Origin of the sequence: Pseudoalteromonas sp. SG41-2 (assembly GCF_014164535.1) — a bacterium.
In the GTDB taxonomy this organism is placed as follows: domain Bacteria; phylum Pseudomonadota; class Gammaproteobacteria; order Enterobacterales; family Alteromonadaceae; genus Pseudoalteromonas; species Pseudoalteromonas rhizosphaerae.
Window position 1 is genome coordinate 1 of record NZ_JACJFK010000026.1, and the last position, 54,350, is coordinate 54,350.

Genomic DNA, 54,350 nt, shown 5'->3' on the forward strand with positions numbered 1-54,350 from the left:
TCTGAATTTATTTAATATCTTTCGATATTGAATTGACTGTGCCGAAGCAACTTATAAATAAGTTACTTCTGTTGGTCACTCAGCTTCTCTTTCGAGAAATCACATTGAGACTCTAAATTTTTTGCCTTGCTTAGCGAACTAAGCTCGGCTGTTAGAACTCAATCTGTACGAGTGCCCACACAGATGATTGCTTTATATTGTTAAAGAACGTTGCGGTTAAAGTTAAACTTTATCTCGCTAGGGCTGCGCATATTACGCTTTCCTATTTTTTTGTCAACACTTAATTTTTAGTTTCTTTTAAAAGATTTCAAAGCTAAGTTTTACTCGACTTACTTACCGTTTGTTCAGCGCTTTTCATTGCTGCCTGCCGGGTCAGTGGATGCGCATTATAGGGATATTCTTGAGGCCGTCAACGCTTTATTTCAGTTTTATTAAATTAATTAACTATTTGCTCAAAAGGCATACAAACAAGGCGTTGCAGCGTTATTTTCGCTTAAATTTTCAGCTATGAGAGCAACCAAGCTGCGCATACAGACCTGATCCATCTCATAGCTAAATAGCAATTATTAAACTGTTGCACTGTTATCTTTTTTAATTGGATTAAATGCGGCTATCGGATTGATTAATTTTCCTTCAAATTTAAGATTTTTTGCCGGATCTGCCAAATCTATCATTTGCTGATTATTACTTAACTGTAATCGGTTTAAACACGACAAGGTAAAATCAGCACTAAATAGATCATACTTGATAAACTTATCTTTTAGTTCTGGGTGTGATTGTTGATAGCTAATTACACACTCTGCAACTTGTTGCCAAAAGTCTCGTTCTGAATAGTCGTTTTGCTGATCAAGGATATCAGCCACGAACCTAAAGAAACAATCAAACACATCTGTAAAAATTGACAACACTTTTAATTCATCGGGCACATCCACAGTTAAGCGTTGAATATTATCCGCCAGTACTAAATCTTTATTAAGAATAGCTATCTCCTCGGCAATATCTTTCATTATTGCTTTGGCTGGAATGTTGTTCTCAAGTAACAGGATCAAGTTTTCACCATGAGGCATAAAGACTAAGTCATGGGAGTAGAAACAATGAAGGAGTGGATCTAAGTATGCTTTTAGATATTTAGCAATCCATATATGAGTACCTATCTTGGCTGATTTTATCAAAGCAGGTAATAACGCTTGTCCTTGATTATCTATATGCAGCAGCGACGCCATGGTCATTAAGCGCTGATTACTCTTTATCTTTGGCATTGGGCTTTCACGCCAAAGTGCAGAAAGCATTTTTCGATATGGACTGTATTGATCGGTTGCGGCTTCTAGAGCGTGATTATAATAACCAATTGCTGCAACCTCACGCAGAATTGTAAAACCGGATCCAGCTAAGTACGGATCCTGTGATACTACTTGTGCTACCCAATCGTTAATTGCGGGAGTTGCACTCATATAATAAGGCGATAAACCACGCATGAATCCCATATTCAAAATTGACAGTGCGGTCTTTACATAGCGTTTATGCGGATGTGTTTTATTGAAAAAAGTACGAATAGACTGCTGCGGCTGATATTCATCTTCACTGTATCCTAAGCAAACCAAATGCTGATCAGCAATATCGTTAGAGAATAACGACGCGAGTTTATTAAACCACTGCCAAGGATGAACGGGGAAAAAAAAGTAATCGTCACTATTTACTCCACGCGCTAATAGCTTTTGCTTAAATGACTCTATGGTGTGCGTCGATAGCTCTTGCGTTATGAGTGTTTGATAATCTAAATCATCGGTGGTCGAAAACACCACTCTATCTTTATGCGCACCTAGCCAAACCAACTGTAAGTGCGCGCCAGTCTCTGGTGCGTATTGGCGATAATCATTGGTATCAAACCCTATTCGACCATTGTTTGCTATAAAGCAAGGATGACCTTCCGTCATCGCACTCTCTACCTGTTGAAAATCCGCAGTGGTGAGTTGCTCGGCAGTCAATGCTGGCAGCTGATGCTTATAAGCACTGCCATATAAAGTACTGGCTATTTCTTCTAAATAAGTAGGCAGCATAGCTTGGCTGATACCTAAACTATGTTGTAACTCACAAATAAAGGCGATTGAATCGAGCTCGGCTACTTGGTTATCTATTTGTTTTTCAATTGAGTCTGCTGCTATATGCCAGTGATTCAAATACCCCAGCTTGGCTTTAAAGCGATAAACAATGCTTTCTTTGTCTGTACTGAGCTCAAAATATTGCCAATCTGCATCTTCATTGGTCAATTGCGGTTTTATCAGCCGCTCATGAGCAAACTCACTCAAAGCTTTGCGAACATGTAACCTATTTACATGCCGCCATAGCTGTGGCGTTAAATGACTGACGGCTTGCTCTGGGCTCAGGGGAATGTGCTTCATAGTATTATCCTTATTTAATGCGTGATAAAAGTTATCACGCGTGCAAAATGCGAGATGTGCGGTTTTATGAGTTAACCTAACCGCAGATTGATAACGAAAGCCGGCTTTAGTATTCAAACAATGAATTTTGTTATTGCGAATATCGGGTTCAACAATAACGCGCTGATTTTTGTCATTAGCAAAAATGAAATTCATCACCAGTTGAAACACCGACCAAGTAAAGCCATGCACCTTGTTATTGCTTTGGGCAATCAGAATGTGCATGCCAATATCACCTGCTTTGACGGGGTAATGATTACCTATTTCATCTAATAGAGGGTCATATAACTCAACTAAAAAACACGCGCTATTGTTTGCGTAGCCGATATAAATATCACTATGTGCTAACAGGCTTAGATATTCTTGCTGTAACTGCTCAATGGTAAATTCCTGCATGCCCCAAAACTGCGCATGAGGCTGAGTAACCCACTGGTGAATTAACGCGAGATCTTGTGCAAGGCTAAATGGCCTTAAGCTAAGCTCTGCGATATTAGTAAACTGCTGACAAAAAACAGCTGCTGTAATGGACATTATTGAGCCCTCGTGGTCGATGCCAGATTGGCGCAAGGAGTATGGCGTCGACTTTGCTTGCTCAGTAGCCATAAACAACAAGCAGATATAGCGAGCCCACCAGCGGCGACCCAAAAAGGTATTACTAAACCAGAGCTTTTAACCAGCAAACCCGCGCAGTAAGAAGCTAAAAGTACACCTAAGCTTTGGCAAAAACTGACTTTACTAAAATCTTCAGCGTACTTGTCTGGCGTACTCACTTGGTAAAGCAGCAGATCAAGACGCACAATAATAATGAATAGCGATAGACCGAACAGGCAGCGTCCTGCGATCACTACTAAGTAAAGAGGGCTGGCTTGTAATGCAACGCCTGTAATGATCAACATAAAGACAACTAATAAGTTGATGGGGTTGCGATTTGTGTGCTGCCGCCAATGATTAAAGCACAGCGCAAGCAATGCCATAAAAGCAGGGATAGAAAACACAACACTCGCTAGGACGATACTGGAGGTGTCGCTAATACTTTGCCAATATGCCGCAAAAAAAGGCCGGATCAAAAAAGCACTAAAGTAAAAGCACAACATAACAATGCCAAGTTGATATACAGGCCAACGACTTGATGAAGTGATTGATGTTTTTGCTACTGGAGGCGACTGATTTTTACTAGGCGCTAATCTTATGAGATAGGCGCACACAAAAACCTGAGTAAAATCGCTTAGAGCCATTATTAAAAATGCGGCTTTGCCAGGAAGAGCCGATAACACAAAGCCACCAGCAAGTGCGCCAAGTATGGCGCCAAAGTGCACCACAACACTAAGCATTGCAATCGTCGCAACGTGATTTTTTTTCGCTTCCAAGCTCATTAAGTATGGATAAACCAGTAAATAGCTGGCTTTAAAAGCAAACATAGCCATGGAGGAAAACCAAAACCAATTTAAGTCGCTAGCAAAAAAGCTACTGACACTAAATACACCCGCAGCAATTTGGCTATAAACCAATAAAGGTAGCACATTAATGTATTTACTAATGAAGGCCCAAATAGGAAAACATACCATGACAACAAAGCAGCTGGCAGCAATGTAAGTGCCAACATAGGCAGGGTCACTTATATTAAATACCGCACTAAAGAAAGTAGGATAAAACGGCAATAACATTGAATCACTGAGCACTGCAAATACCGTTACCGCGATCAACAAAACTTTAAACTGCTTACTCATGCGCGAAACTGCTCTACTTCGTCGCTTAACTCATAATTGGGCGCAGCAAACTCCTGAAAAGCTATTTTACGTTCTATTGGATAATATTCATGTCCGGTGATCGCACGAATAATACAAGAGTTGCGATAACATGCCATGCCTAAATCAGGAGTCACAAAACCATGGGTGTGTTGCTCTGTATTTTGTACAAAAATACGTTGATGCTGCTTGTCTATTGAGTAATTACGAGCAACTTGATAAAGCCCCGCGTCGTCACTATCAATGCAATGACTGATCCCAGCTAAAAAGCTCGGTTGGTAAGACTGATAACCCGTTGCAAAAATAACGCTTTGGGTGTTTAGTGAATAACCTTGCTGCTGTTCAGTTTGCTCTAAGCTAAGTTCAAAACCCTGCTGGTGGCTCAGGTAGGTCATATCAATCAATGCCGAGTTTGTGTGCAAGCTTACTGGCAATTTAGCTGTTAGCCGTTTGCTATAAAGCAAATCAAAAATATTGTTGATCAATTCGCTATTAATACCTTTATAGAGATTATGCTGACGACGATTTAACTGCTGGCGTTTTTGTTCTGGTAATTGATAAAAATAATCAACGTATTCTGGTGAGGTCATTTCTAACGTTAATTTAGTGTATTCGAGCGGATAAAACCGTGAAGAACGAGTAAGCCAATTTAGTTGATAATCATGCTGATCAATCTCTTGTAATAAATCATAAAAAATCTCAGCGGCACTTTGCCCGCTACCAATAATGCTGATCGACTGTTTTTGCTGTAATTGACTTTTATTGGCTAAGTAGTTGCTAGAATGAATAACCCCCTCTTGCAACTTAAATGCTTGAGCACATTGAGGATGACGTGGCACCGGCCCGGTGCCTAACACTAAATGTTTAGCTAGATACACTTGTTCTGCTGTTTGTACTATATAAATATCTTCGTCTTGGCTGTACTCAACATGCTGAACCTCAGAATTAAAACGTATATTAGGCAGCTGCTTTGTTGCCCACTGGCAATACTGATTATATTCTTGGCGAAGTAAGAAAAAGTTTTCTCTAATATAAAAAGAATACAGTCGACCTTGCTGCTTTATATAGTTTAAAAAGCTATAAGGGCTAGTAGGGTCAGCAAGCGTTACCAAGTCAGACATAAAGGGGGTTTGTAAACTTACCTCAGGAAGCATCATGCCTGGATGCCAATTAAACTCAGCTTTTTTATCTAAAAAGAGGCTGCTGACTCCTTCAAGTGGCGCAGTTAAACATGCCAGACTTAAATTAAATGGCCCTAAACCAATACCAATAACATCATAAATGGACTTATCCATAGCTAACTTCCTCCAGTGCAAGACTTAAAGGAGCATGTTCGTTCGCTAAATCACTTGCTAAGTATTGATAACCATATTGCTTTATAAGCCTTACAACTTGCTGGATATCATTGATAGTGGTGGCACAGTTCAGTAAGGTGAACTTTAAATATTGTTTATCTGCTACCTTAGTTGCCGCGATCAACGCCTCACCTTGGCGAGATAACTGTTTACGAATATATTTATTTACGGCGTCCAATTCACTATCTGTAGCACCGCTATCGCCAACAAAACGAAATACCAGTGTACTTAACTGCGGCTGATGAATAATTTCAATATCTGCTTCAGAGGCTAATAACAAATAACCTTGTCGTGCTAAATGCATCACTTGTTCAAATGCTACACCTAAGTTTTGAGCTCCTACCGTACGCAGTGAAAACCACAACTTTAACGCATCAAAACGTCGTGTGGTTTGAATGCTCTTATTGCATAGATCTGGCGTTCCCGCTTGTTGCTGACTTAATGGGTTTAAATATTCGGCATGATAAGTAACAACTGATAGATGTTGCTTATCTTTTACAAAAAAAGCACTGCAGCTAACAGGCTGAAAAAATGACTTATGGTAATCAATAGTGACCGAATCTGCGCATTCAATACCCGCTAACTTGTGTTTATTATTGGGCGTGATTAATAAGCCCCCGCCATAAGCAGCATCAACATGAAGCCACGCACCACAGCGCTTAGCTATTTCAGCTATCTGCGTTAATGGATCGATACTACCAAAATCAGTTGTTCCAGCTGTTGCAACGATGGCCATAACGATATCGCCTTGTTGCTGACAGTGTTCGATCGCCTGATTTAAAGCGGTCATATCCATTCTAAAATATTCATCACACGGAACGCTTACAACAGCATCGTAACCAAGTCCTAAAATTGCGGCGGCTTTTTGAATACTAAAATGGCTAACTTTTGAGGTGAAAATTTTTAGTCGCCTAAAGTCGTGTGGTAAACCTTGCTGTTTATTAGTATGCCCTGCATATAACTGGCACTGAAAATCACGAGCTAACAACATCGCCATCAAATTAGATTGCGTACCACCACTGGTAAATACGCCATCAGCCTGCTCACCAAGCGCCAGTTTTGAGAGTGTCCAATCTACGATACTTTGTTCAATAAAAGTGGCACCACCACTTTGATCCCAGGTCTCTACAGCAGTATTAATCGAAGTAGCGAGCAATTCAGCAAGGATACTTTGATAAACAATCGGACAATTTAAATGCGCGAGATAGCGTGGATTATTAAAATAAACAGCATCTTTAAGATAAAGCTGAGCAACTTCTTCTAGTGCGTCCGGTATATCAAACAGCGGTTGATTAAGGTCAATACCAATAAATTTTTTAGCTAGCTCCTGCGGTAATATACCGCTAAATGGTTTTTGTTGTGTTGCGATTGTTTGCTCCAACAATTGCATAACCTGCTCAAGACCTATTTTAAAATTATCTATATTTTCCTTATTAAACATTGAATTAAGCATTGAACTTGCTTCATTAGTTGAAGCTTGCTGCTGTGAATCCGCCAGTAACACATTTAACTGAACCATGAGCACGATCACCTTTAATTGAAAACAATTGATAAATCTAAATGAGAATGTATACTAATCGCGTTTCCAATAAAGTGTCAATGGTTTAATTCTAGTAAAATTTAAGGAGTGATTGTGTTAAAAAAATCAATGTTTGGACTATCTGCAATATCATTATGTTTAATGAGTAACTATGGGTTTGCTGCAGAAAAGCCAGCCGCAGACGACATAGAAAGTATTGAAGTATATGGAAAAAGTTATCGTTCAACAGGGACCAAATCGAGTTTGACACCGATTGAATCGCCTATGAGTTTTGAGGTTTACGACAATAAATTACTAGAGTTACGCCAAGTAGATACCGTTAATGAAGCATTGCGCTATGTTTCTGGGATCACACCTGAAAATCGCAGTACAGTAACGATTTTTGACCAATATACGATTCGTGGTTTTGAAAGTTACCGTAATTTTTACGATGGTTTACCGCTGCAATACAACCTAGCTTATAACTTAGCTCCACAAGTAGATGCGTATGCAACACAAAGTGTCGAAATTTTAAAAGGCCCAGCATCGGTTTTATACGGATCGGCACCTCCAGGTGGCATGGTTAACCAAACAGCAAAAACGCCACAAGCATCCTCTGAGCACAATATTAGAGCCCGAATTGGTAGCAATAGCTTGGCTGAATTAGCTTTAGATAGCACAGGCGCTATTACCGACGGCGTTAATTATCGCTTTATTGCACTTGCCCGTAGCCGCGACGGCCAACAGCAAACAACCGAAGAAGAAAGAATCACCATTGCGCCCTCAGTAACTTTTGAGATAAGTGAGCAAACAAGCTTAAACCTTAACTTATATTATCAAGACGATCCTAAAATGGTGCCATCAACGCCATTACCCGCGAAAGGCACACTTTACGAAGCCAGTTACGGTAAGTTAGATGCTGATGCGTATGCTGGCGATGAAAACTGGGCTGAGTTTGCTCGTGAAGTCACTATGATCGGGTATAAATTAAATCATGAATTTTCAGATTCAATTTCGTTTTTACAAAACTTTCGTTATACCAATGCCGATGCCACGCAACAAAATAGCTATGACTTCGGCTTAGCGGATGCAGATAAAATTTTAACTCGTACTGCCTATAAAACCATTGAAGACGCTGAAGGCTTCGTGATTGATAACCAACTCGCTGTGCAATTTGGTTTAGCGAATACTAATCATCAGCTATTATTTGGCTTTGAATATCAAACCCTTGATTCTACATTTGACTATGCCGACACTTTTGGTGCAAATACGCCAACACTTGATTTATCAAATCCAGATCACAGCCAGTTTAATGCAGCTACTACAGCCGCTTTAGATAGCTATCGTCAATTTAGCCGTTTAGAGCAATCTCAACGCGGTTTTTATCTTCAAGATGAGATAAAGCTCGATGCGCTGACAGTGATTGCTGGCCTTCGTTATGATAATTACTACAGTGTTACAGATGATACGAAAAGCGGTATATCTAGTAGTCAAGAAATCGATCAAAGCGATACCACTTTTCGTATTGCAGCAATTTATACCTTTGATAATAACATTGCTCCTTATGCCAGTTACTCAGAATCATTCGAGCCCACTTCGGGGGTAGATACCTTAACTGGCAAAGCATTTAAACCAACGACCGCAGAGCAAATTGAAGTCGGGATGAAATATCACAACAATGATGCAACAACTAAAGTAACCGCGGCCTTTTTTGATTTGCGCAAACAAGATGTGGTGGTTAACACTCCAGACTTTATGAAATACACACAAAATGGTGAAGTACAATCGAAGGGTTTTGAGATCAGTGTTTATCAGCAACTCACTGACACTCTTGATGTTACTGTAAATCTAACAGATATGGATGTTGAGGTAATAGATAATCCACAAAACCCGGCATTGGAAGGTAAAACACCAATTTGGGTAGCAGAGCAACAAGCCTCAATGTGGTTAAATTACTTCTTTAACGATGCACTGGAATTTAATGGCGGTGTACGTTATGTCGGTGAAAGTCAGTTAGATGCCTTAAATTCCGATACAGTACCGGGTTATACCTTGCTTGATGCTGCCGCTAGCTATCGTTTTAACGACAGCTATAAAATCGGTTTAGCCGTGAGTAACTTAACAGACAAACGTTATGTGGGTGCTTGTTTTGATATAAATGGCTGTTGGATGGGCGCTGAGCGCAGTGTTGAGCTTAGTTTAAACGCCTCATTTTAAGTATTTAAACTCGTTATGAACGCTGAACAACTCGCCCTTAGTAAGCTGTTAAAGCTTGCTAAGGGCTACCACAGTGCTTTAAAAGTACCAGAACAATCAACAGATTGGCTCGATATACAATCGAGTTCATTGCTGGTTGCAAGGTTACACCAGTATTGGCAGCAGCAATACCCCGCTGCTGGGCGCAGTTATTGGGCAATCAAAAGCTGGGGAATGCTGTATTGGCAACCTGTCTATTTAGCGCTTATCAGCGTTCATGAACTTAATATGAGCTTTTCTTTGCAAAACTTTAAGCAACACTATCAGCAAGGTGTTATTGCAGGGCTGCAACTATCCACTATAAAAGCGCAGTACCATCAAAACCAGCAACAGGCAGTAACGGATATGGCTGCCCATTTGAAACGCTATGTTGTTAAGTTACTCACAGATTTAAACCTCGTTGCAAGGCTTAATGAGCGTTTGGCGATGCCCTTATTAGCTGACACGCTATTAGCAATACTACTACTTCATGCAAAGCGAAAGCCGCAGTTTAATATTCAAGTAATGGCAGCGCACTGGTTGCATGCTCTCGATATCTCAGAGGCGGGGGAGTTTATTATGCTTACAGCTTGCTCAGACTCATTAGCATTAACGCGAAAAACATGTTGTTTGCATTACCAAATAGGTAATGTTGCAAAGTGCGCTAATTGCCCAAAACAACCTCAGCAAATTAAAGTTCAACGGATGCAACAGGAGTTAATAGCAGTATGTTACAGCTAAATAAAAAGCAAAAAGCGAGTATAAACTCGCTTTTCTAGCTAAGGTAAACACTACTGCGCTTACTTTTTAACTGGGCGTTTCCAACCGGTTAAGTTGCGCTGTTTTGAACGTGCGATTGCTAGCTGTTCATCTTCAACGGTGCTAGTGATCACAGAACCTGCACCAACAGTTGCTGTTGCGCCAATGTTTACCGGTGCAACAAGCGATGAGTTAGAGCCAATAAAGGCATTATCACCAATAATGGTTTTGGCTTTATTTACGCCATCGTAGTTACAGGTAATAGTACCGGCACCAATATTTACTTTTTCGCCAATTTCAGCATCGCCTAAGTAAGAAAGATGATTTGCTTTAGAGCCTTTGCCTAAACGGGTTTTTTTCATCTCAACAAAGTTACCAATATGCGAGTCTTCTTCCATAATCGCACCTGGGCGCAGACGTGCATAAGGCCCCAAAGTACACTTGTCGGCTACGCTTGCATCATCAATTAAGGTATTAGCTTTAATAATTACGTTATCGCCAATCGTACAATTTTTAAGTACGCAGTTAGGGCCAATTTCAACGTTATTACCAAGAGTAACTTTACCTTCAAAAATAACGTTTACGTCAATTAATACATCTTCACCAGTTGTCACTTCGCCGCGTACATCAATGCGAGCAGGGTCGGCAAGCGTTGCACCATTAAGCATTAACTGTTCGGCTTGCCACGACTGATATGCGCGTTCAAGGCCTGCAAGTTGTACGCGGTTATTTGCACCTTCAACTTCCATTGGATGATCTGGTTGTGCTGAGCTTATCTCTACACCTTCACTGTGCGCCATTGCGACTATATCTGTGAGGTAGTATTCACCTTGCGCGTTTTCGTTAGATAAGTTGCCTAACCAGCTTTTCAGCAGTTTACCGTTTACAGCCATAATGCCAGTGTTTACTTCGTTAATAAGTAATTGCTCTGCGCTTGCATCTTTTTGCTCAACAATACCCACGAGCTTGCCATCAACACGTAACATACGGCCATAACCATTAGGGTTAGCTAAATTAACAGTAAGCACGGCTAAGCCGTTTTTAGGTGTGGCAGCGAGTAAACGCTCAAGGGTTGATTGCTTTGTCAGTGGTACGTCACCGTATAAAACCAATACAGTGTCTTCATCATTAATATGTGGGTTTGCTTGTGCCACTGCATGGCCAGTACCAAGCTGCTCAGCTTGAAGTACCCAGTTTACATCGTTGTCAGCAAGTTGTTGTTGTAATAATTCGCCGCCATGACCAAAAACTAAGTTAGTAGATGTCGCACCGAGTGCTTTAGCATTATCGATAACGTGTTGCACCATAGGTTTACCGGCAACTTTATGCAGCACCTTAGGTAGAGCAGAGCGCATACGAGTACCTTTACCCGCAGCAAGAATTACAGTAGTAAGTGACATTAAAACAATTTCCTTCTTTCTTTGTTTTATTGAAATAAATAAGCGCGTGTAAATTCAAAAAGATTACGTAAGTCACATCATGTGCACTTACTCAATGGCAATCTAGCAGTAGCCACTGAATCTAAGCTGAAATCACAACTTGCTTTGTATTAGTTATATTGTAACGGGGATCGATGAAGGATATAAGTAAAAATAATGATAAAGAGCTGTAAAAGTAGAGTTTAGAAAAATGATAGCGTTCTAATAAAATAACAATGCAGTATATTTCAAGCACAAAAAAGCCCACATAAAGTGGGCTTTTTGAAAACCAGATAGGCTTACTTTTTACGTAATTGCTGAATAACGCGTAGCTGTGCAATTGCTTCTGCAAGTTGTACTGCTGCTTGTTGATAATCTAATTCAGCGGCTGAAGAATTCGCCATTTGCGCTTCAGCTTCACGTTTAGCTGCTTCTGTTGCTTGTTCGTCAAGGTCTTCACCACGAACCGCTACATCAGCCAAAATAGTCACTATGTTCGGTTGCACTTCTAGAGTACCACCAGCAACATACATTACTTCTTCGTGACCAAATTGCTTTACTAAACGTACCATACCAGGTTTAAGGGCAGTCAATAGTGGCGCATGTCCTGGGTTTACACCTAGTTCACCTTCACTACCGCTTACTTGAATCGATTCAACCAGACCAGAGAATAACTTCCGCTCTGCGCTTACTACGTCAAGATGTACAGTCATAGCTGCCATACTACCCTCCTAATTACATGTTTTTGGCTTTTTCTTGAGCTTCTTCGATAGAGCCAACCATGTAGAACGCTTGCTCTGGCATATCATCAAATTCACCGTTTAAGATGCCTTTGAAGCCAGCAATTGTGTCTTTAAGTGACACGTATTTACCCGGTGATCCTGTGAAAACCTCTGCCACGAAGAATGGCTGAGATAGGAAACGTTGGATTTTACGTGCACGAGATACAAGTTGCTTATCTTCGTCAGAAAGCTCGTCCATACCTAGGATTGCAATGATGTCTTTAAGTTCTTTATAACGCTGAAGAACTGTCTGAACGCCACGTGCTGTATCGTAGTGCTCTTGACCAATTACTAATGGATCAAGTTGACGTGAAGATGAATCAAGTGGGTCTACCGCTGGGTAGATACCAAGTGACGCGATATCACGCGAAAGTACTACTGTTGCATCTAAGTGAGCAAACGTTGTTGCTGGAGATGGATCCGTTAAATCATCCGCAGGTACGTATACCGCTTGGATTGAAGTGATTGAACCCGTCTTAGTAGATGCGATACGCTCTTGCAGTACACCCATTTCTTCAGCAAGTGTAGGCTGGTAACCTACCGCTGATGGCATACGACCAAGAAGTGCAGATACTTCAGTACCAGCAAGTGTGTAACGGTAGATGTTATCTACGAAGAAAAGTACGTCACGACCTTCGTCACGGAACTTTTCAGCCATAGTAAGACCTGTTAACGCTACGCGTAAACGGTTACCTGGAGGCTCATTCATCTGACCGTATACAAGCGATACTTTATCAAGTACGTTTGAATCGTTCATTTCATGGTAGAAATCGTTACCCTCACGAGTACGCTCACCAACACCGGCGAATACTGAGTAGCCGCTGTGCTCGATTGCGATGTTACGAATAAGTTCCATCATGTTTACGGTTTTACCAACACCGGCACCACCGAATAAACCAACTTTACCACCTTTAGCGAATGGACATACAAGGTCGATTACCTTGATACCAGTTTCTAAAAGTTCTACTGAACTTGATTGCTCTTCGTATGAAGGCGCTGCACGGTGAATAGACATACGGTCTTCTTCGCCGATTGGACCAGCTTCATCGATTGGCTCACCAAGTACGTTCATGATACGACCAAGCGTTGCTTTACCAACTGGAACTTGAATCGCTTCACCTGTGTTTGATACTAATGCACCACGGCGTAAACCGTCAGTAGTACCTAGTGCGATAGTACGTACCACACCGCCACCTAGCTGTTGTTGAACTTCTAGAGTCAAACCAGCTAAATCGCCATCTGTTATTTTTAACGCGTCATATACGGCTGGCACGCTGTCTTGTGAAAATTCAATATCCACAACGGCGCCGATAATTTGGACGACCTTACCTAAACTCATGTCTATTCCTCTCGTTAATCTTTGCCCGAAGCATTAAACTGCTGCTGAACCAGAACAAATCTCACTAATTTCTTGTGTGATTGCCGCTTGGCGAGCCTTGTTATAAACAAGCTGTAACTCATCCATAAGGTCGCCTGCGTTATCAGTTGCAGCTTTCATTGCAACCATACGGGCGGCCTGTTCAGAGGCAGCATTTTCAACTACACCTTGGTATACTTGAGATTCCACAAAACGAACCATTAATGTATCCAAAATTGCTTTTGGATCTGGTTCGTAAATGTAATCCCAACGGTGTGCAAGTTCTTTGCTTTCGTCTTTTGGCAAAGGCAACAACTGATCGATTGTTGGCTCTTGCTTCATGGTATTTACAAACTTGTTGTAAACCACATACAAGCGGTCTAATTTGCCTTCATTGAATGCTTCTAGCATTACTTTTACCGGACCAATTACGTCGGTAATAGAAGGCGCATCGCCTAACCCTGATTTTTTGGCAAGTACTGTTCCACCAAAACGGTTAAAGAAAGTGCCGGCTTTTGAGCCCATAACTGCGAAATCTGCAGAAACACCTTTTTCTTTCCACGCTTTGATATCTAAAGATACTTTCTTAAACTCATTAGAGTTTAAGCCACCACATAAACCACGGTCGGTAGAAATGACGATATAACCAACGCGCTTGACCTCACGCTCTTCCATATATGGATGGCGATATTCAAGGTTAGCATTAGCAACATGACCGATCACTTTGCGTAAATTTTCAGCGTACGGACGGCTTGAAGCCACTCGTTCCTGTGCCTTTTTCATTTTAGACGCAGCAACCATTTCCATAGCGCTAGTGATCTTTTGAGTATTTTTAATACTACCGATCTTGCTTTTAATCTCTTTTCCGCTGGCCATGACTCTTTCTCCGAATCAAGGTGTGCTTTAGCGAACTAAAGCGCACCATTTATAACTAAATTACCAAGTTTGCGTAGATTTAAACTTCTCTAGAAGTTCTTTAAGCTGCGCTTCGATCTCGGCATTGTAGTTACCAGTTTCATTGATTTGAGCCATAAGCTCTGCGTATGTGCTGTTTGCATAAGAAAGTAACCCAGCTTCGAAATCCATGATTTTAACGATTTCGATATCTTGAAGGTAACCTTTCTCTGCTGCAAATAACGACAAAGACATTTCAGCAACAGACATTGGCGCGTACTGTTTCTGCTTCATTAGCTCTGTTACACGCTCACCATGCTCAAGTTGAGCACGAGTTGCATCATCAAGGTCAGACGCGAACTGCGAGAACGCAGCTAATTCACGATACTGAGCTAGGGCTAGACGAATACCGCCACCTAGTTTCTTAACGATTTTAGTTTGTGCAGCACCACCAACACGCGATACCGAGATACCAGCATTTACTGCCGGACGGATACCTGAGTTGAATAAGTCAGTTTCTAAGAAGATCTGACCATCGGTGATAGAGATAACGTTAGTCGGTACGAACGCAGAAACGTCGCCGCCTTGAGTTTCAATGATTGGCAATGCCGTCAATGAACCTGTTTTACCTTTCACTTCACCATTGGTGAACTTTTCAACGTACTCAGCGTTTACACGCGATGCACGCTCAAGAAGACGAGAGTGAAGATAGAATACGTCACCTGGGTATGCTTCACGACCTGGTGGACGCTTAAGTAGCAATGAGATTTGACGGTAAGCAACTGCTTGCTTAGATAAATCATCATATACGATTAATGCGTTTTCACCACGGTCACGGAAGTATTCACCCATAGTACAGCCCGCGAACGGTGCTAAGTACTGAAGTGCCGCAGACTCAGAAGCAGATGCAACAACTACGATAGTATTTGCTAATGCACCGTGCTCTTCTAATTTACGTACTACGTTAGCAATAGTAGATGCTTTTTGACCAATCGCTACGTACACACACTTAACGCCTGTGTCTTTTTGATTGATGATTGCATCGATTGCTAGTGCAGTTTTACCTGTTTGGCGGTCACCGATCACAAGTTCACGTTGACCACGACCCACTGGGATCATCGCATCGATAGATTTATAACCAGTTTGTACTGGCTCATCTACTGATTTACGTTCGATTACACCCGGTGCAATTTTTTCTACAGGTTCAAAACCGTCGTTATCTAAAGCGCCTTTACCGTCGATAGGTGCACCTAGTGTGTTTACAACACGACCAAGTAAACCAGCACCAACAGGAACTTCTAAGATACGACCAGTTGTGTATACTTTTACGCCTTCTGTAAGGTCAGCGTATGGACCCATTACTACTGCACCAATTGAGTCACGCTCAAGGTTTAGTGCGATAGCATAACGGTTGCCTGGAAGCTCAATCATTTCACCTTGCATACAGTCAGCAAGACCGTGAATGCGAATGATACCGTCAGTAACAGATACAATTGTACCTTCGTTACGAGCTTCACTTACAACTTCGAACTTCTCAATACGTTGTTTGATCAGATCAGAAATTTCAGTGGAATTAAGTTGCATGCTCTTCTTCCCAATTACGATTGTAGTGTAGTGGCTAAACGGTTTAATTTACCGCGAACAGTGCCGTCGATTACTGTGTCTCCAGCCTTAATCATAAGGCCACCAACAAGTGATTCGTCAACACTACAATTCAGCTTAACTTTGCGTGCGAAACGTTTTTCAAGTGCCGCTACCAGTGTTTCTTGCTGCGTTGCAGCAAGGGTTGTTGCAGAGGTGATGTCAACATCAATCTCTTTATCGTAATCTGCTTTAAAAGCAGAGAACAATTGTGCAACAGCTGGTAGGGCGGTCAAACGTCCATTTTCAGCCATCACCTTTACAAGGTTTTGACCGTATTCGTTGAGTTGCTCTGCACAAACAGAAATAACAATTTCTGATTGCTTATCAGCAGAGGCGCTTCCAGTTAGGAATTGAGCGACTTGTTCATTTTTCGCCACTTCTGAAGCAAAAAACAACATATCATTCCAACTCTCAACTACGCCTTTTTCAACGGCAAATTCAAAGGCCGCTTTAGCGTATGGGCGAGCGATTGTAGTCAATTCAGACATGCTCAGACCCTCCTATTAAAGCTCAGCTACAAGTTTTTCAACAATGTCGCTGTGCGCGGCTTCATTGATTTCGCGCTCTAGAATCTTCTGTGCGCCGATAACCGCTAAAGTAGCAACTTGCTTACGCAGTTCTTCTTTAACACGGTTACGCTCGGCTTCAATTTCAGAATGACCTTGAGCAATGATGTTTTCGCGCTCGTCGTGACCACGAGATGTCTCTTCGTCTACGATTTGCGTTGCACGCTTCTTAGCTTGCTCGATGATTTCAGCAGCTTGTGATTTAGCTTCTTTAAGTTCTGCAGTTGCTTTTTTACGAGCAAGTTCAAGATCTTTTTCAGCTTTATCAGAGGCCGCTAAACCATCTTCAATTTTTTTCTGGCGAGCTTCAATAGCACCGTTAAGTGGTGGCCACACAAACTTCATGCAGAACCAAACAAAAACGATAAATGCTATTAATTCGCCGAGTAGAGTAAGGTTTAAACTCACAACCACTCCTCCTTAGTCAATAGTTGATCGCGGATAAAGTATTTTTTCAATATTAAAGTGCGAACAACATGTATAGACCAATACCTACACCGATCATCGCGATAGCATCGATAAGACCCGCTACGATGAACATTTTAACTTGTAGTTGTGGTGCAAGCTCAGGTTGACGAGCAGCAGACTCAAGGAATTTACCACCTAAGTTACCAAAACCGATAGCAGTACCTAAAGCACCAAAACCGATAAGTAACGCTACAGCGATATATTTAAGACCTAGTACGATTTCCATTGTTTTCTCCGATTAATTTTCAAAGTTTAAAGTTTAAGTAAAAAAATCTTTATTGAACTGACGTCTGATTAATGATCAGTTGACGCCATGCTCAGGTATACAATTGTTAGCATCATGAAAATGAATGCTTGCAATACGATTACGAGAATGTGGAACACAGCCCATACGAAATGCAGTGGTAATTGGAATAAGCCAATCGCTGCAATCAGAATGAAGATCAATTCACCTGCGTATAAGTTACCAAATAAACGTAGTGCCAATGAGATTGGCTTAGCAAACAAGGTTACTAGCTCTAGTAACAAGTTTACTGGAATAAATAGTGCTTGAACCACTGGGTTCTTAACGTTAAACGGTTGTAATGTAAGTTCTTTAACAAAACCCATAACGCCTTTAACGCGAATCGAATAAAAGATGATAAGTGCGAATACACCTAAACCCATTGCTAACGTTAAGTTAAGATCTGTTGTAGGTACCACTTTCATATAAGTATGCGATTGACCGCTTGAAATAACATCCCAAGACTCACCACTAATCAATGCCGCAGCAGTTGGTAGGAAGTCAACAGGTATTAAATCCATTAAGTTCATCAAGAATACCCAGACAAAAATTGTCAGAGCAAGAGGGGCAATTAGTTTACTTTTACCGTGAAAGGTATCTTTCACGTTAGAGTCAACGAATTCTACGACCATCTCGATAAAGCACTGAAATTTACCAGGAACACCAAGCGTTGCTTTATTCGCAGCGCGCTTGAAGATCCATAGAAAGATCAATCCTAAACCGATAGACCATGCGAGGGTATCGACATTAAGTACCATCCACCAATTGTTAGGGTCGTCGGATAGACGCACCTGACCGTTGGTTAGGTGGTGCTTGATGTAACCCGTTAGAGTTAGCTCTTCACCTGCAGCCATGTTATATCCCAAAAGTTAATGATTAAAAAAAACTGGCGCGAACAATCCAACGAACATCACTAATATAAAACTACAAAAAAATGGCAAAAAGATTACCGGATACAGTTTAAATATCAGCGCAAACAAAAAGATTGTTAGCAAAAATTTTAATCCGTTGCCGCGTTTAAACGAGGCAAACACTTGTTTTGCTTTACTAGCACCCATATAACGGAATGCATAGATAACAAATACAAAATTAGGGAGCACCGCTACAGTGCCTCCAGCGATAGCTGAAAGGCCGGCATCTACTCCCCAACCAACAAAAATGATTACAGCAGCAACTAATGCTACAACACCCTGAAGACATATTAATTTTAATGCGGCAAGCCGATATGGCCTCGCTAACTTATTTGTCACGTTTAGTTAACCTTAGTGGCAATCTAATTGTCAGGGCATGAAAACTGGCGAAATTATACTGATTCCTACCAGTTTTGCAACTTGAGTCGGTGTATTGTGGTGCAAATTTGCGACGAATGTCTCTTTTTGGACATGATATTTATTAATGCTCGGAATTCTCTGCATTTATACGGCTTAAAATTCCATCTAACTCTTCTAAGTTAGTATACGAAATAACTAAGTTTCCTTTGCCTTTTTTGTTGTAGTTAATTTCAACTTTTGCACCCAAGTTTTCGGCTAATTGTTGTTCTAACTGCTTGACATCTGGATCTTTTTCGAAAGTTTCTTTTTTAGGGGCAGGTTCAATAATTGAACGAACTAATTTTTCTGTTTCGCGTACAGTTAAAGCCTTTGCTACAGCCAGTCGAGCAGCATCAGATTGTGCTTCACCTTCAAGGGCTAATAAACAACGCGCATGACCCATTTCAATATCGCCATGTTCCAACAATATTTTAACATCATCATTAAGGTTATTTAGTCGTAATAAATTAGTTACCGTCGTGCGTGATTTGCCTACGGCATCTGCCACTTGTTGGTGAGTTAATTCAAACTCAGTTAACAATCGGTGCAATGCAACCGCTTCTTCCATGGCATTTAGATCTTCGCGTTGAATATTTTCAATCAATGCGATGGCCACCGCAGCTTCATCAGGCACATCTTTAATGATACATGGTACTACGTCTAGCTTAGCTATTTGTGCAGCACGCCAGCGACGTTCACCAGCAATAATCTCATAACTGTTTTCTGCTACTGGACGAACTACAATTGGCTGAATAATCCCTTGCGATCGAATTGAGCTTGCTAGCTCTTCAAGCGCTTCTTCGGACATGTCTTTACGTGGCTGATATTTACCTGAGTGTAAAAACTCAATCGGTAGCTTTTGCAATTCACTACTGGTTGACTGAATAATTACATCCTGCTCACTCACGTTGGGTTGTTCAGTGCGGGCACTCGGTGCTGGTTTTGACGAGCTTAATAAAGCATCGAGTCCTCGGCCTAAACCGCGTTTTTTAGCAGACATGTTCTTTTTACCTCAAGTTAGGCGACGATTGGGGATATTTTTTCTTTTCTGCGTAACATTTCACCGGCAAGTGCTAAATACGCTTTAGCGCCACTTGATGCCCGGTCATAATACATTGCGGGTGCACCAAAACTCGGCGCTTCAGCTAAACGTACATTACGTGGGATCACGGTGCGGTATACTTTATCGCCAAAATGTTGTTTAAGCTGCTCAGATACATCATTGGCCAAACGATTACGCGGATCGTACATAGTACGTAAAATCCCTTCAATCTGTAGTTTTGGATTAACTAACTTGGCTAATTGCGTAATTGTGTCCATTAATGCGGTTAAACCTTCAAGCGCATAATATTCACATTGCATAGGCACTAAAATTGAATCCGCGGCCGCCATTGCATTCACCGTAAGCATGTTCAGTGATGGTGGGCAGTCGATAAAAATAAATTCATATTGATCAGATATTTTTTCAAGCGCATTGCGTAGTCGTACTTCTCGAGCATAAAGCTCCATCAGTTTAACTTCGGCGGCGGTAACATCACCATTGGCAGCAATTAAATGATATTCACCAGAGGTTTCTTTAGTAACAACTTCTTCAATTGGTTTATCTTCGATTAATAAATCATAAATTGTTGCCACATCGCCGTATTTGTCTACGCCGCTACCCATGGTTGCATTGCCTTGCGGATCGAGATCAATAAGCAACACTTTACGTTTAGTTGCAGCCATTGATGCCGCGAGATTAACTGCTGTGGTGGTTTTACCCACACCACCTTTTTGGTTTGCTATTGCGATGACTTTTGCCACAGTATCTCTGATCCCTAGTCTTTAGAAAGAATAATTAAATGTCTTTGCGCATCTAATTTTGGTACTTCCAAGGTGATTTTTTGCTCGAACTTAACACCTGCTGGTAAAGATTCTAGCTCTTCACTTGGAAATACGCCTTTTAAGGCAATAAACTTACCTGAATGATCAATCAAGTGCGAACACCAGTCAACCATATCTTGTAAAGATGCAAAAGCACGACTCAATACACCATCTAATTTAACACTTGGTTGATAATCTTCAACTCTAGACTGCACTGGGGTTACATTTTTCAGACCTAGCTCATGTTTTACCTGCATTAAAAAACGCACGCGTTTACCTAAACTATCTAATAAAATAAATTGTGTCTCAGGTAATGCAATAGCTAATACGATACCCGGAAGACCAGGACCCGTACCAACATCAATATAATGATGACCGGGTAGGTGAGGTGCAACAACTAAGCTATCCATAATATGCTTAATCATCATATCCTCAGGTAAACGCACTGAGGTTAAATTATAAGCTTTGTTCCATTTGTTGAGTAACTCAACATATTGAACCAATTGTTGCTGCTGTTTTTCAGTTAGCGCAATATCAGTTTGCGCTAACAAAGTAGTTAATTGTTGCTGTAACACAGTATTCCTTAATGACTACGCAATTTTACGTAGTAAGCCTTGCTTCTTCAGATAAACTAATAATAGCGAAATAGCAGCAGGCGTGATACCTGAAATACGTGATGCTTGACCGATTGTATCAGGACGCGCCTCAGTTAATTTAGCAACCACTTCATTTGATAGACCCGATACGATCGAGTAATCATAATCTTTAGGCAAAATAGTTAACTCATGACGAAGTTGCTTATTGATCTCTTCTTGCTGACGAGCAATATAACCTGCGTACTTAGTGTGGATCTCAACTTGCTCTAACGCTGTTGCATGATCAAACTCAGATCCTAACCCTTCGATCGCCATTAGATCGTTATAACGGATCTCAGGGCGACGTAATAATTCTTCTAAACTTGCTTCTCGGGTTAATGGTGTTTTAAGTAAGCCATTAACTTGATCAATTACAGCGTGATCTTTATGGATCCAAGTTTCTTTGATCCGTTGAGATTCTTTTGCAATGATATCCATTTTTTCATTAAATGCTTGCCAGCGTTCATCGTTAACTAAACCAAGTTCACGACCTTTTGCTGTTAAACGAATATCAGCGTTGTCTTCACGTAGTAACAAACGGTATTCAGCACGACTAGTAAACATACGGTACGGTTCTTTGGTACCTAGTGTAGTTAAATCGTCGATTAATACACCGACATAAGCTTCATCACGGCGCGGTGTCCAAGGCTCTTTACCTTGTACTTGCAATGCTGCATTCATACCGGCAATTAAGCCTTGTGCACCGGCTTCTTCATAGCCTGTAGTGCCATTGATCTGTCCAGCAAAGAACAAACCATCAATAAATTTGGTCTCTAATGATTTCTTTAAATCGCGTGGATCAAAAAAGTCGTACTCGATAGCATAGCCTGGACGGCAAATATGTGCATTTTCAAAGCCAGTGATTGATTGCACAATCTCTAATTGCACATCAAATGGCAAACTAGTTGAAATACCATTTGGATAAAGCTCATAAGATGTTAGGCCTTCAGGCTCAACAAAAATTTGATGTTTGTCTTTATCTGCAAAACGAACAATTTTATCTTCAATAGAAGGACAGTAACGTGGACCAATCCCTTCAATAACACCTGAGTACATAGGTGAACGATGTAAATTATTGCGGATCACATCATGAGTTTTTTCATTGGTGTATGTGATGAAGCAAGAAATTTGTTGTGGATGATCTAATTGCTTACCCATAAATGAAAACACCGGTGTTATAGCATCACCAGGTTGTTGTTCCATTTTACTAAAATCAACTGTACGGGCATCAATACGTGGTGGCGTTCCAGTTTTTAAGCGATCAACACGAAATGGTAATTCACGTAAACGATTTGCTAATGCAATTGAAGGTGGATCACCAGCGCGACCACCTTTGAAGTTTTCTAAGCCTATGTGAATTTGGCCACCAAGGAAAGTGCCTACGGTTAATACTACTGAAGGTGCGCTAAAACGCAGTCCCATTTGAGTAACAACACCTGTTACTTTATTATTTTCAACAATCAGATCATCACATGATTGCTGAAAGATCTTCAGGTTATCTTGGTGTTGTAAAATATCTTGAATAGCAGCTTTATATAAAGCGCGATCTGCTTGTGCACGAGTAGCTCTTACTGCAGGTCCCTTTGAAGAATTTAAAGTACGGAATTGGATACCGCCTTTATCAATTGCTTGGGCCATTGCACCACCTAGTGCATCAATTTCTTTAACCAAATGACCTTTGCCAATACCACCAATTGCTGGATTACATGACATCTGACCAAGGGTATCCATATTATGAGTCAGCAGTAGGGTATTCATACCCATACGTGCAGCAGCTAACGCAGCTTCTGTACCTGCATGTCCACCACCAACAACAATAACATCAAAATTTTCGTGAAAAATCATTTCGGGATCCTACTTAATCAACCAGCAAACTTTCAAGGGGGAGCGTATTCTACCTATAAATTTACAGAAGATAAATGATTAAACTGTGGCCAAGATCTAAGTAAATGATCTCTAATAATATAAAGGATCTTTTAAAGAGATCTTTTATTACTGTTACTACTACTGAGCATGATTTCTGTTGATAAGGTTTAGTTTACTTATTAAAACATAAAGTTAGATCGGATCTAAAGGTGTTAATATGATCGGATCTAACTGATTATAAGCTCTGATCAAAAAGGCTCTTTATGCACAAGGGGTATTGGATCAGATCTTATCCAATGGATAACATAGTCTTAAAACGCAGTTAGATCATAGCTTATCCACAATCTGATCTAAATACTCAGTAAATTGTGGGTAACTTTAAATTTGGATCTAAACTGTGATCTTAATTAAATACGGTTTATTTGCTCGATCCAGCTTGGTAACCAAGCTAATGCGGTGTCTTCTGGTAGTTCTTCATCAAGAATATTCAACTCTAAGCGCTCTGCTATACAGTGCGCGCCTTTACTTACTAAAAGTTGTTCTAGATTACGGCCTGCGAGGTTATAGGTATCATAACTGGTGTCACCTAAACCAATAACACTAAACTTTAATCCTTTTAAATCATTAACTTGATTAATATCTTCAACAAAGGATAAAAGGTTCTCAGGATAATCACCAGCACCATAAGTAGAAGTACACAATAACCAGATAGTATTTTCTTGGTTTATCTGTGAAAAGTTAGGTTGATCATGAACTTCTGTAGTGATCCCTTGAGTAACTAACTGCTCTGCTAGTTGCTCACCTACATACTCAGCAGATCCCATTTGGCTGCCTATAATGATATTAACGGAGTTCATAATTCTATTTGATCACACAACGGCTTACTTATAGGCTTATGATAACTGAGTTTACTCAGCAGTAAAGCCTTGAATGGAAGTTTGTATAAGTATTTAAGGTACAATTTTTGATGTTTTTTATTTTAAATTCGTAATCATTTGATATGTATAAATAAAATAAATTATTCCAATATGTAATCTTCTGATCAAGCTGTTGATAAAAAGTGGGAAAGCTGGGTAGTAAAAACATAAGATCTTATTTTTATTTTACTAAGCTATTGATTTTATGTTTTATGAGTGGTGAATTTTCGTTTCATTAAGAGTTTTAAAACGAGTGATCAGAATGTGGATAGATCGCCTGTTGATAACGATCGTTTTGGCTATAAATTAATTTATGAAATGCCAAAAAATATTTCAAGTAGGGTGCTAAATAAGTAATTAATGGCAATTAAAGTTGATTTAGTGGGTTTATTGCTCGATTTATACTGTTTGAGCTAATAAATTGAGTACTTTTTATATGCCTCTAAGTTAAAAATGATCAAAAAAGCCCAAATTGTGGATAACAATTTGAGCTTGTGCTGATCAATTTCTAAATTAGTTGCTATTTTTATCACTAATTATGATTTTAATTTTGTATAAATAGCTTTTAAAACTCCGATTAGAATAAATGATCGCTACTTTTTGTGCTATTTAAAGTACTGCTAGCGGTAAAAATATAGGCTTTTGTGGCATCAAATAGTGCATTGCCAAGCGTATATCTTTGTACGCCATGTGCAAATAATGAGCTGCTATTACTACTATTATCGCAAAGAAAATCACTTTTTAATGGCTGTGCCATCACGTTAAGTGGCACCTTAAGTGTCGTTGTTATTTGCTTTATTGCTGTTAAATCGGATAATCCAGGGATAAAAATACCATCAACGCCAGCGTCTTGATAAGCCAAAGATCGAGTTATTACATGTTCAAGAGAAGCCATATTTTGGCTGTAGCAATCAGTTCTAGCATTGATAAATAGCTGTGAAAAACCATACTTTTTAAGAGTGTTTTTAATCGCTTTAAGGATCTCTACTTGGTGTTCTAGGGAGCGTAACTGAGCTGTTTTTTTATCTGAATCCTCAATATTAATACCGACAGCACCTAATTTGGCTACGGCCAAAACATGCTGACAAATAGTGTTTACGTCATTACTGTAACCTGATTCAATATCCACGGAAACAGCAATATTAACAGCATCGATTATTGGTTTTAGCTGACTTATAAACTCCTCAAATGAGCATTGTTCGCCATCTTCTTGACCTCTAGATTGGGCCATCCCCCAACTTGTTGTGGCGATAGCAGCAAAACCAGCATCAGCTAATATACGAGCGCTTAATGGATCCCACGCATTTGGTAATAAAAATAATTGGTCTTGTTTATGTAATTGATGAAAGGTTTGGTATTTATTCATAATGATCTCAAAAGTGAATTTCATTATGACTATAAAAAGATTACGGTGACTACGCTGGCCAAGTTCGGCACTGAACGTAAATTTTAAGCTCGTTGTAAAAACCTAAAAGGCAGTGATAGCGACGGATAATTTAGAGCGGTTGGTTAAATAACGACTTGTATTTTTTATTGAATACAGCTAATACCAATCGTGTAAAGTTACTGACCATTTATAGCGACAGATAAATACAGTGATAACAAGGCGTAAATTTTGACATGTAGTTGTTCTAATTGAAAAAATTATAACGCAGTTAGCGCTTTATGTAGCTCGCTAGAATGGTTAAATATTTAAGTCGATTGGTATAATAATATACTGGTTTTTGAAGGGGATTAAGAGTGCTTATATAAGCACCCTTAGTTTTTAATTATTTACCGATACAAAATGAGCTGAAAATTTTGCCAAGTAGATCGTCAGAGGTAAATTCACCGGTGATCTCGTTTAAGTAGTTTTGTGTTAAACGTAGTTCTTCAGCTAGGATCTCACCGGCAATATGCATCTCTAATTGGTCTTTGCCAGTTTGTAAATGATGAGCTGCGCTATCGAGTGCATCCAAGTGACGACGACGGGCCATAAAGCCGCCTTCGGTAGCTCCCTGAAAACCTATACATGCCTTTAAGTGAGTACGAACTAACTCTATACCATCAGCATTTTTAGCACTTAAGCTGATCACTGGATATTGCTGGTTTTCGCTCATACCGACTTCGTCACCCGATAAATCGGCTTTATTTCGGATCACGGTTACGCCCATACCGGCAGGTAGTTTGGCCATAAACTCTGGCCAAATAGCATGTGGGTCAGTGTCTTTGGTATCAGTGCCATCAAGCATAAACAACACGCGGTCGGCTTGTTTTATTTCATCCCATGCGCGTTCAATGCCTATTTGCTCAACGCGGTCTGGGCTTTCGCGCAGGCCTGCAGTATCTATAATATGTAGCGGCATGCCATCAATGTGAATGTGTTCTCGTAGTACGTCACGGGTGGTGCCGGCAATTTCAGTAACAATAGCGGCTTCACGCCCTGCAAGTGCATTTAGTAAACTAGATTTGCCTGCGTTAGGGCGCCCAGCAATCACCACGCGCATACCTTCACGCATAATGCTGCCTTGTTTTGCTTGATTGGTCACATTGCTTAGCTGGGTGATAATGGCATTTAGATCACCAGAGACTTTACCGTCAGATAAAAAGTCTATTTCCTCATCGGGAAAATCAATGGCCGCTTCAACGTACATACGCAAGTGAATGACTTTTTCAACTAAGGTATCAATGTGCTTAGAGAACTCGCCCTGGAGTGATTGTAAGGCGCTTTTGGCTGCTTGTTCTGAAGTGGCATTAATTAAGTCAGCAATTGCTTCTGCTTGGGTTAAGTCCATTTTGTCGTTCATAAAGGCGCGCTCAGAAAACTCGCCTGGCTTTGCTAATCGTACACCTTCAATTTGGCTAATTTCTTTAAGTAGCATATCCAGTACTACAGGACCGCCATGGCCTTGTAGTTCAAGTACATCTTCGCCAGTGAAAGAGTTTGGCCCGGCAAAATAAATAGCAATACCTTGATCAAGTTGCTCGCCAGCAAGACTGTTAAATGGCACGTAATCGGCGTAACGCACCTTAGGGCAACGACCAATAATCTGTTCGGCGACGGTTTTTACTAAACTGCCAGAAACGCGAATAATACCAACGCCACCACGACCAGGTGCGGTTGCTTGTGCTGCAATTGTGTCTTGATTGATCATGCTAATAGTTTGCCAACTTAAAGAGTAATGGTATGGGCGTATTGTAACCTATGCAGTTATGACTGGCGAATAGCGGGCAATAAAAAAGGCGACCAATGGTCGCCTTAATTTAAGTAACTGAGCAAATTAGCCCCTGACTTTTATTCCTTGCTTTTCCATACCGCGATAGATGATCAGCATCTGTGCGATAGAGATAAGGTTTGATACTAACCAGTAAAGTACTAGACCAGATGGGAACCAAAGGAAGAACACTGAGAAGATAACCGGCATAAAGGTCATCATCTTTTGTTGCATCGGATCAGTTACCGTCATTGGTTGTAGCTTCTGAGTAATAAACATACTGGCACCAAATAAGATTGGTAGTACGTAGTATGGGTCTTTCGCAGATAAGTCAGTTAACCAAAAAATAAACTCAGCATGACGCAGTTCTGTTGATTCTAAGAATACATAAAATAGCGCTAAGAAAATTGGCATTTGCAGCAAAATAGGGAAACAGCCACCCATAGGGTTTACTTTCTCTTTGCGGTACATTTCCATGGTTGCTTGGCCGAATTTTTGACGGTCATCACCAAACTTTTCTTTTAATGCAGCCATTTTAGGCTGTAGGGCACGCATCTTAGCCATTGACGTATATTGCGCTTTGGTAAGTGGGTACATTGCTGATTTAACAATCACAGTAATGGCGATAATTGCCACACCCCAGTTACCTAGTATGCTATGTAGCCATTTTAATAGTATAAATAACGGCTGTGAGATAAACCATAACCAACCGTAATCGACAGTTAAATCTAAGTTCGGATGAATAGCTTCAAGTATATCCGACTCTTTCGGGCCCATATAGTAAGTTGCACCAAGAGTTGCTTGTTGGTTTGCTTGTACATTTATCGGCTCACCTTTAGCACCAATAATTGCTGCGTTGCCTTTAGCAATTAAGCTGTAAAGGGTATTTTGCTGTTCTTGCGAAGGAACCCACGCACTTACAAAGTAGTGCTGAATAAAAGCAATATAACCACCTTGGGTATTTATGCTAAGGTTTTTGTCGGCCATATCAGAAAAGCTATATTTCTCGTACTTTTCCTCAGCTGAACCATAGGCAGCACCTAAGTAGTTTTGGTCAACTAAGCTGCCTTTATCTTGTACTGTGCGTTTTACTTGTGTATACAGCTGTACTTGAATTGGCTCTGCGGTGGTGTTATTTACTGAGTATTCTAAAGCAACATCGTATTGACCTTTTTTGAATACATACGTTTTAGTAAAACTAACACCTTTGCTATCAGTAAATGTAAGTGGTACGCGAAGTTCGTCACCTGTTAAAGCAAATGTTTTTTGCTCCGTGTGATAAACCGGGCGACCTTCTGCAGATGCATCTGGGCCATTTAAGCCTATTAAACCACTCTGAGAGAAGTATTGTTTACCATCAAACTCACCAAGTAACATATAAGGCGTTTCGCTACCTTTTGTTTCTTCGTATTGCAGTAAGTCAGCTTCAACAATATCACCACCACGGGTGTCAATTTTAACTTTGAATACGTCAGTCGTAATTTCAATAACTGAACGTTTCGCGGTTGTTGCTGCAGTAGGTAATTCACCATCGGTTGATGATGGAACATAATCATCAGAGTCAGGGGAATTAGTTTGTAGTGTTTGTGTGTTGGCACTAGGATCGACTTTTGGTGCGTTGTAGTCTTTATTCCACTCTTGGAACAATAAAAACGATACAAGCATCAGGCCGATGAATAAAAACGTGCGTTGCGATTCCATAACAGCTCTTATTTCTCGTGTTGGTGGTTAATATGGGTTAATTTTTCAGGTACGGGATCATCCCCACCTGAATGTAAAGGATGACATTTTAATATGCGTTTAACCGCTAACCAACTCCCTTTTACAGATCCATGCAAATTAATTGCTTGAATAGCATAACTAGAGCAGGTTGGATTAAAGCGACAATGCGGACCTAACAGCGGACTAATCCACTTTTGATAACCACGAATTAATAACACTAAACAGCGCTTAGGAAAAGCAACAAGTGGTTTTAGTAACCTCATGATGTTCAAGCCTCTGCGTAATATTTAGTGAATGGATACCATGAATTTAAACGCCCAAAATGGAATTTTAAATGCATGATTAAAAGGTGAGCTAAAGATACCTTAATTAACCATGTAATTCTATTGCTATTGGCTCTGTTTATTGGATTTAGCCGATTTGTTGGGGCGTTTTTTAAACGGCGGTGGTTTTGGTGCACCAGGTTTACAGCGTTCGTTAATCTTGCGCCATAATTTAGTGAGTTGTTTAGTTAGCTCTTCATTTGACTGTTCATCAATACCACTTTTAACCATCAGCACAATATCGACATTATCAATAGTGTGTTGGTTTAAACGAAAACTTTCGCGAGCAAGACGTTTAATACGGTTTCGTTGGCAAGCTTTTTTAACCCGTTTTTTAGCGACAGTGAGTCCTAAGCGAGGTTTTGCTTGGTCATTGGGTTTTGCTAATAAGGTAAAGAAAGGAGTTGCGGCCCGAGCGGGTTCATTAAAGATGCGAGAGTAATGCGAGGGAGTTAACAGACGTAACTCCCTGCCAAAGTTAAAGTCTTCCACTTATATATTAAGCAGAAAGAACTTTGCGGCCTTTAGCGCGGCGACGAGCTAATACTTTACGGCCATTTACAGTTGCCATGCGAGCACGGAAACCGTGTGCACGTTTGCGTTTTAAAACGCTAGGTTGAAAAGTTCTTTTCATAACAATTCCATCCGATCGGTTAAAGGTTAAAACATCCTATGCAGGTCGCGATCCTGGCACAGGTGCCATTGCGAGCGCGAGATATTATCGATGAAGTGCCTTAAAGTCAACCATAATCGCATTTATAATAGAGGGGTGATAATAGATCTGTTGGCAGGATCTGCTAGGATCCTTATATTAAAGAAGTTTTCCACAGGCTCTGTATAAAAAGTGCATAAAAGCTTGGGGTAAGTAAAATAGATCACATAATTTGATCGCGATCCAAGCCCTTTTTTGCTATGATCATACTTTGAAGTTAAAAATAATTGCTATTAAAAATCAACGTCTTGCTTGTTTTTTTTAGCCAGATCATATTTTTCAAAAAAATCAATCTTGTACTTGTGGATAAAGTGCATTCATAATACTCGGTCTTGGGTTAATAAATTGCCTAAATAATAGTAATAAATGTATGATTTCCGGCCACTAAAGATGACCGGGAATAAATACTAAGTCTTTGGGAGTTTAACTGTGTATCTGTCGGTTTGGCAAAGTTGTTTATATGTATTGCAAGATGAACTGCCTTCGCAGCAGTTCAGTATGTGGGTAAGACCACTACAAGCAGAAAGTACCGAAGATACCCTGACGATTTATGCACCTAATCGCTTTGTGCTTGATTGGGTAAGAGAAAAGTACTTAAACCGAATTAATGAATTACTTGTTGAGATTTGTAAGGATGAAGCGCCAGAGTTACGCTTTGATGTAGGTAGTAAGCCAATCCACAATGCGCAAGTGATCGCGCCTGCAACAACTGGCTCTGCGACCCCGATGAATCAGCCGGCGGCAAAGCAGCAACCAAAAGCAGCTAAAGCTGTGGTTGAGCCTGCTCCTAAGTCTGGTTACAAATCAAACATTAAAGAAAACTACACCTTTGATAGTTTTGTTGAAGGTAAATCTAACCAGTTAGCAAAAGCTGCTGCGACGCAAGTTGCGGATAATCCTGGTGCAGCCTTTAACCCGGTATTTATATATGGTGGAACGGGTTTAGGTAAAACGCATTTATTACATGCGGTTGGCAATGGTATTATGGCAAATAAGCCAGATGCAAAAATTGTTTATATGCACTCCGAACGCTTTGTGCAAGATATGGTTAAAGCCCTGCAAAATAATGCTATTGAAGAATTTAAGCGTTATTACCGCAGTGTTGATGCTTTAATGATCGATGATATTCAGTTTTTTGCTAACAAAGAACGCTCTCAAGAAGAATTCTTTCATACTTTCAATGCATTACTTGAAGGTAACCAACAAATTATTTTAACCTCAGATCGTTATCCAAAAGAGATTGAAGGGGTTGAAGATCGCCTTAAATCACGTTTTGGTTGGGGTTTAACCATCGCGATTGAGCCGCCAGAGCTTGAAACGCGAGTGGCTATTTTGATGAAAAAAGCCCAGCAGAGTAAAATAAATTTACCTCACGAAGTGGCCTTTTTTATCGCTAAAAAATTACGTTCAAATGTGCGTGAGTTAGAGGGCGCGCTTAATCGTGTGATTGCTAATGCAAACTTTACTGGTCGACCAATTTCGATCGACTTTGTAAAAGAAGCATTACGTGACTTGCTCGCTTTGCAGGACAAACTGGTCACGATAGACAATATTCAACGTACGGTTGCTGAATATTATCGTATTCGCGTCTCAGACCTGCTATCTAAGCGCCGCAGCCGCTCTATCGCAAGACCTCGTCAAGTTGCTATGGCATTGTCTAAAGAACTTACCAATCACAGCTTACCTGAGATTGGTGATGCCTTTGGTGGCCGCGACCACACTACAGTATTGCATGCGTGCAGAAAGATTAAATCACTACGTGATGAAAGCCACGAAGTGAAAGAAGATTATCAAAACCTAATAAGAACATTGTCATCTTAGGGCTGACTTTATTATGCAAATAACTATATCAAGAGAACAATTTTTAAAACCTTTGGTGCAAGTATCTGGCGCAATTGAGCGCAAGCATACCTTGCCTATCTTATCTAACGTTTTGTTAGAGGTTGAAAATGGCGAACTTTCAATGACAGGCACAGACCTTGAAATTGAACTTGTCGCAAAGGTTTTTGTTGGCGATGATACCGCTGATGCAAAATTGACTTTGCCAGCTAAAAAATTACTCGATATTTGTAAAAGTCTGCCAGACGGTTCAGATTTAACGTTGAGCAGTCAAGATCACCAACTATTACTGACCAGTGGAAAAAGCCGCTTTTCATTAACTACACTCGCTGCGGAAGACTTTCCTAATCTTGAGCAGTGGGATGGTGAAGTTGAATTTCAACTAACGCGCTTAGAACTGCGAAAGTTACTTGAAAGCACCCACTTTTCGATGGCCAATCAAGACGTACGCTATTACTTAAATGGTATGTCGTTTGAAGTAGATAATACTGATATAAAAACAGTGGCTACTGATGGTCACCGTTTAGCAATTGCGCAAAAACAATTAACGCAATCGTTAAACACTCAACGTCAGCTAATAATTCCGCGTAAAGGCGTACAAGAAATTATGCGTCTAATGGTTGCTGATGATGAGTTGGTGACAATTCAATTTGGTGCAAACCATATTCGTATTTTAGATACAGAGTTTACTTTTACGAGTAAATTAGTTGATGGGCGTTTTCCTGATTACCGCCGAGTATTGCCACGTGGTGGTGATAAAGTTATTACCGCAAATCGTGAATGGTTACGCAGTGCGTTTCAACGGGTATCTATTTTATCGAACGAGAAGTTTAGAGGTGTACGGTTAAACTTATCGAACGGACTATTAAAAATTACCGCCAACAACCCAGAGCAAGAGCAAGCTGAGGAAGTGGTTGAAGTAAGCTATCAAGGTGATGACTTAGAAATTGGCTTTAACGTATCGTATGTTTTAGATGTATTAAATACATTAAAAACAGAAGACGTTTTATTTACGCTTGCTGATTCAAATAGTAGTGCATTGATAGAAGGTGCTGGCGATGAAGAAGCCATGTACGTTGTTATGCCAATGCGCTTATAAGGCACTATGAGTTTAAGTCATTTGAGCCTCAATAATTTTCGGAATATTGAGGCGCTCACTGTAGAGCCAGTGAATGGTATTAACATAATTTATGGTGAAAATGGCAGTGGCAAAACCAGCCTTCTTGAGGCTATTTATTACCTTTCTCATGGCAAGTCTTTCCGCACCCCAAAACACAAAAGTATCATTACGCACCATAAAGAAAAATTCACCATTCATGGTCGTAAATCACTTTATAACTTATCAATTCCAATCGGTATTAGTAAGACTTTAAGTGGTGAGACAGAATTAAAAATACAGGGTAAGTCTAGTCGTCGAGTGTCTGAACTTGCCCAATTAATGCCAGTACAAGTGATCACCCCAGAAAGCTATTCGTTGTTTTTTGGAGGTCCAAAAGAGCGCCGAAAATTTTTAGATTTAGGATTGTTCCACGTGGAACAAGACTTTTTTTATTTGTGGCAATCTTTCAATAAAGTATTAAAGCAACGTAATGCATTATTGAAAAGTAAGCCTAAGAATTATTTTGATCAAATCAAGTTTTGGGATAAAGAATTTGTTAGACTGGCAGACCAAATAAATAATTTACGAATTGCGTATATAAGTAGGTTTAAGCAGCAATTTTTTGATAAAATGTGTGCAGAATTAACGCTTATACGCGATTTAGAAATAAGTTTTTATGCTGGTTGGAAAGAAAATGAATCTCTAGCCGACGCTCTCGAACAAAGCTTTGAGCGTGATAGTCGCCAAGGTTTTACAAATAAAGGGCCGCATAAAGCTGATTTCAGTTTTAGTGTCGCTGGCAATAGTGTGGAAAACACCTTTTCACGCGGTCAATTGAAGCTATTGCTTTATGCGTTAAAAGTAACGCAAAATAGTTTGATTGAGTCAGAGACAGAAAAGCAATCAATATTGCTAATAGATGATCTACCTTCAGAGTTAGGGGAAGATACGAAAGAGAAAGTAGGACAGTTATTGTCGCACTGTAGCTCTCAAATATTTATCTCTACAATTCAATCTGAAAGTATTTCTGCTGTGGTGGAACCCATGCAACGAGAACTACAAATGTTCCACGTGAAACATGGCAACCTAATAACAAGATAAGTGGGATTAACCATGTCTGAGAATTACGATTCGTCGAGTATTAAAGTACTAAAAGGATTAGACGCAGTAAGAAAGCGTCCTGGAATGTATATAGGGGACACCGATGATGGCACAGGCTTACACCATATGGTGTTTGAGGTCGTTGATAACTCTATCGATGAAGCCTTAGCAGGTCACTGTGATGACATCTATGTCACAATTCATTTAGATGGTTCTGTCTCTGTTCGAGATAACGGCCGTGGTATTCCAACTTCAATTCATGAAGAAGAAGGCGTGTCAGCTGCTGAAGTAATTATGACTGTACTACATGCTGGTGGTAAGTTTGATGATAACTCATATAAAGTATCAGGCGGCTTACACGGTGTTGGTGTTTCAGTAGTAAATGCGCTTTCAGAAAAATTAAAGCTAACGGTTCGTCGTGAAGGCAAGCTACATGAGCAATTTTACACTATGGGTGTTCCTGATGCGCCACTAGCTGTAATTGGCGAATCAGAAACCACAGGTACTGAACTTCGTTTTTGGCCAAGTGGTGAGACTTTCACAAACTTAGATTTCCATTACGATATTTTAGCTAAGCGCTTACGCGAGTTATCATTCCTGAATTCAGGTGTGAGTATTATTTTAAATGATGAACGCGAAGAAAATAAAACTGACCACTTTAAATATGAAGGGGGTATTCGTGCCTTCGTTGAGTATTTAAACCGTAACAAAACACCTATTCATAAAGGTGTATTCCACTTTACTCATGAACGTGAAGAAGATGGTATTAGCGTTGAAGTATCAATGCAGTGGAATGATGCTTACCAAGAAAACATTTACTGTTTTACAAACAACATTCCACAACGTGATGGTGGTACTCACTTAGCCGGTTTTAGATCTGCGCTAACTCGTACACTTAACAACTATATGGAAAAAGAAGGCTTTAACAAAAAAGCTAAAACAACCAGTAATGCAACAGGCGATGATGCCCGTGAAGGCTTAACTGCAGTTGTTAGTGTTAAAGTTCCTGATCCTAAGTTCTCATCACAAACCAAAGATAAGCTAGTTTCAAGCGAAGTTAAATCAGCTGTAGAACAGGCAATGGCTGAGAAATTCACTGAATTCTTATTAGAAAATCCAGTAGACGCAAAAATAGTTGTTGGTAAAATCATTGATGCTTCTCGTGCTCGTGAAGCGGCGCGTAAAGCCCGTGAAATGACTCGTCGTAAAGGCGCAATGGACTTAGCAGGTTTACCTGGTAAGTTAGCGGATTGCCAAGAAAAAGATCCAGCCCTGTCTGAACTATATATAGTGGAAGGGGACTCTGCTGGCGGATCAGCCAAGCAGGGTCGTAACCGTAAGAATCAAGCGATTCTTCCGCTTAAAGGTAAAATACTAAACGTAGAGAAAGCGCGTTTTGATAAGATGTTATCTTCACAAGAAGTTGCCACGTTAATTACAGCCCTTGGTTGTGGTATTGGCCGCGATGAGTATAACCCTGAAAAATTACGCTATCACCGCATCATTATCATGACCGATGCTGACGTCGATGGTTCGCACATTCGTACGTTACTGTTGACCTTTTTCTACCGTCAAATGCCAGAAATCGTTGAACGTGGTTATATCTATATTGCTCAACCACCACTTTATAAAGTGAAAAAAGGTAAACAAGAGCGCTATATTAAAGATGATCCAGCACTTGTCGAATACCTAACTTCATTAGCATTAAATGGTGCCTCACTTTATACCGGTGCTGATGCATCTGCACTTGAAGGTGAAGCTTTAGAGGCTATCGTTCATGATTATCAAAACACCGTTAAAGTTATTGAGCGCTTAAAACGTAAATACCCGAATACGGTTATGGAACGTTTGATCTATCAAACAGAGCTAAACGAAGCTGATTTAGCCGATGAAGCTAAAGTAATCGAGTGGACCAAAACGTTAGTCGATGACTTAGTCGCACGTGATGAAGATGCAACTATCTTCGCTGCTGCAACAGAGCATGATACTGAGCGTAACTTATATTACCCAGTTATCAATATTCGCCAACACGGTGTTGATAAGGCACACGTACTGAGCCATGATTTTATCTCTTCACGTGATTATAAACGCATCGCAGTAACTGGTACTAACATTGCCAATATCTTAAGTGAAGGTGCTTATATTCAACGTGGAGAGAAAACACTAGCTGTTGATAACTTTGTGGATGCATTGGAATGGTTGATCGCAGAATCTAAGCGTGGGCTATATATCCAGCGCTATAAAGGGCTAGGTGAGATGAATCCAAGTCAGCTGTGGGAAACTACCATGGATCCTTCAGCGCGTCGCATGTTACAAGTAACCATTGAAGATGCTGTTGGTGCAGACCAATTATTCGCAACCTTGATGGGTGACCAAGTTGAGCCGCGTCGTGAGTTTATCGAAACTAACGCACTACGTGTAGTTAACTTAGACGTATAATTAAATTATGGTAATCACAAAAAAGGAGCCTTAGGCTCCTTTTTTATTTTCTCAATTGCACAAACTGCTTAAAACATGACTACGCACAAGGTATACTGAAGGTAATTTTCACGCTACATCACAGCAGATACTAAAAGCCAAATATGCAAAAATATGACGTTAAAACCTTTCAAGGTTTGATCCTGGCTTTACAGGATTACTGGGCACAGCAAGGCTGTGTCATTATTCAGCCACTTGATATGGAAGTTGGTGCAGGCACATTTCATCCGCAAACATTTTTAAAGTCTATTGGTCCTGAACCAATGTCGAGCGCGTATGTGCAACCATGTCGTCGTCCTACCGATGGCCGTTATGGTGAGAATCCAAATCGCCTGCAACATTACTACCAGTTCCAAGTCGTATTAAAACCATCACCAGATAACATCCAGGAGCTATATTTAGGCTCATTAGCGGCTGTTGGCATTGATACCCTTACTGACGAAGTACGCTTCGTTGAAGACAACTGGGAATCACCTACGCTAGGCGCATGGGGTCTTGGTTGGGAGATCTGGTTAAACGGTATGGAAGTAACCCAGTTTACCTACTTCCAACAAGTAGGGGGCTTAGAGTGCTCTCCTGTTACTGGTGAGATCACTTATGGTCTTGAGCGTTTAGCTATGTACATTCAAGGCGTAGATAGCATCTACGATCTAGTATGGGCTGATGGCCCAATGGGCCGTGTTACTTACGGTGATGTATTCCATCAGAACGAAGTTGAGCAATCAACTTATAACTTTGAGCATGCAAATGTTGAAGATTTATTTGCCCAGTTTGATAAATGCGAAGCTGAGAGCCAAAAGCTAATTGAAGCAAGCTTACCATTACCTGCTTATGAGCAAGTAATGAAAGCATCACACGCATTTAACTTATTGGATGCACGTCACGCTATTTCGGTGACAGAGCGCCAACGTTATATCTTGCGCGTTCGTGCATTATCTAAAGCGTGTGCACAAAGTTATTATGACAAACGCGAAGCGCTTGGTTTCCCGTTGTGTAAGGATAAGTAAGCATGTCAGCACAAAATTTATTAGTAGAAATTGGCACCGAAGAGTTGCCACCAAAATCATTGCGTAAACTTGCCGAAGCATTTGCTGCAAATCTAACTGCAGAGCTTGAGAGCCTAGAGCTTAATCACCAAGGCGTAAGCTGGTATGCATCTCCTCGTCGCTTAGGTTTACAAGTAACAGCACTTGAAGCTCAGCAACAAGACAAAGAAGTAGAAAAACGTGGTCCAGCAACGAAGGCTGCATTTGATGCCGATGGCAAGCCGACCAAAGCTGCAATGGGTTGGGCTCGTGGTTGTGGTATTGAAGTAAGTGAAGCGCAAACACTCGAGACCGATAAAGGTGCATGGTTGTTACACATTGCTAAAGTAGCAGGCAAAGAAACCACAGCCTTGATGGCTGATGCGGTAAATAAAGCGTTAGCTAAACTTCCGATTCCTAAACCAATGCGTTGGGGGGCGAATAAAACACAATTTATTCGTCCTGTTCATACCGCAACTATTTTATTTGGCGATCAGCTAATTGAAGGCGAAGTCCTTGGTAAAGCAGTGGGTAACCAACTGCAAGGCCATCGTTTTCATCATCCAGAAAAAATCACAATCAAACACGCTGATGATGTTTTTGAGGTGCTTAAGTCTGCACATGTTGTTGCTGATTACCAGCAGCGTAAAGCACAAATTCGTAGCCAAATCGAAGCTGCAGCAACAGCCGTTAATGCAGTAGTAGCTATGGATGAAGATTTACTTGAAGAAGTAACTTCATTGGTTGAATGGCCAGTAACTCTTACTGCAACATTTGAAGAAGCGTTTTTAGATGTACCAGCCGAAGCGCTGATCTACACTATGAAAGACGATCAAAAATACTTCCCATTACTTGATCAAGACGGCAAGCTACTTAATAAGTTTTTGTTTGTTTCAAACATCGAAAGTAAAAACCCAAGCGTAGTTATTGCTGGTAACGAGAAAGTAGTGCGCCCGCGTTTAGCTGACGCGCAGTTCTTCTTTGAAACAGATAAAAAGAAAACTCTTGAAAGCCGTTTAGAGTCACTTAATAGCGTATTGTTCCAACAGCAATTAGGTACGCTTAAAGATAAGTCAGAGCGTATTAGTGAACTTGCTGGTTACATTGCTGAGCAATTAGGTGCCGATAAAACACTTGCTAAGCGTGCTGGTTTATTAAGTAAAACCGATCTAATGACCGAAATGGTAATGGAGTTTACTGACGTACAAGGTGTGATGGGGATGCACTATGCACGCCATGACGGTGAAGCCGAAGATGTTGCCATTGCCCAAAACGAGCAATACATGCCGCGTTTTGCCGGTGATAATTTACCTACAAACTTAATTAGCTGCGCGGTAGCGATTGCCGATAAGTTCGATACACTAGTAGGTATTTTTGGTATTGGCCAAGCACCAAAAGGTGATAAAGATCCGTTTGCGCTTCGTCGTGCAGCCATTGGTGCGCTGCGTATCATGGTAGAAAAAGAACTACCACTTGATATTTTAGATCTAGTCGCAAAATCACAAACCCTGTTTGGCGATAAGCTAACTAACTTAAATGTATCAGCCGATGTATTTGAATTTATGCTAGGGCGCTTCCGCGCTTGGTATCAAGACGAAGGCATTGAAGTAGACGTTATTCAAGCAGTACTAGTGCGTCGCCCAACTAAGCCTGTTGATTTTGACCGTCGTGTTAAAGCGGTTAGTCACTTCCGTACATTAGACGCCGCAGAAGCGCTTGCAGCAGCTAATAAACGGGTAAGTAATATTCTGGCTAAAAATGATATTACAACGCAAGGCACTGTTGACGAGAGCTTATTAAACGATGATGCCGAAAAGGCATTAGCGGCACAAGTTGCTAAGTTTGCCACTGAATTAGCGCCGTTATACGCCGCTGGCGACTATCAAGAAGCGCTTGCCCAGCTTGCTGGTATTCGTGAAAGTGTTGATAACTTCTTCGACAACGTGATGGTAATGGCAGACGATGAGGCCGTTAAGCAAAACCGTTTAGCATTACTAAGTCAACTGAGTGGTCTATTTTTAGATATTGCTGATATTTCTGTATTACAGAAATAAATTCAGCTTCGCTTAAAAAGCCAGCAGCTATGCTGGCTTTTTAGTATTAGAGGGAATACCTATGAAACGTATATTAACAGTGGCTCTAGTTACTTTATTGAGTGCTTGTTCGAGCCAAATACAAATGCCAGATCTTAGCGATGTACTGCCAGGCCAAGAACTTGACCGTACAATGTACCTCCGCGGCGACTTCAATTTATGGGATGCAGAAAAGCAATATGAATTTACTCAAGTCGCGCCTGCGCTTTATCAAGCACAAGTAAAGTTTTCAACACCGGGTAAAGTGTATGAATTTAAAATTGCCGATATGGATTGGAGCGCAGGTTATAATTGCGGATTCAGTGAACAAGATCCAACCGGTCAATCTCTGACGTTAGGGCAAAGCGTCAAAGCAGATTGCAATACTACCTATAATTACTTTAGCTTCACTCCTGCAATTAAAGGCAGCTACATCGTTAGTATCGATTATCATAATAACGATCAGCCAAAAGTAACAATAACAAAGAAGTGAGAGTAGAGATTTAGGTTTGAGTACACTGATTATATTTACAAAAGTAATTACATCCTGTTAATATTGTTATTGATTTTTTGCGTTAATCGTAGTCAATCATTTTTGAGTATTATATCAAAACTTCTTTTAAATCTATAAAGAGCTCGATATCACTATACTCTGCTCGTTTATATGAATAAAAAAAATTAAAATAGGATTACAGATGTTAAAAACTACAGTAACAGCAGTTGTTTTAGCGGGGGCTTTTATAGCTGCTCCATTACAGGCTAAAGAGGGCGTTAACCCTTGGCAGGATTGTGGTATCGGCGCAATGATATTCCCAGAGAATGGAACCGCAGCAGCAATTTCAAATATTATTTGGGATTTAGGTACTACAGCAGTATCTTCAAATATATCATCTGTAGGTAGCTGTGAAGGCGCAGGTGCAAAAACAGCTCTATTTATTCAACAAACATTCCCTGTACTTGAGCAAGAAATTGCTGAAGGTGAAGGTGAGTATGTTACTGCAATGTTAAATGTGCGTGGTTGTGACGCTAGTTCTCATGGTCAAATTGTAAATGCTATCCGTAGCGATTTTGCGACTAAACCTGCTCAAGACCCTCAAGCATTATATGCAATTGTTGAAAGCAAAGTGACAACACAGTTTGCAGCTACTTGCCCAGTTATTTAACTGTTAATAGAGTAGGTGTCAGCACCTACTCATACTTATGACTACAATCAAATGCTTACCAGCACTAGCACTGTTTGCTACGTTTTCATCTTATTCATCTAGCTCACTTTCCGAGCATCCAACCTGGTTGAAATTAGGGCATTATAAAAACGCATCAGCTCCTCAAAGTTATATTGAGAGTGATTCATTTTTTATCTCAAAAAATGGCAAAAATAACCCTTCATCCGAGTTAAAAGCAACGATTGATGCATTTAATAAAGACGCACAAATGCAATGCAAATATCCTGCTAGATATCAGTGGTTACTATCACAAGGGCTTGAATTCTCAGAGCCAAAGGTTGAATGCATCGAACTTATAGAGTGGAGAGATAAACAACCGATTCACTCTGTAAGTTTAGTCTTTGCTTCAGGGTATATGAGTAATCCGGCTTCGCTTTATGGTCATATGCTTTTAAAGCTAAATAGATCAACGCCAGAGCACAATAAGTTACTAGATTACAGCTTAAATTATGGCGCACTAGTTCCTGATAATGAAAACGGTTTGGTCTATATTACGAAAGGGTTATTTGGCGGTTACGAGGCCGGTTTTTCAGATCAACTATTTTACCGTCATCAACATAACTATGGTGAAATAGAGCTGAGAGATATATGGGAATATAAGCTTAACTTTAGCCAAGAAGACGTCCTCTTTTTAACTAATCATTTATGGGAAATTATGGGGGCTAAGTATTCTTACTATTTTGCGGATGAAAACTGTGCATTTCATATCGCAAGGGTTGTTGAATTAATTATAGGGGAGCAGTTAACGAATGAGCTTTCGCCTTGGGTTATTCCTGCGACTATTTTTTCTCGCTTAAATAGTGCTCAATATAATAACGAAAAGCTAGTAAAACAGATTGAGTTTACTCCTTCAAGAAGTAGTGTTTTTCATCAATATGAAAACAATCTTTCAGCGAAAGACTCCAAGCTGGCTTTAGCTATTTATCATTCGCAAAATATACTTTTTGAGCCGACATTTACAAATCTAGATGTGGTAACTAAAAAACGAATTATTGAAACTCTTTTTGAGTTTGTTCAGTTGCAACAAATAAAAAAATATGATGTTGAACACATTGAAAAGTTAAAAAAAGCTCTTATTAAAGCTCGTTTAGTCCTACCTCCAGGTAAAGAAACCTCTTTTATTAATTATGATAAACATGCACCGCATTCAGCTCAGAAACCCTCAAATATATCTATTTCTTCAACTGTGTATAAAAATGAACAAAGCCTAAATTTAGGTTTCAGATTGAGTTATTTTGATTCATTAGCTTCTGATATTGCCAGAGTTCCTTACTCTAATTTAGAGATGTTGGATGTTGAAGTTGCTTTATTTGATTCGCAGTTATATCTAGAAAAATTACATCTTTTAGATCTAGAATCATTTAACCCAGCCTATAGCCAGTGGCCAAATGAAGGCGGTTGGGCATGGCAGATAAATGTAGGTTATGAAAGAAATCGCAGCCAGTGCTTTAGTTGCTCAAGTACATTTGCCATGGCAGGAGTTGGAAAGTCATGGTTATTAAATGCTAATCAGTCGCTAGTGTACGGTATGATTAATGGTTATGCTGGTGAATTACAAAGCACCCAACAATGGCTGGATACTTCAATAGAGCTAGGATTTTTAACGACTGTAACTTCTAATTTAAAACTAAGAACATCAATTGAGAAGTTTTATCACCAACAGTTAAGCGGTATTGCAACTAACATCGAGCTATCAGTGCCTATCAATCAAGATTTCGATATACGATTTGGTTATAAACATGCAACAGAGTTTCAGTGGCAGCTGAAAATAAACTTTTACTGGGATTAATGAATGTTTTAATTATGGTTAATTATTGATTTATAGCCCTTTTTTCACTAAATATCGATACGGTACTGCATCCACTTCCTTTTCTAACAATGTGTGATCCATAAAGCGGCAGAAACTGGGGATATCACGGGTGGTGGATGGGTCGTCGGCAATAATTAATAAAGTTTCGCCATTTTCCATTTTACGTACCGCGCTTCTGATCATCATTACAGGCTCCGGACAGCGTAGGCCAATGGCATCTAATTGGTGATCGGGATTCTCAAAACTCATTGCATAACCTTTACTGTTTATTTAGCGCTTAACGATTAGTTTAAGGCTGCTAGTTTAACGACCTCAGCCTGATAAATAAAGTCACTTCACTTGTGCTTATAAAGCGACATAACTTAGCTGCAAAAAATTAATTATAAAAAAGCCGCGTCGATTTATAAATCGACGCGGCTTTTTATCACCAAGGTATTACTTAATACATTTTATTAATCTTGCACACGTTCAAATACCGTTGCGATGCCTTGGCCTAAACCAATACACATAGTGGCTAAACCATAGCGTGCATTTTTATCTTCCATCAAGTGGATTAACGAGGTGCTAATACGTGAACCAGAACAACCCAAAGGATGACCCAGAGCGATAGCGCCGCCGTTTAAATTCACTTTTTCATCAACTACATCAGCAAGACCTAGGTCTTTTAATACTGGTAGTGATTGTGCTGCGAATGCTTCGTTAAGCTCGGCAACATCGATATCATCAATAGTGATACCGGCTTGTGCTAATGCTTTTTTACTTGCTGGTACTGGGCCGTAACCCATGATTGATGGATCGCAACCTGCAACCGCCATGGCTTTAACACGTGCACGAATTGGTAAGCCTAGAGCTTTGGCTTTTTCTTCGCTCATTACTAACATAGCAGATGCGCCGTCAGAAAGAGCTGAAGACGTACCGGCAGTGACTGAGCCAGATGCAGGGTTAAATACTGGGCGAAGCTGTGATAAGCCTTCTACAGTTGTTTCTGGACGAATTACTTCGTCATCTTCAACTAAAATCAGTGAACCATCTGCGTCATGACCTTCCATTGCGAGGATTTCGCGGCGGAAACGTCCTTCAACCGTTGCTGCATGAGCTCGTTGATGTGAGCGGTATGCAAATTGGTCTTGCTGCTCACGGGTAATACCGTGAATAGTTGCAAGGTACTCTGCGGTTAAGCCCATTGAGCCAGATGCTTGTGCAATTGAAGTTGCTAAGCCTGGGTGAAAGTCGTTACCGTGGGTCATTGGCACATGACCCATGTGCTCAACACCACCAATGATGTAGGTATCACCAGCGCCAGTCATGATTGCGCGAGCAGCATCGTGTAATGCTTGCATTGATGATCCACATAAGCGGTTTACTGTTACCGCTGGCACTGTGTGAGGAATGCCGGCAAGTAATGCGGCATTACGAGCAACGTTAAAACCTTGCTCTAAAGTTTGTTGTACACAACCCCAATAGATATCGTCAATCGATGCTGGATCAACGGCTGGGTTGCGATCAAGTAAGCCCTTCATTAAGTGGGCGCTTAAATCTTCGGCACGCTTATGTTTAAATACACCGTTTTTTGAACGGCCCATTGGCGTGCGGATACAATCTACAATTACTGGAGTATTCATGGTCTTATCCTTCCACCTTATAGAAAATACGGCCTTCTTCAGCCCATTTGCGAGTTTGTTCAGATACTTGGTAAATCGCACCTAGATGAGCGTATTTGTCAGCTGTTGCAACAAAGTTAGCTAGTCCAGTTTGATCTAAGTAACGGAACGCGCCGCCTCTAAATGGAGGGAAACCAATACCATAAATAAGTGCCATATCAGCTTCTTGTGGAGAAGCAACAATGTTTTCTTGTAAACACAGTAGCACTTCGTTGATCATTGGTATCATACAACGGTCGATAATTTCTTGTTTATCAAACTCTTTCGGTGCATCAGTGATTGAACTAAGTAGCTCAACGGCTTGTGGATCTTGAGCTTTTTTCAAGCGACCGCGACGATCCGGAGCATACTGGTAGAAACCCGCTTTGTTCTTTTGACCAAAACGCTTTTCGTTAGCGAATATTGTTACCGGATCTTTTTCGGCACGTGACATGCGCTCAGGGAAACCATCTGCCATCACGCCAGTACAGTGGTAAGCCGTATCAATACCAACAACATCAAGTAAGTATGCAGGACCCATAGGCCAGCCAAATACGTTTTCCATTACTTTATCTACTTTGGCAAAATCAGCGCCTTCAATAACTAACTTACTAAAGCCGGCAAAGTATGGGAATAATACACGGTTTACAAAGAATCCTGGGCAATCGTTAACAACGATAGGTGATTTACCTAACTTTAAGGCGTAATCAACAACGGCGTTAATAGTTTGCTCTGAGGTTTTCTCACCGCGAATAATTTCTACTAGTGGCATTTTTGGCACTGGGTTAAAGAAGTGCATACCACAGAAATTTTCAGGTTTTTCAAGAGCCGTGGCTAATTCATCAATACGAATAGTTGATGTGTTAGACGTTAAGATAGTGCCTGCAGGCATGTCTTTTTCAAGACCTGCTAAAACGGCTTGTTTAACTTTAGGATTTTCAACAACTGCTTCAACAATGATATCAGCGCTTTGTAAATCGCTATCATTAAGAGTTGGTTTGATTTTACCTAACGTTGCTACCATTTTGTCCATCGCCATATGGCCGCGTTGAACTTTTTGACCTAATAGCTTAGATGCTTCACCCATACCTAAATCAAGCGCATCCTGTTGGATGTCTTTCATTATAATAGGTGTTCCTTTATAAGCTGACTGGTAAGCGATACCGCCACCCATAATGCCAGCACCAAGTACTGCAGCTTGTTTAATTACTACATCACTGGTTTTAGCTTGCTTGCGCGCTTTCCCCTTGATGTATTGATCTGCTAAGAAAATACCCGTTTGGGCTGCCGCTTCTGGGGTGCGTGCTAATTTAGCAAAGTTGGCATTTTCAATTGCCATTGCTTCGGCGCGTTCACAGTTTGCTGCTGCTTTAATAGTGCGAACTGCCATAATAGGAGCAGGATAGTGGCCTTTGGTTTTACCCATAACCATACCTTCAGCCATTGCAAAGCTCATACCTTGCTCAACACGGTTCAATTTAAGTGGTTGTAATTTTACTTGTCGCTTAGCTTGCCAATCTAGTTTTCCAGAGATTGCTAATTCAAGTGTTGAAATTCCTGACTCTATAAGTTTGTCAGTACTAACTACTGCGTCAACAGCACCTACTTTTAAAGCATCAGCTGCGCGGTTTTCGGCACCAGAGGTGATCCAAAGCATCGCATTATCAGCACCAACAATGCGTGGTAAGCGAACTGTGCCGCCAAATCCAGGCATGATGCCAAGTTTTACTTCTGGTAGGCCAATTTTAGCATCAGTGCTAGCAACACGATAATCGGTAGCGAGTACCCACTCACAACCACCACCAAGTGCTAAGCCATTTATAGCGCTTAAAGTTGGGAATGGTAAATCTTCTAGCGCGTCAAAAACATCAGTGGCATCTTTGATCCACGTTACTAATTCAGCTTCTGGTTTAGTAAAGGTAGGTAAAAATTCGAAAATATCGGCGCCAATAATAAAGTGTTCTTTATCACTGGTAAAAATCATGCCTTTGATATCACTGTTTGCGGCTAATTCTTTTAATGCAGAGGCGCAATCTTTCAAGGTTTGCTGAGACAAAGTGTTTACAGAACCTGCAACACAAAATTTGAACTCGGCGATATTATCCTTGATGAAAGCAACTTCAAAGGAATCGCTTTTATATAACATTATTATTCTCCCTAGTTAGTGAACTAAGACTGGTACGATGAGTTTGCATTTCAATCAGTGTGCTTGCTTTAAATTAAAAATGCAACGAAAAATTTACTGTGGTGTCTTACTACTGGTTAAAATATAGCTTGTTTGGTGCTAAGGTGTAGGCGAAGTGTTTGTCTTTTATTTACCTTTGAATATTTAAGGTCATCATGAAAAAACAATTTTTAAGTGTAACGGCAGCAGCATTATTATTTCCTTTATTTTCTGCCTACGCTAATACGGAGCATGACGCATTTTTAGATGCTGAAAAAAAAGTCAAATATGCTAGTTATCAAGAGTTTAAGGAAGTCGTTGCACAGCTAGACCATCCATTAAAGCCTTATGTAGAGCAACTCTATTGGCAGCGCCATCCTGATATTGAGCATCAATCTGAAATAGAGCGTTATTTAACTATTTATCAAAGTACGCCTTTAGAGTGGCCGGTGCGCAAAGCATGGCTGCAGAATTTACAAAAGCAAAACCGCAAAGCTGCTTTTATTAATAATTATCGCGAGACTACAAATAGTGAGCTGACTTGCACTTACCTGCAGTATCAGCTTGATTTAGGGGCGCCGGAACAAGCGATAATGAGTCAAGTAACAAATTTATGGACTGTCGGGAAATCACAGCCAGAAGAATGCGATTCACTATTTAATGTTTGGCGTAAAAAAGGTTATATGAGCCAAGAGCAAATATGGCAACGCATTACGTTATCGGCACAAGGTGGCTCGCAAAGCTTACTGCCATACTTAAAAACCTTATTACCGAAAAATGAGCAATACTTGGCTGACTTTTACCGAAAAGTTCGCAGTGATCCCAGTGCAGTAGCAGGAATGTACCGCTATAAGCATAAAACAGTTAAAGAAAGTGAAATTGCACACTATGGAATTAAACGCTTAATTTGGCGAGATAAAACCTTGGCGCTTAAGGCATGGGAAAAGTTAGACAAAATGTTTAACTATTCTGACGAGCAAAAGGCTGATGTTTATTATAGTTTTGCTTTATCGCTGGCATCAAGTGGCCACCCTGAGGCGCGTTTTTGGTTGAGTAAAGTGCCCAAAGATCGCCAAGATCGTAAATTAATGCAATGGCAGTTAGGCAATATGCTAAAAACCCAAGATTGGTCGGGCATTGTGGCGTTTTTTACAGGTAAAGAAAATCTTAGTCTGGGTCAGCAATATTGGTTAGCGTATAGTTTAGAACAACGAGGTGATACACAGCGTGCTAAAGCTATTTGGCAAATAGTCGCAAAAGAGCGTGATTATTATGGATTTTTGGCTGCTGCGCGGTTGGGTTTACCTATTGAGCTCAATAATCAACCATTGTTAGTGAGCGACAAATTAATGCATGAGGTGGCTAATGCCCCTGGTTTTAAACGTGCTAAAGCGATGTATGAACTTGAGCGGTTTACTTCTGCTCGTCGCGAATGGAATTATTTAACAAGCACTTCTAGCGATGAAGAAAAGCTCGCGGCTTCAAAACTCGCAGCAGAATTAGATTGGTACGACAGTACTATTTATACTTTAGCGCAAATTAAGGCATGGGATTATGTAGAGTTACGTTTCCCATTTGCTTTTCAAGATTTATTTGAACGTTATAGTAAACGTAATCATATAGATGTTACTTGGAGCATTGCTATTTCGCGCCGTGAAAGCTCTTTTGCACCTGATGCACGTTCTCATGCTAATGCGCGTGGCTTAATGCAGCTATTACCAAGTACAGCAAAGTATGTAAATAAAAGTACTGTTTCAGGAAACCGTTTAAGTCAACCTAAGACCAATATACGTTTAGGTACAGAGTATTTAGAATACTTAAAAAAGAAAAACCATGGCAACGAAATACTAGCTACAGCCTCGTATAACGCCGGTTACCATAGAATCAGAAAGTGGCTACCAGATGAAGCCATGCCTGCTGAATTATGGATTGAGCTTATCCCGTATCGTGAAACTCGGGAGTACGTAAAAAATGTATTTGCATATCGTCAGGTTTATCACACGCGTTTAGGGCGCGAAGGAAATATATTGGCACCAATATTGGATATGAAGATGGGTGGCTAAGGCACAAGTGCTTTAGCGCATCTGCATTGGGGTTAAACAGGGTCTATGTTAGACTTGAAATAAGTTAAATTTAACAGATGGGTTTTCTATGGATAAATTAGCCGTTTTATATGCCGAACATATTGCAACACTGCAGCAGCGTACTCGTACTATTATTGAACGTGAAGGATTAGAAGGTTTAGTGATCCATTCTGGACAAGCTAAACGTCAGTTTTTAGACGATATGTATTATCCGTTTAAAGTTAACCCGCATTTTAAAGCTTGGTTACCGGTCATCGATAATCCACATTGTTGGATTGTTGTAAATGGCAGTGATAAGCCAAAACTAATTTTTTATCGCCCAGTCGACTTTTGGCACAAAGTGCCAGATGAGCCACGAGATTTTTGGGCTGATTACTTTGATATCGAGCTATTATTACAGCCTGATCAAGTTGAAAAACTATTACCGTACGATAAAGCGAAGTACGCTTATATCGGAGAATACCTAGAAGTAGCCCAAGCGCTAGGCTTTAGCATTATGAATCCAGAGCCGGTGCTCAATTACTTTAATTACCACCGCGCTTATAAAACTCAATACGAACTTGAATGCTTACGCCAAGCTAACCGTATTGCGGTTGATGGCCATAAAGCGGCGCGTGATACCTTTTTTAACGGTGGCTCTGAATTTGATATTCAGCAAGCGTATTTAATGGCTACTCGCCAAAGCGAAAACGAAATGCCGTATGGCAATATTGTTGCGCTTAACGAAAATTGCGCTATTTTGCACTACACTCATTTTGAGCCTCAAGCCCCAAAGGCACATCATTCGTTCTTAATTGATGCTGGCGCTAACTTTCATGGTTATGCTGCAGATATAACTCGTACTTATGATTTTAAAAAGTCGGGCGAGTTTGCCGAATTAATTGCCGCAATGACACAACACCAAATTGCATTGGGTAAAGCATTGAAACCAGGCTTGTTATACGGTGAACTGCACTTAGATTGCCATCAACGTATTGCTCAGGTGCTTAGTGATTTTAATATTGTTAAGTTACCAGCTGCTGAGATCGTTGAGCGCGGTATTACGTCGACTTTCTTCCCGCATGGACTTGGTCATCATCTTGGTTTACAAGTACATGATATGGGTGGTTTTATGGCTGATGAAAAGGGTACACATCAAGCCCCACCTGAAGGTCATCCATTCTTGCGTTGCACGCGCTTGATTGAGAAAAACCAAGTATTCACGATTGAACCTGGTTTGTACTTTATCGATTCATTACTTGGCGATTTAGCGCAAACTGACAACAAACAGTTTATTAACTGGGAAAAGGTTGAAGCGTTTAAACCATTTGGTGGTATTCGTATCGAGGACAATATTATTGTTCACGAAGATAGCTTAGAAAATATGACCCGTGATTTATCGTTAGATTAATTATCAGGTGTTAAAAGTTGGGGCCATATGGCCCCATTTTTTGCTTCATTATTTGGGTTTATTAAAGAATGTCAGAATATAAGTACCCAGCAGCAACCGTTTTTCATCAAGAAGAAATAAAAAAAAGCACCTTTATTGTGCATATCGCTCATACGCCAGATTTAGCCTCGGCAAAAGCGTTTATCCGTGAGATTGAAAGTAAATACAGTGATGCTCGTCATAACTGTTGGGCGCATGTTGCAGGCAATCCAGGTGGTAGTCATGTTTATGGTTTCTCTGATGATGGTGAACCAAATGGTACGGCAGGAAAGCCTATGCTTAATGTGTTAATGGGCTCTGGGCTTGGAGAAATCACTGCTGTGGTTACTCGTTACTTTGGCGGTATAAAATTAGGCACTGGCGGATTAGTCAGAGCATATGGTGGCTCGCTAAATAATGCCTTGGCACATTTAACAACCACATTAAAAGTTCCTAGTGTTGAGCTGGTGGGCTGTAGTGATTACAGCACGCAAGGAGCGATAGAGCAGTTACTAAAAACGCAATATCAAGTACTTAACATAGAAAAGCAATTTACTGCTAATATTGAATGGGTTATCACTATAGATAGCCGCCAAGCCACACAAGCCATAAAAGATATTTATGATTTGAGTCATGGCGCGGTTGAGTTAAGTATTAAAGAGTAAGACAATAGCATTCACGCACTAATCATTACTTAATAAAAAAGCGATAGCTCAATGCAATTTCGTACCATCATAAAAATTCTCGGCCAATTGGTTGTACTGTTTAGTATCACTATGGTGCCGCCGGCAATTGTATCGCTCATTTATAAAGATGGTGGTGGTGTGCCATTTGTCCTCGCATTTATATTCAGTGTAATTATTGGCTTAATTGCTTACTACCCTAACCGCCATGAGCATGGGGATTTGAAAGCACGCGAAGGCTTTTTAATTGTGGTGCTATTTTGGTTAGTTCTAGGGGCATTCGCATCCTTACCGCTGATTTTTTTACAAGAACCTAATTTATCCTTAGCAGATGCGGTATTTGAAGCGTTCTCAGGTTTAACGACGACAGGAGCAACTGTACTCACGGGCATTGAGTATCTTCCTAAATCGGTATTATTTTATCGTCAGCAATTACAATGGTTTGGCGGTATGGGGATAATCGTACTTGCGGTTGCGATACTACCCATGCTTGGTGTGGGTGGTATGCAGTTGTATCGAGCTGAAATTCCGGGACCTGTAAAAGACTCCAAAATGACGCCACGTATTGCCGATACCGCAAAACATCTTTGGTATATTTATGTGTCGTTAACTACGGCGTGTACTTTGGCATATTGGGCTGCAGGAATGAATTGGTTTGATGCAATTTGTCATTCATTTTCTACAGTTGCAATAGGCGGATTCTCTACTTACGATGCTTCTATGGGACACTTCGACAGTCCATTAATCAACTTTATTTGCGTGATATTTCTAATCATCGCTGCCGTTAATTTCACCTTGCATTACGCGGCTGTTTCGAGTCGAAATCTCAGGGTGTATATCCGCGACCCTGAGTTTAAAGTGTTTTTGTTTATTCAACTAGCGCTGGTGATTGTGTGTTTTACGGTACTGTCGTCCAATAATATATATGCAAACGGTGACGAAACGCTCGATCAGGCATTATTTCAAGCGGTATCAATTAGTACTACTGCGGGTTTTGCCACCGATAATTTTTCAGCATGGCCGTTGTTCTTGCCTATTTTACTGATATTTTCGAGTTTTATTGGTGGTTGTGCGGGTTCCACTGGCGGCGGTATGAAAGTAGTTCGGGTGTTTTTACTTTATCTGCAAGGAATACGTGAGCTTAATCGATTAGTGCATCCTCGTGCTATTTACTCTATTAAACTTGGTCGTAAGGCATTACCAGATAAAGTAGTTGAAGCCGTATGGGGATTTTTCTCTGCTTATGCGTTGGTATTTGTCATTATTATGTTAGCGTTAATGGGCACCGGTATGGATAACATAACGGCGTTCTCAGCCACCGCAGCTTGCTTAAATAACCTCGGCCCTGGTTTGGGGGATGTTGCATCGCATTATGGCGCTATTAGTGATGGCGCTAAATGGCTATTAACCATTGCGATGGTGTTTGGGCGATTAGAGATATTCACCTTATTAGTGTTGTTTACACCGACCTTCTGGCGTGGTTAATTTGTATAAAAGCGATTACTTGTACAAGATGATTTATTTGTAGTTGGAAAGGAAATGGCAAAAACAAGACAACAATTAAACTTAGAAAACCTTGCCTATATTAGTGCTGGTAGCATTGTTGATGTCGAAATCTTAACACCCACAGCCAGCAAACGAGTTAAAACTGAATTTGTTGGTTTATTGCATGAGCGTTTTGTGATCTTAAATTACCCCTCAGCAAAGCGTTTAGGTAACGCGGGGGAATATTTAAAAGATGGTGTTGTGGTGATCGTCAGAGCGGTGCTTGAAAGCGGTGGTGGGCAAGTTATAGCATTTCGTCAGCAGGTTATGTCAGTGTCGTCGCACCCGGCACGGCTTATTTATTTAAACTTCCCAACTGAAGTGCAATTATTTAGTTTACGATCACAAACTCGTATTCCCACATTATTAGCTGCAAAAATAAAGTTTAATGACGAACGCGAGATGCAAGGAGTTATTAAAGATATCTCAGTAACTGGGGTGATGTTTGATGTAAAAAGCAAAGCTGATCTCAGTGAATTAAAGAATACTCAGTGTCATATTATGCTCGATAAAAATAATAAAGGTGTTACTGAGTTTAGCGGACAAATATGCAGTGTTAAAAGCCATGCCACTAGCGCGCAATTTGGTATTCAACTAACGGCAAGTGAAGACGAGATGAAAACTTTCATGAAAGACCACTTTATTGACCTTTCAGTGCTTGAGCCGCTGGTGTAAATTTGTGCATATTCGCTATTTTGCGACAAAATAGCGGATATACCGTAACCTACCTTAAAGAACTCTAAATTTATTTTTATTGTCATTAATTATCAGTAACATAGATTTTTTATTTATTTCAGTTGCTAGTTTTCAGCTGGTTAATTTCAGCGCCTGTCACTTTTCTTGCCTATAAAAATATAAATACGAACACTGTAAGTACTGATCTGTGTCTTTTCTATTAAACCTAATCAATTGATTTTTATAAACTATATTTTATAGGTGGTTTACGTGTTGCTAAAAAGCAACAAAAAACACCGTAAATAGCCAGTCAAAAGTAAAATTTATTTTTAACAATTTGATTTTAAAGGTTTTTTAAAATGTGGCACCGAAGTTGTAATAGTCTAGTTGTACAGAACGAAAATGTGATTAGCACATCGTTCGAAACCATAAACATTGAAGGAATATTTATTATGAACACATTAAATAAAACGTTGGCACTTATTGCTCTAGCATCTTCTTCAGCCGCATTTGCTGCAACAGACTTTGACACATTAGATGTTGATGGTAATGGCGCAATTAGCCAAAGTGAAGCTTCAGTTGATGCTGAGCTTATGAGCCAATTTGCAGAGCTTGATAGCGACGGTAACGGCGAACTTTCAAAAGCAGAGTTTTCAAAAGCTTAATGTCGCTTTTTGACAGGGAAAAATGAAAAGGACTTCGTAACACACTATTCATCATCTCAGGTGAAAGGAGATAACCAATGAACATACTAAATAAAGCGATAGTACTTATTGCATTAACCTCTTCATCAGCAGCATTTGCCTTTGAGGCGTTAGACTTCGATACCCTTGATGTTGATGAAAATGGTGTGATCAGTCAAGTTGAAGCCGCAGAAGATGCTGAGCTTTTAAATAGATTTGCAGAGCGTGATACTGACCAAAACGGTGAGTTATCAAAAGAAGAGTTTTCAAAAGCTTAATAATTTAATACTGAGTTTATCCTGAGTTGCCAAAGACAACCTAAGTGGGCAAGGAACCCATGATAAAGGATAACAAGGAAGACTTTACTCGCATTGAAAACCAGTATTGAGACAAATTTTTTGATAGTACATTGAAGGAATATTAATTATGAACACATTAAATAAAACATTAGCACTTATCGCACTGGCATCTTCATCAGCGGCGTTTGCTGCTACCGATTTTGATACGCTAGATGTTGATGGGAATGGAGCTCTGAGCCAGCAAGAAGCATCAATGGGTGGTATTACATCTACAACATTTGCAGAGCTTGATACTGACCAAAACGGTGAGTTATCAAAAGAAGAGTTTTCAAAAGCTTAATAACCTAATACTGAGTTTATCCTGAGTTGCCAAAGACAACCTAAGTGGGCAGGGAACCCATGATAAAGGATAACAAGGAAGACTTTACTCGCATTGAAAACCAGTATTGAGACAAATTTTTTGATAGTACATTGAAGGAATATTAATTATGAACACATTAAATAAAACATTAGCACT

Annotated in this window: 47 protein-coding genes; 19 read left to right on the forward strand and 28 right to left on the reverse strand. The window is 40.3% G+C overall.

Going from position 1 to position 54,350, the window contains the following annotated elements; translation table 11 throughout:
* Positions 1 to 566: 566 nt before the first annotated feature.
* Genes H5186_RS17820 through H5186_RS17835 form a run of 4 tightly spaced genes read right to left on the reverse strand, consistent with a single transcriptional unit; the run spans position 567 to position 7,057 of the window.
* Positions 567 to 2,969 (reverse strand): GNAT family N-acetyltransferase, encoded by a 2,403-nt coding sequence (locus H5186_RS17820; protein WP_145241669.1) that lies wholly within the window; start codon positions 2,967 to 2,969, stop codon positions 567 to 569.
* On the reverse strand, positions 2,969 to 4,165 hold the full coding sequence (locus H5186_RS17825) for an MFS transporter (protein ID WP_145241671.1): 1,197 nt from the start codon (positions 4,163 to 4,165) through the stop codon (positions 2,969 to 2,971). Before H5186_RS17825 ends, H5186_RS17820 begins: the two co-directional genes overlap by 1 nt.
* Positions 4,162 to 5,478, reverse strand: coding sequence for a lysine N(6)-hydroxylase/L-ornithine N(5)-oxygenase family protein (locus H5186_RS17830; RefSeq protein ID WP_145241673.1), 1,317 nt, complete (start codon positions 5,476 to 5,478; stop codon positions 4,162 to 4,164). The genes H5186_RS17825 and H5186_RS17830 overlap by 4 nt, the downstream gene beginning before the upstream one ends.
* A complete protein-coding gene (locus tag H5186_RS17835; protein ID WP_259400366.1) occupies positions 5,471 to 7,057 on the reverse strand; it encodes an aspartate aminotransferase family protein in 1,587 nt (528 codons plus the stop codon). The genes H5186_RS17830 and H5186_RS17835 overlap by 8 nt, the downstream gene beginning before the upstream one ends.
* Positions 7,058 to 7,186: 129 nt before the next feature.
* On the opposite strand from H5186_RS17835, the gene H5186_RS17840 reads away from it, so the two are divergent.
* Together H5186_RS17840 and H5186_RS17845 are read left to right on the forward strand one after the other, a co-directional pair.
* Positions 7,187 to 9,274: a TonB-dependent siderophore receptor gene (locus H5186_RS17840; RefSeq protein ID WP_182762628.1), complete on the forward strand. Its 2,088-nt coding sequence runs from the start codon at positions 7,187 to 7,189 to the stop codon at positions 9,272 to 9,274.
* Positions 9,275 to 9,289: 15 nt separating this feature from the next.
* Positions 9,290 to 10,033: a siderophore ferric iron reductase gene (locus H5186_RS17845; protein WP_182762622.1), complete on the forward strand. Its 744-nt coding sequence runs from the start codon at positions 9,290 to 9,292 to the stop codon at positions 10,031 to 10,033.
* Between the two features lie 59 nt (positions 10,034 to 10,092).
* Here the strand turns inward: H5186_RS17845 and glmU are convergent, their stop codons facing one another.
* The 21 genes from glmU to rpmH form a co-directional block, all read right to left on the reverse strand.
* Positions 10,093 to 11,451, reverse strand: coding sequence for a bifunctional UDP-N-acetylglucosamine diphosphorylase/glucosamine-1-phosphate N-acetyltransferase GlmU (gene glmU / locus H5186_RS17850; protein WP_145241677.1), 1,359 nt, complete (start codon positions 11,449 to 11,451; stop codon positions 10,093 to 10,095).
* Positions 11,452 to 11,768: 317 nt separating this feature from the next.
* Complete coding sequence (locus H5186_RS17855) at positions 11,769 to 12,191, reverse strand: F0F1 ATP synthase subunit epsilon (RefSeq protein WP_145241679.1); 423 nt, start codon at positions 12,189 to 12,191, stop codon at positions 11,769 to 11,771.
* A 13-nt stretch (positions 12,192 to 12,204) separates the two neighbouring features.
* The gene (gene atpD / locus H5186_RS17860) at positions 12,205 to 13,590 is read right to left on the reverse strand and encodes a F0F1 ATP synthase subunit beta (RefSeq protein ID WP_145241681.1); all 1,386 of its coding nucleotides are present in this window, start codon (positions 13,588 to 13,590) and stop codon (positions 12,205 to 12,207) included.
* Between the two features lie 33 nt (positions 13,591 to 13,623).
* Positions 13,624 to 14,484 (reverse strand): F0F1 ATP synthase subunit gamma, encoded by an 861-nt coding sequence (gene atpG / locus H5186_RS17865; RefSeq protein ID WP_145241683.1) that lies wholly within the window; start codon positions 14,482 to 14,484, stop codon positions 13,624 to 13,626.
* A 60-nt stretch (positions 14,485 to 14,544) separates the two neighbouring features.
* On the reverse strand, positions 14,545 to 16,086 hold the full coding sequence (gene atpA / locus H5186_RS17870) for a F0F1 ATP synthase subunit alpha (RefSeq protein ID WP_145241685.1): 1,542 nt from the start codon (positions 16,084 to 16,086) through the stop codon (positions 14,545 to 14,547).
* 14 nt (positions 16,087 to 16,100) lie between these two features.
* Positions 16,101 to 16,634, reverse strand: a complete 534-nt coding sequence (gene atpH / locus H5186_RS17875) for a F0F1 ATP synthase subunit delta (RefSeq protein WP_145241687.1) — start codon at positions 16,632 to 16,634, stop codon at positions 16,101 to 16,103.
* A gap of 15 nt (positions 16,635 to 16,649) precedes the next feature.
* The gene (atpF, locus tag H5186_RS17880; RefSeq protein WP_145241689.1) at positions 16,650 to 17,120 is read right to left on the reverse strand and encodes a F0F1 ATP synthase subunit B; all 471 of its coding nucleotides are present in this window, start codon (positions 17,118 to 17,120) and stop codon (positions 16,650 to 16,652) included.
* Between the two features lie 52 nt (positions 17,121 to 17,172).
* On the reverse strand, positions 17,173 to 17,406 hold the full coding sequence (gene atpE / locus H5186_RS17885) for a F0F1 ATP synthase subunit C (RefSeq protein ID WP_009838908.1): 234 nt from the start codon (positions 17,404 to 17,406) through the stop codon (positions 17,173 to 17,175).
* 68 nt (positions 17,407 to 17,474) lie between these two features.
* Positions 17,475 to 18,317 (reverse strand): F0F1 ATP synthase subunit A, encoded by an 843-nt coding sequence (gene atpB / locus H5186_RS17890; protein ID WP_145241691.1) that lies wholly within the window; start codon positions 18,315 to 18,317, stop codon positions 17,475 to 17,477.
* A gap of 15 nt (positions 18,318 to 18,332) precedes the next feature.
* Positions 18,333 to 18,713, reverse strand: a complete 381-nt coding sequence (locus H5186_RS17895) for an ATP synthase subunit I (protein ID WP_145241693.1) — start codon at positions 18,711 to 18,713, stop codon at positions 18,333 to 18,335.
* 142 nt (positions 18,714 to 18,855) lie between these two features.
* Positions 18,856 to 19,773 carry a ParB/RepB/Spo0J family partition protein gene (locus H5186_RS17900; RefSeq protein WP_182794747.1) on the reverse strand — a complete coding sequence of 306 codons (918 nt, stop codon included), beginning with the start codon at positions 19,771 to 19,773 and terminating at the stop codon, positions 18,856 to 18,858.
* A gap of 17 nt (positions 19,774 to 19,790) precedes the next feature.
* Positions 19,791 to 20,576 (reverse strand): ParA family protein, encoded by a 786-nt coding sequence (locus tag H5186_RS17905; RefSeq protein ID WP_145241697.1) that lies wholly within the window; start codon positions 20,574 to 20,576, stop codon positions 19,791 to 19,793.
* A gap of 14 nt (positions 20,577 to 20,590) precedes the next feature.
* Positions 20,591 to 21,211, reverse strand: coding sequence for a 16S rRNA (guanine(527)-N(7))-methyltransferase RsmG (gene rsmG / locus H5186_RS17910; protein WP_149983167.1), 621 nt, complete (start codon positions 21,209 to 21,211; stop codon positions 20,591 to 20,593).
* A 15-nt stretch (positions 21,212 to 21,226) separates the two neighbouring features.
* Positions 21,227 to 23,116 carry a tRNA uridine-5-carboxymethylaminomethyl(34) synthesis enzyme MnmG gene (gene mnmG, locus H5186_RS17915; RefSeq protein ID WP_145241701.1) on the reverse strand — a complete coding sequence of 630 codons (1,890 nt, stop codon included), beginning with the start codon at positions 23,114 to 23,116 and terminating at the stop codon, positions 21,227 to 21,229.
* A gap of 428 nt (positions 23,117 to 23,544) precedes the next feature.
* Positions 23,545 to 23,994 carry a flavodoxin domain-containing protein gene (locus tag H5186_RS17920; protein WP_145241703.1) on the reverse strand — a complete coding sequence of 150 codons (450 nt, stop codon included), beginning with the start codon at positions 23,992 to 23,994 and terminating at the stop codon, positions 23,545 to 23,547.
* A gap of 637 nt (positions 23,995 to 24,631) precedes the next feature.
* Entirely contained in the window at positions 24,632 to 25,420 is a 789-nt protein-coding gene (locus H5186_RS17925) for an isocitrate lyase/phosphoenolpyruvate mutase family protein (protein ID WP_182761691.1), read from the reverse strand.
* 403 nt (positions 25,421 to 25,823) lie between these two features.
* Entirely contained in the window at positions 25,824 to 27,188 is a 1,365-nt protein-coding gene (gene mnmE, locus H5186_RS17930) for a tRNA uridine-5-carboxymethylaminomethyl(34) synthesis GTPase MnmE (protein ID WP_145241707.1), read from the reverse strand.
* 126 nt (positions 27,189 to 27,314) lie between these two features.
* On the reverse strand, positions 27,315 to 28,949 hold the full coding sequence (gene yidC / locus H5186_RS17935; protein WP_182740441.1) for a membrane protein insertase YidC: 1,635 nt from the start codon (positions 28,947 to 28,949) through the stop codon (positions 27,315 to 27,317).
* An 8-nt stretch (positions 28,950 to 28,957) separates the two neighbouring features.
* Positions 28,958 to 29,233, reverse strand: coding sequence for a membrane protein insertion efficiency factor YidD (yidD, locus tag H5186_RS17940; RefSeq protein ID WP_064668255.1), 276 nt, complete (start codon positions 29,231 to 29,233; stop codon positions 28,958 to 28,960).
* A gap of 126 nt (positions 29,234 to 29,359) precedes the next feature.
* Complete coding sequence (gene rnpA, locus H5186_RS17945) at positions 29,360 to 29,785, reverse strand: ribonuclease P protein component (protein ID WP_145241711.1); 426 nt, start codon at positions 29,783 to 29,785, stop codon at positions 29,360 to 29,362.
* 7 nt (positions 29,786 to 29,792) lie between these two features.
* On the reverse strand, positions 29,793 to 29,927 hold the full coding sequence (rpmH, locus tag H5186_RS17950) for a 50S ribosomal protein L34 (protein ID WP_004335215.1): 135 nt from the start codon (positions 29,925 to 29,927) through the stop codon (positions 29,793 to 29,795).
* A gap of 507 nt (positions 29,928 to 30,434) precedes the next feature.
* Here rpmH and dnaA point away from each other — a divergent pair.
* From dnaA to H5186_RS17995, 9 genes are all read left to right on the forward strand, one after another.
* Positions 30,435 to 31,826, forward strand: a complete 1,392-nt coding sequence (dnaA, locus tag H5186_RS17955) for a chromosomal replication initiator protein DnaA (RefSeq protein WP_145241713.1) — start codon at positions 30,435 to 30,437, stop codon at positions 31,824 to 31,826.
* A 13-nt stretch (positions 31,827 to 31,839) separates the two neighbouring features.
* Positions 31,840 to 32,943: a DNA polymerase III subunit beta gene (gene dnaN / locus H5186_RS17960; protein WP_149983170.1), complete on the forward strand. Its 1,104-nt coding sequence runs from the start codon at positions 31,840 to 31,842 to the stop codon at positions 32,941 to 32,943.
* Positions 32,944 to 32,949: 6 nt separating this feature from the next.
* The gene (gene recF, locus H5186_RS17965) at positions 32,950 to 34,044 is read left to right on the forward strand and encodes a DNA replication/repair protein RecF (RefSeq protein WP_145241717.1); all 1,095 of its coding nucleotides are present in this window, start codon (positions 32,950 to 32,952) and stop codon (positions 34,042 to 34,044) included.
* 12 nt (positions 34,045 to 34,056) lie between these two features.
* Complete coding sequence (gene gyrB, locus H5186_RS17970; protein WP_182794748.1) at positions 34,057 to 36,483, forward strand: DNA topoisomerase (ATP-hydrolyzing) subunit B; 2,427 nt, start codon at positions 34,057 to 34,059, stop codon at positions 36,481 to 36,483.
* A gap of 143 nt (positions 36,484 to 36,626) precedes the next feature.
* Positions 36,627 to 37,529, forward strand: a complete 903-nt coding sequence (gene glyQ / locus H5186_RS17975; RefSeq protein ID WP_182718512.1) for a glycine--tRNA ligase subunit alpha — start codon at positions 36,627 to 36,629, stop codon at positions 37,527 to 37,529.
* A gap of 2 nt (positions 37,530 to 37,531) precedes the next feature.
* Positions 37,532 to 39,601, forward strand: a complete 2,070-nt coding sequence (glyS, locus tag H5186_RS17980) for a glycine--tRNA ligase subunit beta (protein ID WP_182767839.1) — start codon at positions 37,532 to 37,534, stop codon at positions 39,599 to 39,601.
* Positions 39,602 to 39,662: 61 nt separating this feature from the next.
* Entirely contained in the window at positions 39,663 to 40,112 is a 450-nt protein-coding gene (locus H5186_RS17985; RefSeq protein WP_182718510.1) for a hypothetical protein, read from the forward strand.
* 202 nt (positions 40,113 to 40,314) lie between these two features.
* Positions 40,315 to 40,782, forward strand: a complete 468-nt coding sequence (locus H5186_RS17990; RefSeq protein ID WP_149983174.1) for a DUF3015 family protein — start codon at positions 40,315 to 40,317, stop codon at positions 40,780 to 40,782.
* A 127-nt stretch (positions 40,783 to 40,909) separates the two neighbouring features.
* Entirely contained in the window at positions 40,910 to 42,631 is a 1,722-nt protein-coding gene (locus tag H5186_RS17995; RefSeq protein ID WP_259398812.1) for a DUF4105 domain-containing protein, read from the forward strand.
* 30 nt (positions 42,632 to 42,661) lie between these two features.
* Here the strand turns inward: H5186_RS17995 and tusA are convergent, their stop codons facing one another.
* The 3 genes from tusA to fadB all read right to left on the reverse strand — a co-directional run bounded on the left by tusA (position 42,662) and on the right by fadB (position 46,438).
* Positions 42,662 to 42,901, reverse strand: coding sequence for a sulfurtransferase TusA (tusA, locus tag H5186_RS18000; protein WP_182718508.1), 240 nt, complete (start codon positions 42,899 to 42,901; stop codon positions 42,662 to 42,664).
* Between the two features lie 203 nt (positions 42,902 to 43,104).
* Entirely contained in the window at positions 43,105 to 44,274 is a 1,170-nt protein-coding gene (gene fadA, locus H5186_RS18005; RefSeq protein WP_149983177.1) for an acetyl-CoA C-acyltransferase FadA, read from the reverse strand.
* Positions 44,275 to 44,278: 4 nt separating this feature from the next.
* Positions 44,279 to 46,438: a fatty acid oxidation complex subunit alpha FadB gene (gene fadB, locus H5186_RS18010; protein WP_182761697.1), complete on the reverse strand. Its 2,160-nt coding sequence runs from the start codon at positions 46,436 to 46,438 to the stop codon at positions 44,279 to 44,281.
* Between the two features lie 194 nt (positions 46,439 to 46,632).
* Between fadB and H5186_RS18015 the strand changes: the two genes are divergently transcribed.
* The 8 genes from H5186_RS18015 to H5186_RS18050 all read left to right on the forward strand — a co-directional run bounded on the left by H5186_RS18015 (position 46,633) and on the right by H5186_RS18050 (position 54,173).
* The gene (locus tag H5186_RS18015) at positions 46,633 to 48,519 is read left to right on the forward strand and encodes a transglycosylase SLT domain-containing protein (RefSeq protein ID WP_182740623.1); all 1,887 of its coding nucleotides are present in this window, start codon (positions 46,633 to 46,635) and stop codon (positions 48,517 to 48,519) included.
* An 88-nt stretch (positions 48,520 to 48,607) separates the two neighbouring features.
* Positions 48,608 to 49,930 (forward strand): Xaa-Pro dipeptidase, encoded by a 1,323-nt coding sequence (pepQ, locus tag H5186_RS18020; protein WP_182740624.1) that lies wholly within the window; start codon positions 48,608 to 48,610, stop codon positions 49,928 to 49,930.
* A 68-nt stretch (positions 49,931 to 49,998) separates the two neighbouring features.
* On the forward strand, positions 49,999 to 50,613 hold the full coding sequence (locus tag H5186_RS18025) for a YigZ family protein (protein WP_182740625.1): 615 nt from the start codon (positions 49,999 to 50,001) through the stop codon (positions 50,611 to 50,613).
* 51 nt (positions 50,614 to 50,664) lie between these two features.
* The gene (locus H5186_RS18030) at positions 50,665 to 52,116 is read left to right on the forward strand and encodes a TrkH family potassium uptake protein (protein WP_182718503.1); all 1,452 of its coding nucleotides are present in this window, start codon (positions 50,665 to 50,667) and stop codon (positions 52,114 to 52,116) included.
* A gap of 54 nt (positions 52,117 to 52,170) precedes the next feature.
* Positions 52,171 to 52,851, forward strand: a complete 681-nt coding sequence (locus tag H5186_RS18035) for a flagellar brake protein (RefSeq protein WP_182740626.1) — start codon at positions 52,171 to 52,173, stop codon at positions 52,849 to 52,851.
* Positions 52,852 to 53,303: 452 nt separating this feature from the next.
* A complete protein-coding gene (locus H5186_RS18040) occupies positions 53,304 to 53,516 on the forward strand; it encodes a calmodulin (RefSeq protein WP_182718501.1) in 213 nt (70 codons plus the stop codon).
* A gap of 77 nt (positions 53,517 to 53,593) precedes the next feature.
* On the forward strand, positions 53,594 to 53,812 hold the full coding sequence (locus H5186_RS18045; protein ID WP_145241750.1) for a calmodulin: 219 nt from the start codon (positions 53,594 to 53,596) through the stop codon (positions 53,810 to 53,812).
* A 148-nt stretch (positions 53,813 to 53,960) separates the two neighbouring features.
* Positions 53,961 to 54,173 carry a calmodulin gene (locus tag H5186_RS18050; RefSeq protein WP_145241752.1) on the forward strand — a complete coding sequence of 71 codons (213 nt, stop codon included), beginning with the start codon at positions 53,961 to 53,963 and terminating at the stop codon, positions 54,171 to 54,173.
* Positions 54,174 to 54,350 lie beyond the last annotated feature (177 nt).

What these genes read in the sequence shown, in the direction of transcription:
- H5186_RS17820 (WP_145241669.1), bottom strand. Translation starts at nt 2,969, where the DNA reads ATGTCCATTACAGCAGCTGTTTTTTGTCAGCAGTTTACTAATATCGCA.
- H5186_RS17825 (WP_145241671.1), bottom strand. Translation starts at nt 4,165, where the DNA reads ATGAGTAAGCAGTTTAAAGTTTTGTTGATCGCGGTAACGGTATTTGCA.
- H5186_RS17830 (WP_145241673.1), bottom strand. Translation starts at nt 5,478, where the DNA reads ATGGATAAGTCCATTTATGATGTTATTGGTATTGGTTTAGGGCCATTT.
- H5186_RS17835 (WP_259400366.1), bottom strand. Translation starts at nt 7,057, where the DNA reads ATGGTTCAGTTAAATGTGTTACTGGCGGATTCACAGCAGCAAGCTTCA.
- H5186_RS17840 (WP_182762628.1), top strand. Translation starts at nt 7,187, where the DNA reads ATGTTTGGACTATCTGCAATATCATTATGTTTAATGAGTAACTATGGG.
- H5186_RS17845 (WP_182762622.1), top strand. Translation starts at nt 9,290, where the DNA reads ATGAACGCTGAACAACTCGCCCTTAGTAAGCTGTTAAAGCTTGCTAAG.
- glmU (WP_145241677.1), bottom strand. Translation starts at nt 11,451, where the DNA reads ATGTCACTTACTACTGTAATTCTTGCTGCGGGTAAAGGTACTCGTATG.
- H5186_RS17855 (WP_145241679.1), bottom strand. Translation starts at nt 12,191, where the DNA reads ATGGCAGCTATGACTGTACATCTTGACGTAGTAAGCGCAGAGCGGAAG.
- atpD (WP_145241681.1), bottom strand. Translation starts at nt 13,590, where the DNA reads ATGAGTTTAGGTAAGGTCGTCCAAATTATCGGCGCCGTTGTGGATATT.
- atpG (WP_145241683.1), bottom strand. Translation starts at nt 14,484, where the DNA reads ATGGCCAGCGGAAAAGAGATTAAAAGCAAGATCGGTAGTATTAAAAAT.
- atpA (WP_145241685.1), bottom strand. Translation starts at nt 16,086, where the DNA reads ATGCAACTTAATTCCACTGAAATTTCTGATCTGATCAAACAACGTATT.
- atpH (WP_145241687.1), bottom strand. Translation starts at nt 16,634, where the DNA reads ATGTCTGAATTGACTACAATCGCTCGCCCATACGCTAAAGCGGCCTTT.
- atpE (WP_009838908.1), bottom strand. Translation starts at nt 17,406, where the DNA reads ATGGAAATCGTACTAGGTCTTAAATATATCGCTGTAGCGTTACTTATC.
- atpB (WP_145241691.1), bottom strand. Translation starts at nt 18,317, where the DNA reads ATGGCTGCAGGTGAAGAGCTAACTCTAACGGGTTACATCAAGCACCAC.
- H5186_RS17900 (WP_182794747.1), bottom strand. Translation starts at nt 19,773, where the DNA reads ATGTCTGCTAAAAAACGCGGTTTAGGCCGAGGACTCGATGCTTTATTA.
- mnmG (WP_145241701.1), bottom strand. Translation starts at nt 23,116, where the DNA reads ATGATTTTTCACGAAAATTTTGATGTTATTGTTGTTGGTGGTGGACAT.
- H5186_RS17920 (WP_145241703.1), bottom strand. Translation starts at nt 23,994, where the DNA reads ATGAACTCCGTTAATATCATTATAGGCAGCCAAATGGGATCTGCTGAG.
- H5186_RS17925 (WP_182761691.1), bottom strand. Translation starts at nt 25,420, where the DNA reads ATGAATAAATACCAAACCTTTCATCAATTACATAAACAAGACCAATTA.
- mnmE (WP_145241707.1), bottom strand. Translation starts at nt 27,188, where the DNA reads ATGATCAATCAAGACACAATTGCAGCACAAGCAACCGCACCTGGTCGT.
- yidC (WP_182740441.1), bottom strand. Translation starts at nt 28,949, where the DNA reads ATGGAATCGCAACGCACGTTTTTATTCATCGGCCTGATGCTTGTATCG.
- yidD (WP_064668255.1), bottom strand. Translation starts at nt 29,233, where the DNA reads ATGAGGTTACTAAAACCACTTGTTGCTTTTCCTAAGCGCTGTTTAGTG.
- rpmH (WP_004335215.1), bottom strand. Translation starts at nt 29,927, where the DNA reads ATGAAAAGAACTTTTCAACCTAGCGTTTTAAAACGCAAACGTGCACAC.
- dnaN (WP_149983170.1), top strand. Translation starts at nt 31,840, where the DNA reads ATGCAAATAACTATATCAAGAGAACAATTTTTAAAACCTTTGGTGCAA.
- recF (WP_145241717.1), top strand. Translation starts at nt 32,950, where the DNA reads ATGAGTTTAAGTCATTTGAGCCTCAATAATTTTCGGAATATTGAGGCG.
- gyrB (WP_182794748.1), top strand. Translation starts at nt 34,057, where the DNA reads ATGTCTGAGAATTACGATTCGTCGAGTATTAAAGTACTAAAAGGATTA.
- glyQ (WP_182718512.1), top strand. Translation starts at nt 36,627, where the DNA reads ATGCAAAAATATGACGTTAAAACCTTTCAAGGTTTGATCCTGGCTTTA.
- glyS (WP_182767839.1), top strand. Translation starts at nt 37,532, where the DNA reads ATGTCAGCACAAAATTTATTAGTAGAAATTGGCACCGAAGAGTTGCCA.
- H5186_RS17985 (WP_182718510.1), top strand. Translation starts at nt 39,663, where the DNA reads ATGAAACGTATATTAACAGTGGCTCTAGTTACTTTATTGAGTGCTTGT.
- H5186_RS17990 (WP_149983174.1), top strand. Translation starts at nt 40,315, where the DNA reads ATGTTAAAAACTACAGTAACAGCAGTTGTTTTAGCGGGGGCTTTTATA.
- tusA (WP_182718508.1), bottom strand. Translation starts at nt 42,901, where the DNA reads ATGAGTTTTGAGAATCCCGATCACCAATTAGATGCCATTGGCCTACGC.
- fadA (WP_149983177.1), bottom strand. Translation starts at nt 44,274, where the DNA reads ATGAATACTCCAGTAATTGTAGATTGTATCCGCACGCCAATGGGCCGT.
- fadB (WP_182761697.1), bottom strand. Translation starts at nt 46,438, where the DNA reads ATGTTATATAAAAGCGATTCCTTTGAAGTTGCTTTCATCAAGGATAAT.
- H5186_RS18015 (WP_182740623.1), top strand. Translation starts at nt 46,633, where the DNA reads ATGAAAAAACAATTTTTAAGTGTAACGGCAGCAGCATTATTATTTCCT.
- pepQ (WP_182740624.1), top strand. Translation starts at nt 48,608, where the DNA reads ATGGATAAATTAGCCGTTTTATATGCCGAACATATTGCAACACTGCAG.
- H5186_RS18025 (WP_182740625.1), top strand. Translation starts at nt 49,999, where the DNA reads ATGTCAGAATATAAGTACCCAGCAGCAACCGTTTTTCATCAAGAAGAA.
- H5186_RS18030 (WP_182718503.1), top strand. Translation starts at nt 50,665, where the DNA reads ATGCAATTTCGTACCATCATAAAAATTCTCGGCCAATTGGTTGTACTG.
- H5186_RS18035 (WP_182740626.1), top strand. Translation starts at nt 52,171, where the DNA reads ATGGCAAAAACAAGACAACAATTAAACTTAGAAAACCTTGCCTATATT.
- H5186_RS18040 (WP_182718501.1), top strand. Translation starts at nt 53,304, where the DNA reads ATGAACACATTAAATAAAACGTTGGCACTTATTGCTCTAGCATCTTCT.
- H5186_RS18045 (WP_145241750.1), top strand. Translation starts at nt 53,594, where the DNA reads ATGAACATACTAAATAAAGCGATAGTACTTATTGCATTAACCTCTTCA.
- H5186_RS18050 (WP_145241752.1), top strand. Translation starts at nt 53,961, where the DNA reads ATGAACACATTAAATAAAACATTAGCACTTATCGCACTGGCATCTTCA.